Origin of the sequence: Duganella callida (assembly GCF_004614165.1) — a bacterium.
Taxonomy (GTDB): Bacteria; Pseudomonadota; Gammaproteobacteria; order Burkholderiales; family Burkholderiaceae_D; genus Rugamonas; species Rugamonas callida.
In genome coordinates, this window is record NZ_SPVG01000169.1 from 1 (window position 1) to 54,118 (window position 54,118).

The following is a 54,118-nucleotide window of genomic DNA, read 5'->3' on the forward strand; positions in this document are numbered from 1 at the left end:
CGCCAGGGCGGCTCGGCCGCGCCGACGCCACGCGCCGCCGACAACCCGGTCCCCGCCGGCTGCGTCGTCATTGGCGCCGGACCGACCGGCCTTTCGGCCGCCTACCATCTTGATGCCGGCACCCTGCTGCTGGAACGCCAGGCCAGCGTGGGCGGCGGCTGCCGCTCGATGCACGACCAGGGCTTCATCTTCGACCGCCCGGAGCGCATCGCATGTTCCGACGATGCCTATGTGCTGCACATGTACGAGCGACTGCTGGGCGACAACCAGCACTGGCAGACACCCCGGATCGGCACCTGCGGCCAGCACGCATACACGCCCAACCAGCCCCCGCACGCCGATTCCGGCAGCCGCTTCGGCTACCCGCTGCGCGGCGGCCTGCAGGCGTTGATGGCGGGCTTCCTGCCGCATATCCGCGGCAAGGTCGAGCTCAGGGCCGAAGTCGCCGTGGTGCTGCCCGCCGAACATGCCCTGCTGCTGACCAACGGCCGCCGCCAGCAATACGATCAGTTGATCAGCACCGTGCCGCTGCCCGAGCTGGTGCGGCTGACCGGCGGCGCGGCGCCCGCCGGCGTCAAGCGTGCGGCTGGCGCGCTGCGGCATGTCTCGCTGCGTTGCGTGAACCTGGGCATCGACCGGCCGGGCCTCACCGACAAGCACTGGATCGACTACCCCGAAGACACCATCTTCCAGCGCATCTTCGTACAAGGGAATGCCAGCAACGCCTGCAATGCGCCGGGCGGCTTCGGTTTCACCTGCGAGATTGCGTACTCTCCCGCCCGGCCGCTGCCGCTGGACGGCGACGGTCTGATCGCCCGCTGCCTGGAAGACTGCGTGCGTACCGGCTTTCTGCGTGCCGACGATCGCGTGCTGGCGGCCAGTCAGCTGGACCTGCCCTACGCCCGCGCGGTGTACGACGACACATACGACGCCAACGTGACGACCATTCGCGACTGGATGGCGCACCACGATATCCTGCTGGCGGGCCGCCACGGCGCGGCGGCGGCCGACGCCCCGGAACACGCCTTCCTGGCCGGCCGGCGCATCGCCGAAACAGTGCTGGCGCGGCGCACAGGAACGCGCCGCGCCGCCGCCACTTAGCGATCAGATGGTCTCGCGCTCGCGCACCGTCAGCTTGCTCGACAGGGCGTAGCGCGCGATATCATCCTTGCGCATGAACGCCACGCCGGCCTTGCTGCGCGCATAGCTGAGGAACTCGTCCCACACCCGTACCATCTGCGGCGTGCCGCTGATGCGGTCGTGCGCGCTGATCGACATCATGCGGCGGCGCGTGCCGGCTTCCTCGTACAGCTGGTCGAATTCACCCTTGATCTGATCCAGGAACTGCTGCGGCGAATAGTTGCGGCCTTCGATCAGCAGGATGTCGTTGTTGCGCAAGGTGTAGGGCACCACCACGAAATCCTTGCCGTCGACCTGTTCGATGAACGGCTCGTCGCGGCTGACGTCATCGATGTGGTACAGGAAGCCCAGCTCCTGCAGCAGCGACAGCGTGTTCGGGCCGCGCCGCAGCCAGTTGCAGTTGTAGCCCAGCGTCTCCTGGCCCGTGACCTGCTTCACCATGTCGCGGCCGGCGACCAGGAACGCGCGTTCCTCGGCGCGGCTCATGGCATACTGCGAGCTCCAGCGCGGACCGTGGCCGGAGGCTTCGTGCCCGCGCCTGACGATCTCGCGCGCCAGCTCGGGATGGCGCTGCGCCGCCTCGCCGATCATGTGCGACGTGACCTTGATGCCGTGTTTGTCCCACAGGTCCAGCATGCGCGGCACGCCTTCGCGGTAGCCGTAGGCGAACCAGGTATTGCTGACCGGGTCGGACTTGATACTGGCCGGGAAATCGACCTTGGGGAACGGCGAATCCGCGCCCTTGGGCGGCTGACCGCCGGCCTCGAACTGCATCGACACCGAAATCACCAGCCGCGCGCCGTTCGGCCAGAACTTGCCGTCGCCACCCGCCGCACCCTGCGCCGCGCCATTCACGTCGGCCGCGTCGGCCACCGCGCCGCCCGCGATCAGGGCCGCGCCACCGGCCGCCTGCGCCAGAAAACGGCGGCGCTCCTGCACATTCTGCTGGTTCATAACAGACCTCCGCCATCCACGTCCACCACCGTACCGGTCATGAAACCGTTCTGCATCAGCATCAGGTACACCTGCGCCAGGTCGTCGCCCTGTCCCACGCGACCCACCGGCAGGCCGGCGCCGGCGCGCTGCGCCATCGCCTTGCGGTCGGCATCGCTGAGCGGCCCCCACATGCCGGTTTCCACCATGCCCGGACTGACCACGTTCACGCGCAGCGGCGCCAGTTCCTTGGCCAGCGTCTTGCCCATCGTCTCCACCGCCGCGTTCATGGTGGCCTTCACCAAACCGCCGGCCATGGCCTTGCGGGCCAGCAGGCCGGAGGTCAGCGTCACCGAGCCGCCGGCGCGCAACCGCGGCGCCGCGTATTTCACCGCGCGCAGTTGGCCGAAGAACTTGACGTTGAAGGCCGCCATCGCCGCCGCCACCTCCTGCTCCGCCAGCCGCGCCGACGGAATCACCGGGCCGGAAGTCAGCACCAGGTGATCGAACGCGCCGATGTCCGCGAAGAAGCGCTGCACCGCCCCGTCGTCCGTGACATCCAGCTGCGCCGCCCCGATGTGGGCCGGCCAGTCCGCCGGCACCGCGCGGCGTCCCGCCGCAATCACGCGCGCGCCGGCCGCCGCGGCCTGCTCCGCGACCGCCCGGCCGATGCCGGACAAGCCGCCTATCACCACCACAATCTGATCTTTCATGCTGCCCTCCCTGGGTTGTCGATGAAAAGCATTGTGCGCGCCGCCGCCAGCGTTGATAATTGGGCCATGTCTTGAAGCACCTTCAACCGCAGCTTGAAGATCAGTGCCGTTCCGCACAGACCAGCAAGCGCATATTCGTCATCATCGCCTTATTTACCCATGGAGGCCCGTCATGAACACCCATGCTACCGCCCCACAGCACCGCCCCCTGCGCCTGCCCGCGCTGGGCGGCTGGCTGCTTGCCACCTTCTTCTTTGCCGCCATCGGCGCCGCCGCCTCGATCCAGGCGCAGAGCTTCTACCTGCAGCTGAACCGGCCGGACTGGGCGCCGGCGCCGAACGTGTTCGGCCCGGTCTGGAGCATCCTGTACGCCCTGATGGCGGTCGCCGCCTGGCGCGTCCAGCGCTGCGCCAGCCCGCTGGCGCGCCGTGCACTGGTGCTGTACACGGTCCAGCTGGCGCTCAACGCCCTGTGGACCTGGCTGTTCTTCGGCTGGCATCTGGGCGGGCTGGCGTTCGCCGAAATCATCGTGCTCTGGCTGTTCATCGCCGCCACCATCGCCGCCTTCCACCGGCGCGACCGCTGGGCGGGGCTCATGCTGCTTCCCTACATTTTATGGGTGAGTTTTGCCACCTGCCTCTGCTATTCGATATGGCAGCGAAATCCAGTGTTGCTCTAAAGTAGTTTTTTATTCAGATAGTTGCCGTAGTTTCCACGAAAGTGTAATTCAACCTGTTACACTCGGATGTTTTGCGTCTCCCGCGCAACTATCGTTTAAAAACAGCAATGATGAATGCCCCGGCGCCCGGCGCCCCCCGGTTATTGGTGATGACGTTGTCCTTGGTGCTCGCTGGCCTGGCACGTGCGCAGATCCAGGAAGTGACGGTGACAGCGCAACGCGAACCCGCGCTGGAGTCGCGCACGCCGGTGGCCATGAGCACGCTGTCGGGCGAGCAGCTGAGCGCCGCCGGCATCGACACGCCGGCCGGGCTGGGTACGCGCCTGCCGAACGTGGAATTCGATAACGCCGCCGACGGCCTGCGCATCACCATCCGCGGCGTTTCCAATGCCGACGCCACCGAAAAGGGCGATCCGTCCGCCGCCTTCCTGCTGGACGGCGTCTACATCGCCCGTCCGCAGATCCAGAACCTGAGCTTTTACGACCTGGAACGCGTCGAGGTGCTGCGCGGTCCGCAGGGCACGCTGTACGGCCGCAATACCACGGCCGGCGTGGTCAACGTCATCGCCAAGGCGCCGGTGGACCGCTTCGAGGCCGCCGCCGCGGTGGAAGCCGGCAATTACGCCAGCCGCAAGGCCGAGGTCATGCTCAACGTACCGGTCGACCACATGCTGGCGCTGCGCGCCGCGCTGTCGTACAACCGCCATGACAGCTATCTGACCAACGCCCAGCACACCAGCCATACGCTGGGCAAGGATCGCGACGACCTCTCGGTGCGCCTGTCGGCCAGACTGCTGCTCGGCGGCGACGCCAGCCTGCTGCTGCGCTACGATCACGCCAGCATCGATGACAACAACGACAGCTTCGTCCCCGACACCAATTTCTACAACGGCGTCGCCAGCGGCAAACCGGTCTGGAACGGCGCCGCCACCGGCGCCCAGCTGACCAATGCCTTCGTGCCGCCCAACGCCGTGCCGGAACAGGGATACAGCCACAAGACCGGCGATGGCGTCAGCGCCGACCTGCGCTGGAACCTGGGCGCGCTCACGCTGTACTACCTCGGCGCGCACCGCGGCTACCGCCACGACGCGCTGGCCAATTTCTACTACCGCGTGGCACCGCAGCTGGCGCTCGGCGTGCGCCAGACATTCAGCGGCGACTATACGCAGAACTCCCATGAGCTGCGCGTCGCCACCGGCGGCGGCGGTCCGCTCAGCGCGCAGGCGGGCCTGTACTGGTTCCGCGAATCGTCGTCGCAGCTGTACGCCTTCCGCGACCTGGAACCGGTCGGCCTGCCGCCCTACTACGTGTTCCCGCACGGCCCGACCGAAGCCGCCAGCAAGGCCGTCTTCGGCCAGGCCACCTGGCGGGTCAGCGAGCGGCTGCGCGCCACCGCCGGCGCGCGCTATACCGATGACGACAAGTCGCACGTGGGCTCGACCAACTTCCAGCAGAGCGCCGTGTTCAATCCGGCCACCGATGTCCGGCTGCTCAACGCCGCCAGCCTGCACAGCAGCCAGACCACCTGGCGCCTGGGCGCCGACTACGATCTGGCGCCGGCGACGCTGCTGTACGGCGCCGCCGCCACCGGCTACAAGGCGGGCGGCTTCAATGACGGCTGTCTGGCCGGCGTCACGCAACAGGGCATGAGCTGCCCGGCGGCGCTGGCGGTGCCCGCCCAAACCCTGTTCTATCGGCCGGAAACCGTGCGATCCTACGAGGCCGGCCTCAAGACCCGTTACTGGGACCGCAAGGGCAGCCTGAATCTGTCGGTCTTCCACTACGATTACAGCAATCTGCAGCTGTCCGGTGTCGCCATGGTTCAGGGTGCGCCGCGCTTCGTTACCGCCAATGCCGGCCAGGCCAGCGTGCGCGGGCTGGAAGCCGAGGGTCAGCTGGCGCCCACCGCGCGCGACCGCGTCAGCTACGCGCTGGCGCTGCTGGATGCCCATTACGTGCGCTACAGCCCCGACGGTGTGCATGACTGGGCCGGCAACAAGCTCGATCGCTCGCCGGCGCACAGTCTGACGCTGGGCTATGAACACAGCTTCCGCCTGGCGGGTGGCGAACTGGCGGCCGGGGTGCGTGCACGCCGCAGCGCTTCCGCGGTCATCGCGGTGCCAAGCCAGCTGCTGCAGTACCGCATTCCGGCCTATACCGAAAGCGACGCCACGCTGGGCTACCGCCCGGCCGGCGCCAACTGGACCCTGAGCGCGCGCGTCAGGAATATCGAGGACCAGGTGCGCCCGATCAGCATCGACAGCTTCGGCATGGCCGTGCCGGGCGATCCGCGTACCTTCTCGCTGCGGCTGGACTACCGCATCTGATTCCATGCTGAGATACCTCGCCCGCCTGCTCCTGCTGATCGTTGCGCTGACATCGCTGCCCGGCGCCTGGGCGACCGCCGTCAGCCCGCTGCTGCTGGACGTGCAGCGCGAGCGCGTCGACGCCTGGCGCGCGGTGCGGGTGCTGGCCGACGCCGGCGGCAAGCTGGCGCCGGAGGAAGCGCTGGATGCGGCCGAGCGTTACACGGTCCCCGACTCCGCCTACGCCACGCTGGGCGTGCACAAGGAAGTGATGTGGCTGCGCATTCCGGTTTCGCTGCCGGCCCAGAGCGACGGCGAATGGATACTCGGTATCGACTACGCGGTGCTGAACCGCATCGACGTCTACGTGGCCGCCGCCGGCCGCATCACCGACCATCAGGTCATCGGCAATCTGCAAAACGACGCCGACGGCGACCCGCGCGGCCGCGCGCCGGCGGCGGTGCTGCATCTGACGCCCGGCGCGGAACAGGTGGTGCTGCTGCGGGTCGAGAACACCGGCGCCATGATCCTGCCGATTTATTTTTCACGCCCGCCCGCCTTCCATGCCGCCGCGCTCAATGAGCAGATGCTGCAAGGGCTGCTGGCCGGCCTGAGCACCTGCCTGCTGCTGTACAGCGTGGCCCAGTGGATCACGCTGCGCGAACCGCTGTTCGGCAAATTCGCCCTGCTGCTGCTGGGGATGGCGCTGTTCCAGCTGGAGTTCTTCGGCCTCGGCAACCAGTACATCTGGAAAAGCAATGCCTGGATGAGCATGCACGCCGGCGGCGTGTTCGCGCTGATCGCCTCCTGCGGCGCCTACCTGTTCGTCGAACACGCGCTGGCCCGTCCCGGCAAGGACCGCGTCTTCAGCCGCCTGATGAAGGCCGGCGCGGCGCTGTGCGTGCTCGGCGCGCTGGCCTACATCGCCGATTTCATCGACGTCGAGACGCTGGTGATCATCGTCAGCACGCTGGGCATCATGCCCATGCTGCTCGGCCTGCCGGGCGCCTACCTGCGCGCGCGCCGCGGCGACGCGGTCGGCATCTATTTCCTGGTCGGCTGGGCGATCAGCTTCGTGTCGTCGGCCGTGCTGTCGCAGGTCATCGGCGGCAAGGTCGGCGCCAACTTCTGGACCATGCACTCGCTGCAGTTCGGGAACATGCTGGACGCGCTGCTGTTCACCCGCATCCTGGGCCTGCGCACCAAGTCGATGCAGGCGGCCATGCTGCGCGCCGAGGAAGCAACCCGCACCAAATCCGAATTCCTGGCCCACATGAGCCATGAAATCCGCACCCCGATGAACGCCATCATCGGCATGAGCCGCCTGGCGCTGATGACCGAGCCGAATCCCAAGCTGCAGAATTACCTGGGCAAGATCCTCGGCGCCGGCGAACACCTGCTGGCGGTGATCAACGACATCCTCGACTTCTCCAAGATCGAGGCCGGCAAGCTGGGACTGGAATCGGCGCCGTTCGACCTGCAGGAGATGCTCGACCATCTGGCCAGCATGACCATCATCAAGGCCGACACGGTGCGCGTGGAATTCAAGATGCGCATCGATCCCGACGTACCCGCGCGCCTGATCGGCGACCCGCTGCGTCTGAGCCAGGTGCTGATCAACCTGACCGGCAACGCCGTCAAGTTCACCGAGCGCGGCGAAATCATCGTCGCCGTCGAACTGATGGACAGGGCGGCGGACACCGTGGCGCTGCGCTTCTCGGTCAGCGACACCGGCATCGGCATGCGGCCTTCGCAGATCGCCAACCTGTTCCAGTCGTTCAACCAGGCCAGCGGCTCGACCACCCGCAAATACGGCGGCACCGGCCTGGGACTGGCGATTTCGCGCCAGCTGGTGGAACTGATGGGCGGCGACATCCAGGTCAGCAGCACGCCCGGCATCGGCAGCCGTTTCAGCTTCGTGGTGCGGCTGCGCATCGCCGCCGACAATGTCGCGCCGGTGGACTGGCCGGTGACGCCGCAGCAGCCGGCGCGGGCGCTGCGCCGCTCGGACAGCGGCGGGCTGGCCATGCGCGACCTGTCGGCGCTGGACGGCGCCCGCATCCTGCTGGTCGAGGACAACGCCAACAACCGCGAGGTGGCGCTGGACTTCCTGTCCGCCGCGCGCATGCAGATCGACGTCGCCGAACATGGCGGCGACGCCGTGCGCATGGTCGAACAGGCCGACTACGACCTGGTGCTGATGGACGTGCAGATGAACGAGGTGGACGGCCTGACCGCGGCGCGCCGCATCCGCGCCATCGAGCGCTGCAAGCATCTGCCGATCGTCGCCATGACCGCCTACGCCATGGCCGGCGACCGCGACGACAGCCTGGCGGCCGGCATGAACGACCATATCACCAAGCCGATCGTGCCGGAGCAGCTGTTCCGCAGCCTGATCAAATGGATACCGCCGTCGCGCCTGGCCGCGCGCCGCGCCCACAATCAGGCCGCCGTACAGGCAGCGCCGCCGCCGATCGACTACATCGGCGCCAGCGCGCCGCTGCCGCTGATTCCCGGCGTCGACTGGCAGCAGGCGCTGAACAGCGTGGACGGCCAGCGCGGACGCCTGGAAAAACGCGTGCGCGGCTTCCAGCGCGAGTATCGATCGGCCGCGCAGACCATCCGCACCGCGCTGCGGGTCGGCGACCGCGAAGCCCTGCATGGCCTGACACACAACCTCAAGGCCACCGCCGCCTACATCGGCGCCGCCAAGCTGGCGGCGCAGGCGGAGGCGCTGGAACAGGCGCTGGCCGGCAGCCAGAACGAGATCAACATGAGCCAGATCGCCGTGGCGGCCAACGAGCTGTCGGCCGGACTGGACGCCATCATCCACGGCCTGGCGCAGCTGGGAGAGCCGGCGGTGCAGGTACGCTACCGCGACGACGACGCCGAACTGCTGATCTCCCGCCTGGAAGCCTACCTGCGCGCCGACGACGCCCGCGCCGAGGACGTGCTGACCGAATTGCGCGTCTTGCCGGTCACTCTGCGCCACGCCGATAAAATTGAGCCTATCCAGCGCGCCGTAGACGACTTAGAATACCAAGTCGCGCTGGCGCCGCTGGCCGCTCTGGCGCGCGCCCTGCAAAACGAACTGGAAGAAAACCCATGAATTTCGCTGGAACCCAAAAGGTGCTCGTGGCGGACGACGACATCGTCAACCGCCAGGTTTTGGCCGAACTGCTGAAACCCGAGCACACCGTGCTGCTGGCCAAGAACGGCGAGCAGGCGCTGGAGCGCGCCGCGCGCCACCTGCCGGACCTGATCCTGCTGGACGTGATCATGCCGGACATGGACGGCTACGAGGTGCTGCGCCGCCTGCGCGCCGACGCCCAGACCGCGCACATCACCGTGATCTTCATTTCCGGCCTGGGGCGGCCCGAGGACGAAGCCAACGGCCTGAAAATGGGCGCGGCCGACTATATCTCCAAACCGTTCAACGAAACCGTGGTCATGGCGCGCGTCGCCATGCATCTGCAGATGGTGCGCCAGCGCCGCATGCTTGAGCATCTGGCGCACGTCGACGGTCTGACCGAGCTGGCCAACCGCCGCCGCTTCGACGAGGTATACGAGGCGGAATGGCAGCGCAGCCGCCGCAGCGGCCGGCCCCTGTCGCTGGCACTGCTGGATATCGACGCCTTCAAGCAGTACAACGACCACTACGGCCATCCGGCCGGCGACCGCGCCCTGCGGGCGGTGGCGCGTTCGGCGTCGGCCGGCCTGCGTCGTCCGGCCGACCTGGCGGCGCGCTACGGCGGCGAAGAGATGGTGCTGCTGCTGCCCGACACCGAAGCGGTGCAGGCGCGCCAGGTGGTCATCAGCATCTGCTGCGCGATCGCCGAACTGGAGATTCCGCACGAGGCGTCGTCGGTGGCGCCGGTGCTGACCGTCAGCGCCGGCGGCGCCACCTTGAGCGCCAACACCAGCGAAACCGGCGCCGAGCTGTTCGCCGCAGCCGACGCCCTCCTGTATCAGGCCAAAAAGGCTGGCCGCAACCGGGTCGAGTGGCGCAACGCCGCCTGAGCCGGATCAGGCGATACGCCGTACCACGAAGTTTTCCACCTTCTGGCGCGACTGCGTGGTGCGCAAGCCGAAGTAGCCACCGCCCGCCAGAGGACCGGGAGCGTTGAAGTACTCCTTGTCGTCCACATACAGCCGCGTGCCGCGCGCATCGACCGCGATGCGGATACGGTAAGCCTGCCCCGCCCTCAGCATATACTCGCTTGAAGTGTATTCCCGCAGCAGCTTGCGTTCGCCGCTGCCATCGTAATAGCGGAAGCGCGTGGTGCTGTTGCTATTGCCGCCTATGCCGGCGTAAAACAGCTTCAGGCGATCGTATTCCTCCAGCTTGCCGGACCGCGTAAACCCTTGCGGCAATTGCGCCTCCCAGAAGAAATTCAGGTCGGACAGGCGGCCGTCCGCCAGCACCGTGCGCGTAAAACTGATTTCATAGTGCCCGAGCAGCTGCCGCCGCAGCCAGACCGTCAGGCCGCGCCGGGCATCCAGCAGCAGCGCCCCTGCTTCTGCTCTCGCCGCCGACGGCGCATCGCCCGCTTCCGCCTCCACCGCCCAGCTGCGCGCATCGAAGCGGCGGAAATCGTCGCGTACCAGTTCCGCGCCATCCGCGCCCGCCGCGTCCAGGGCCAGCATGCCCAGCGCGCCCAAACCCCACTGCGCCACGGCATTGGTCGACAGCGTCGGCGCCTCTTCCACTTCGTTGAGCACCAGGGGTGGCTGTACGCGGCGCGCGACCAGATCCCTGTCGCGCAAACCGGCTTTGCCTTCTTCGAACTGCGCCCAGGCGCGCGCCAGCATGGCGGCGTCCTGCTGCTGCACCGCCGCGTAACCCAGCAGCCGGGCATGGCCCTGACCCAGATTCAGCTTGCCCAGATCCTGCCCCAATTCCGCTTTCTGCTGCGCGGGAGTGGCGTTGTACAGGCGGCAGTAACGCAGCCAGGCGTCGCGGAAGGCCGGCTGCGGCACCGTGCGTATCAATTCGCTGCAGATTTCCGGCAGACCGAATACCGCGCTCAGATGCGAGACGCTGATCTTTGCCTGCGGATCGATCAGATACGCGCCGCTGCGCAGATCCATCACGCCGCCGCCGGCCAGAAATCCCAATGGCTGCGCGGCGATGCTGGCCATGCTGTTCAGCAGCTTGTCGCGGTATTCCGGCTTGCCGCTGCGCTCCCACTCGGTGTACCAGGCCGCCGCCACCGCGCCCCAGTCGGTGCCGAAGGCCACGCTGGCATGGGTGTCCGGTTCGCTGTCGGGCGCCTTTTGCCCCACCTTGCGGCCGGGGACGATGTCGCGCAGCCGCGCCACGGCGTCGACCTGTTCACGCAGCAGATCGCCGACGCGCTCGTCGGCGCTGAGGTAATACAGGAAGCGGCGGTTGATCGCGGTCGACACGCGCAGCTGCTTGGCGCTGTCGCCCCAGTGCTGCACGCCATGGCGCGTGCCGAGCGGGCTGAATGGCCCGATGTGATGCACGTCCACCTCGCCGGTGTGGCGCGTCATTGCCTCGGCCATGCGGTAGGCGTCGGCACGGCCGCTGTGCAGGTAGTAGTGCCACAGCCAGACCTCGGTGCTGAGTTCCGAATTATCCCAGGCGAAGCCGCCGACATCGTAACGCCACATGTGGCGCTGCCGGTCGTAGGTGTGCATCACATCGCCGTAATCCCAGTAGCCGTACCAGCGGCGGTATTCGACCTGATTGCGATAGAAATCGAAGCACCAGTCCAGCTGGCGCTCCAGCTGCGCGGCTTTCCGCGCGGCCGGCGTTCCCGGCGCCCAAAACTCGCTGAACACGCCGGCGGCGTGCAGCCGCTGCGGCGATGCCGTCAGCAGTGGCGGGGTCTGCATGCGTCGCCCGATCGCCGCCATGGCTTCGTTGCACGGCGTTGCCGGCAGCAATTGCAGTTCCAGCTCGCTGGTGCGCGCCACGCCGTATGGTGTGCCGAAACCCGGTTCGTAGTCTTCGTAAGTGATATCGAGCGCGTCGCGCTGCTTCGCATGGTCGTTCTCGCCCATGCCGTCGTGGTAGAAGCGCAGATCCATGGCCGGCGCCCGCGGCGCCCACAGCCACAGCGTGACGCTGGCCAGGTCGGCGTCGGCGTCGCGGATGTCGATCTGGCCGGGATAGCTTTGCCAGAAGTTGCGGATGCCGAAGGCGACGCCACCGTCCGGCGTGCCCAGATAGCCGCTGCCGCCGGCCCGGGCGCCACTGGCCGCATGGACCCAGCCACGCCCGCCGCCGGTGCGCTTGCTGATGGTGTAGCCGTCCGGGTGTGCCTGCAGCAGCGTGTACTGACCGAAGGCCGGGATGTAGGACAGCCCCTTGGCGACGGCCGAGGGCAGTCCGCCGGCGACCTTGTCGGCAGCTTCGCCAGCCAGCTGCGCCTCGCCCGCCGCACCGGCGTCGCGCCGCAGGCCGGTCAGCCCGCGCACCGCTTCGGCAAATACACCGCCATTGGCGCCGGTGAAGCGCACGTGGCGGTCATGCGGCGCGCCGGCCAGCGGCACATGGAAGCGCAGTCCGACACCGCGTACGAAGGCCTTATTCGGGTCCGCGTCGTAGGTCAGCGTGTGCACGATGCGGATGGCGTCCGAGCCGCGATAGAAATACAGCCGCACCACGAACGGCAGCATGCTGGCGCCATCCTTGCTGCGGTGAGTTCCGTCGATACGTACCACCGCGCGCTGCGCCCCGTTCTGTTCCAGCACACTGCCGCGGATCTCGCTCTCGTAAGCAATCCGCCGCGTCGCTGTCGCCGCGGTTCCGCCAGCTGTCGTCGCCTCATCGCCGTCGTCATCGTCCACCAGCAGCACCAGACGGCCATCGCGCAGCAATGGTTTGCCAGCACGCCGCGCCTCGGCGAGCAGCGCATTGCCGGCCCGCGCCAGCGTACAGCGCAGCGTCCCGGTATCGATGACGATGCGGTCGGACTGGTGGCTGCCGATCATGGCGTCGTCGGATGGTGCCGTGCTGGCGGTCACCGGCCGCAAAATGTAGCCGCCGCCGAGCGCCGGCCCGGCCGACGGCGGCAAGGCGTGAGCCGACCATTTGAGCGAGCCGTCCGGCCAGTAAGCCAGCGGCCAGGACTGCACCACGCGCACCGCGCCTGACGGGCTGTCGCCTTCCCGATCACCATCGCTTCCACGCCCCGCAGCGCCGTTGCCACTGCCGTTCCTGTGCTGGACGCCGGCTCCGCTCAGTTCAAACCCGCTGTCCGACGCGACGCGCCCCTGCGGCCACGGCACGCCCCAGGTCACGCCCTGAAAGGCGGGCGGCGCCGCGCCGTCCAGCCAATGCAGAGGCGTGTCGTCAGGCGCCAGATCGGCGCTGTCCTGGCGGCGCGTGCGCGTGCTGGTGGTGGTGGCGTCGTCAATGCCACTCGGCCGGCCGGCGGCCGCCGCGCGCGCTCCGCCCACGCCGCCCGACAGCAAGGCCGCCAGTCTGAAAAACTGCCGCCGCTCCATTCCTGAACTCATCTTCATCCCTCATCACTTGCACATCGCGATCGCACCACAGGTACGCTGCCTGTCCGGAGAGCCCGACACCGCGGCCCTTCCGCGACAATATGCCACGTCAATGCAGGATGCGGCGTATGCCGCGCGCAGGACGACAGCATATGATCATGAAGTTGACCGAAACGGTCGATGCGCAGCGGTGAAGGCAATTGTCACCGCAGGTGGCGCGACAAAATGGCGAACATCTGCTCGACATCGATCGGCTTGGCGATGAAGTCGTCCATGCCCGCCGCCATGCACTGCTCGCGCTCCGATTCCATCACGCCGGCGGTCATGGCGATCACCGGCAGTTGCAAGCCAAGTTCCGCACGTATCAGGCGAGTGGCGGTGAAACCATCCATCACCGGCATCTGCACATCCATCAGGACCAGATCGTAACGATCGCCAGCGCGCAACCGGTCCAGCGCGGCCTGGCCGTGTTCCGCCACGGCGACCACGGCGCCCGCATGCTCCAGCAGTCCTTTGGCGACGTTCTGGTTGATCGGGTTATCTTCCACCAGCAGGATGCGCGCACCGTCCAGCATCGGCGCGGCAGAACGCCGGACGTCATCCCGGCCGGCCGGCGCCATGGCGGTTTGCACCGCGTCGAACAGGCTGGAGGCGGTCACCGGCTTGCTCAGAAAAGCGGTGGCATGGGCTCCCGCCATTTCCTTCATCATTTTGCCGCGCGCGTAAGCGTTGACCATGCAGACCACCGGCACCTGAGCCATGTCGCCGATTGCCTGCATGGCGTCCATGTCCGGCATCGGGCTATCCAGCAACACCGCGTCGTAACGCACGCCGGTGCGCAGTCGCGCCAGCGCTTCGGTGCCGGAGGCCGCACAGTCGCAGGTCCAGCCCCATGCCGCGACGGTCTTGGCGATAAACGTGCGGCTGGTGTGATTGTCGTCTGCCAGCAGCAGGTGCAGCTTGCCGGCGTGGGGCGGCGCGCCGTCTTCGGCAGCCTCGAACGTCAGCGTGAAGCGGAATTCGCTGCCCCGCCCCGGTTCGCTGTGAACTTCGATGCTCCCGCCCATCAATTCGATCAGGCCCCTGGAAATCGTCAGCCCAAGCCCGGTGCCGCCGAAGCGGCGCGTGAACGACAGGTCGCCCTGCGTAAATGGCGAGAACAGCCGCGCCATCTGATCCTCACTCATGCCGATGCCGCTGTCGCGCACGCAGAAGCGCAGCGCCAGCGGCGAACGGCTCACGCGCTGCACCGACACCGCAACCTCTCCGCGTTCGGTGAACTTGATCGCATTGCCGGCCAGGTTGACCAGCACCTGCTGCAGCCGCAGCGCATCGCCGACCAGCACCCGCGGCACGTCGGGCTCCACGCCGATCGCCAGCTCCAGTTCCTTTTCGCCGGCGCTGACGCTCATGATGGCGGCCAGTGCATGCATCACCTCATCCAGCCGGAAGCGCGTCGGGTACAGCTCCACTTTCCCGGCCTGCATTTTGGAGAAATCGAGGATGTCGTTCAGTATGCCCAGCAGCGACTGCCCGGCCGCGCGCAGCATGTCCAGATAGCGGTTTTGCTCCGGCGTCAGGCCGCTGGTGCCGAGCAGGTGCGCCATCCCCAGCACCGCGTTCATGGGCGTGCGCAGCTCGTGGCTCATGTTGGCCACGAAGATATCCTTGGCGGCGTTGGCCTGCTGCGCTTCCTGCATGGCGGATTGCAGTTGCGCCGTGCGCTCCTCGATCAGGCTCTCCAGCCGATGGCGGTGATGCTCCAGTTCCGCGCCCACCGATTGCAAAGTCTTGATCGCTTCATCCGCTTCGCGGAACGATGGCGCCACCGGCGCCTGCTGCCAGCCGCCCTCCCCCAGCGACAGCGCCGCCGACGACAGACCGTGTACCGACCTGCCGATCTGTCGCGCCAGATACCAGGCCACGCCGGACCCCGCCAGCAGCAGCAGGAACACGGCCAGGCCGATCCACCTGACCGATGCCAGCGTCTCCGACCATACCACGCTGGAAGGCACGCCGATGGCCACCATCCACCCGCTGGTCGGCGAGCGGCTGTACATCGTGTACACCGGCTCTCCTTCGAGCGTCACGGTCTCGGTGATGGCCTCCTGCCGCCCGCGGGTTTGCGCCAGCAGCGTTGGCGAGCCTTGTTTGCCGGCGTATTCCTGCGCGTGCAGGCTGCGCGAGACGATTACCCCCTGGCGGTCGAAGATGCCCACCACCCGATCAGGCGGCAGGCTTTGCTCGCGCAGCACCTGGCCCAGGCGCTCGGGCACGAACGCCACCGACAGGCAATAGATCACCTGACCGTCGCGCAGCACCGGCGCATGGATAGCCACCAGCGGCCGTTTCAGCGCGCCGCCGATGAACACATCGGAGATCACCGGCCGGCCGCTATCGAACACCTGGCGTATACGCGCGGCGCTGGCGGGATCCGGCATCACGCCGCCGTAGGGCCGCACGGTATTCAACAGCTGCACCGCGTCGCGGTCGCTGAGGACGAAATTAAATCCGGGGAATTCGGGCCGCAGCGCCTTGCTCGCCTCCGAGTGAAACGCGGCCAGGTCGCCCTTGTCCAGACTGGGCGAATTCGCCAGCGCCAGGGCCACCGTGATGCCGGTGTTGAGGTCGCGGTCCACGGCGCGTATCAGGGCGCGCGCGGTGATCAGCGAGTCCTGCTGGATCTGCGCGCGCTCGCGCTGGATGAAATGCGCGGTCAGCAGCGCGAACCCGACGATGGCGGGCAAGGCACAGGCCCAGACCAGGCTGTAGATCCGCACCTTGACCGAGGGGAGTCCGCCCCGCGCCATAAAAGTCCTTTCCCATCGTTGTGGAAAACTACTTTATCACAGCCCCGGTCCCGCCCCCAGCGCCGCGCCGAGCCGCAGCGCGGCGGCGATATTGCGGGCGGCGCTGCGTACGTTCACGGCGGCCGCCGCCAGCGCTTCCTCCACCGTGCACGGCCGGCTGACCGCGCCGAACACCGCGGCGATGCCGTGCGCATGCACCGCCGCCGCGCCGCACGCCAGCGAACCGCCGATGGCGATCACCGGCTTGCCGTGGCGCTGCGCTACGCGCGCCACGCCCACCGGTGTCTTGCCCTGAATGGTCTGACCGTCAATACGGCCTTCGCCGGTGATGACGAGATCCGCGTCGGCCACCGCCGCATCCAGCCCGACCGCCGCGGTGACGATTTCGCTGCCGGGCCGCAGGCGGCCGTTCAGAAATACCAGCATGGCCGCGCCGATGCCGCCGCCGGCGCCGGCGCCCGGCACTTCGGCCACGTCCTGCCCCAGATCGCGCGCGATGACGGCCGCGTAGTGGCGCAGATTGTCGTCCAGCCGGGCCACCATCTCCGTGGTCGCGCCCTTCTGCGGCCCGAAGATGGCGGAGGCGCCCTGCGGCCCCACCAGCGGGTTGCTGACGTCGCAGGCGACATCGAACACACAGTCGTTGATGCGCGCATCGAGGTTCGACAGATCGATACGGTCGAGCATATTCAACGCGCCGCCGCCCGCCGGCAGCTCGGCGCCGGTGGCGTCCAGCAGCCGGCCGCCCAGCGCCTGCAGCATGCCGGCGCCGCCGTCGTTGGTGGCGCTGCCGCCTATGCCCAGCACGAAGCGGCGCGCGCCGCGCTCCAGCGCATCGAGGATCAGCTGTCCGGTGCCGTAACTGGTGGTGCGCAGCGGATTGCGCCGCGCCGGCGGCACCAGTTCCAGCCCGCTGGCCGCAGCCATCTCGATCACGGCCGTCTGGCCGTCGCCCATCAGACCATAAAAGGCCGACACCGGCTCCCCCAGCGGCCCGGTGACGTCCAGCGCGACACGGCGCCCGCCGCTGGCGTCGATCATCGCCTGCACCGTACCTTCGCCGCCGTCGGCGACCGGCAGCTTGAGGTACTCGGCGTCCGGAAATATCTCGCGGAAGCCCGCCTCGATCTCATTCGCCACGGCCATCGCCGTCAGGCTTTCCTTGAACGAGTCGGGCGCTATCACTATCTTCATGTCGATTCCTCAGCGGTTCACCAGGCGCGCCGGAATGCGCAGCACCAGCAGCGCGCCGACCAGCAGCACACTGGAGAGTATATACAGCGCCGCATCGGTGCTGTTGGTCGCATCCTTGATCCAGCCGACCAGGAACGGGCTGACGAAGCCGGCGATCTGGCCCAGGGAATTGATCAGCGCCAGGCCGCCCGCCGCCGCCGCGCTGCCCAGGAAGGCGGCCGGCAAGGACCAGAACAGGGCCAGCGCGGTCAGCGCGCCCATGGTCGCCATACTCAGGCCGATCATGACGATCAGCGCATTGCTGGAGAAATTCGCCGCCAGCAGCAGGCCCACGAGCCCCATCGCCATCGGCAGGTTGACGTGGAAGCGGCGCTCGCGATGCTTGTCGGCCGAGCGTCCGGCCCACACCATGAACATGGCGGCGGCCAGGTACGGCACTGCGCTCAGCCAGCCCACCGTCTGCGGGTTGTCGAAGCCCAGCGATTTGATGATGGACGGCAGCCAGAAATTGATCGCATACACGCCCATCTGGATGCAGAAGTAGATCACGCCCAGCGTCCACACGCTGCCGTTTCTCAGCACCGCGCCGAACGACTGGCCGACCGTGCTGACGGCCGCGCGTTCCTTTTCGTCGGCGTCCAGCGCGGCCTGCATGGCGGATTTTTCACTGGCGCTCAGCCACGTGGCCTGGGCTATGCCGTCGTTGAGGTAAAAATACACGCCCACGCCCAGCAGCACGGTCGGCAGTCCCTGGAGCAGGAACAGCCACTGCCAGCCGGCCAGGCCGCCCTGGCCGGCGCCGAAATGCGACAGCATCCAGCCCGACAGCGGGCCGCCGATCAGGCCCGAAATCGGAATCGCCGACATGAACAGCGCCATCACCTGGCCGCGCTTGCGGGTCGGGAACCAGTGCGTAAAGTACAGCACCATGCCGGGGAAGAAGCCCGCTTCCGCCACGCCGGTGAAGAAGCGCAGCACGTAAAACGACATGGGCGACGAGACGAACAGCGTGCAGGCCGACAGTCCGCCCCAGGCGATCATCATCACCGAAATCCAGCGCCGCGCGCCTATCCTGTGCAGGATCAGATTACTCGGCACGCCACTCAGCACGTAGCCGATGAAGAAAATACCGGCGCCTAATCCGTAAACAGTATTGCTCAATTTGAGCGCATCCAGCATCTCCAGCTTGGCGAAGCCGACGTTGACGCGGTCCAGATAATTGAACAGATAGCAGACGAAGATGAAAGGAATCAGATGCCAGCCGGCCTTCCTGTAGGCGCCGTCCAGGGCGGAGGTGGTGCTCATGCGTAGTCTCCAGACTTATTATGAATATGCCGATTATCTGGAATCGCCTATAAAATTACATGGGACAAATGCTCAAATATTCACCGCCTTGAACGGTGATTTCCTGTGCGTTTGCACTAAAATACCGCGCATGAACATCCTGAGCACCAGCCTGGCGCAAGACATCGTCAGCCGCACCATGCGCATCATCCCCTACAACGTCAACGTCATGGACGTCAATGGCAGCATCATCGCCAGCGGCAATCCGGCGCGCATCGGCGAGCTGCACGCCGGCGCGCTGCTGGCCCTGGCCAAGCGCCTGACCGTGGAGATCGATGACGCCGGCGCCAGGCACATGCATGGCGCCCAGCCCGGCATCAATCTGCCGCTCGCCGTCAACGGCCAGCTGTGCGGCGCGGTGGGGCTGAGCGGCGCGCCGGACCAGGTGCGCCAGTTCGGCGAGCTGGTACGCCTGACTGCGGAAATGATACTGGAGCAGGCCCACCTGGCCGGCGAGCTGCAGCGCGACGCCCGCTACCGCGAAGCCTTCGTCCTCAACCTGATCAACGGCGACCACGCCGATCGCGCCGACCTGAGCGCGTGGGCTCGGCGGCTCGACGTGCGCTTCGAACGTATGCACGCACTTTATTTGCTGGAGCCGAACGAGCAGCACATCGACCTGCAGCGCCTGCAATCGCGGCTGCAGGCCCGCATTCCTTCGGCGCTGACGGCCGCCGCCGGGCCGCAGGAGCTGATCATCCTGGACTTCTACGACGCGCCCGGTCCCGGTCACGAACGCCAGCTTCAGGCGCTGGCCGCCGTGCTGCGCGAGGAATGCCCGCAGCCGCACACACTCACCATGGGCATCGCCGGCAGCGGCATGGACAGCGTGGCTGTCTCCTGGCAGAGCGCAAAGGCCGCCGCCCGCGTCGGCCACGCCCGGCACCCGCGCCGGCAGCTGTACAGTTACTACGATCATCCCTTGCCTGTACTGCTCTCCGGCCTGAACACCGGCTGGCAGGCGGCCCGGTTGCGGGCGCCGGTCGAGCAGCTGGGCCGCCACCGCGGCATGCTGCAACGCACACTGGAAACCTGGTTTGCGCACGACGGTCATCCGGCGGCCACCGCCGCCGCCCTGCATATCCACCGCAACACCCTGGACTACCGGCTTCGCCGCATTGCGGAAATCACCGGCCTCGATCCGGCCCGCCTGGAAGACCGTTTTCTACTCTATATTTCCGTGCTCTTGTCCAGAGGCTGAAACTACTTGATACACATAAAACAACACCTGCCGAAATGCCTAAAACATGCTGTATGATCTGCGCTTGCCCGACCTCTGGCTCACGAGGCCGCCCATCGGGACATATGAAAACACGAAAAGCAATGGAGCTACTTTGAGCATTTTTAGAACGAAGAATCTGGATGACATGATCGCCGTCGCTCGCAAGCCGGGCGGACTGGCGAAAGTACTCGGTCCGATGGACCTGATCTTGATGGGCATAGGCGCAATCGTCGGCACGGGCATCTTCGTGCTGACCGGGACGGGCGCCGTGACGGCCGGTCCGGCGCTGACGCTATCCTTCATCGTCGCCGCCATCGCCTGCGGTTTCGCCGCGCTGTGCTACGCCGAATTTGCCTCCACCGTGCCGGTGGCCGGCTCCATCTACACCTATTCCTACGCCACCCTGGGCGAACTGGCCGCCTGGATGATCGGCTGGGACCTGCTGCTCGAATACGGTCTAGCCACGTCGGCCGTGTCGGTCGGCTGGTCCGGCTACTTCCAGTCGCTGATCTCAGGCTTCGGCTGGCAGCTGCCGGTCGAGCTGACCGCGGCGCCCGGCGCCCTGCCCGGCGTCCACACCATCATCAACCTGCCGGCGCTGTGCATCATGCTGCTGCTGACCGCCATGCTGAGCATCGGCGTGCGCGAATCGGCGCGCATGAACAACATCATGGTGGTGATCAAGATCGGCGTGGTGCTGCTGTTTATCGTCGTCGGCGCGCGCCACGTCACGCCGGCCAACTGGCATCCGTTCATGCCGTTCGGCGTCAACGGCATGCTGAGCGCCTCGGCGCTGGTGTTCTTCGCCTTCATCGGCTTCGACGCCGTGACCTCGGCGGCGGAGGAAGTCAAGCGTCCGGAGCGCGATCTGCCGATCGGCATCATCGGCTCGCTGGCCGCCTGCACCGTGCTGTACGTGATCGTCTCGGCCATCATGACCGGTATCGTGCCGTTCAAGGAATTCCTCGGCATCGATCACCCGGTGACGCTGGCGCTGCAAAAGGCCGGTGAGAACTGGTTCGCAGGCTTCGTCGACCTGGGTGCGATCCTGGGCATGACGACCGTGATCCTGGTGATGGCTTTCGGCCAGACCCGCATCATCTTCGCCATGTCGCGCGATGGCCTGCTGCCGGCGCGCCTGTCGAAGGTGCACCCGCGTTTCCAGACCCCGTTCTTCTGCACCTGGCTGGTGGGCATCGTGTTCGGCGCCCTGGCCGCCGTGGTGCCGCTGAACGTGCTGAATGAACTGGTCAACATCGGTACCCTGGCCGCCTTCAGCCTGGTGTCGATCGCCATCGTCATCCTGCGCAAGAAACGCCCTGACCTCAAGCGCGCCTTCCGCTGCCCCGGCGTGCCGGTGGTGCCGGCGCTGGCGGTGATCTTCTGCGTCACCCTGATGGCTTACCTGAGCTGGTTCACCTGGGTCGCCTTCGGCATCTGGCTGGCGATCGGCCTGGTGATCTACTTCGGCTACGCCCGCAAGCACTCGGCGCTGAACTAAGCCCCTCCCCCGCGCTGCCCGCGGCTGGAACTTCTTCCGGCATGACGCGGGCAGCCGTCCCACCTACCACCGGAACGGGCATCTGCGCCAGGCAGAAACGTCTAACCGACGATCAGTCCCAGCTCCTGCAGGAAGCCGGCGGCCTGGGTCAGCGAGATGGTGGCGCCCTTGAACAGGCCGGGCTCCGTCAGCTTGATGCCCTCCATGTTCGCATCGCGCAGATCGGCGCCCTGAAACTTCGCCAGACAGGTCTTCGCCGTCGAAGACGCAGTTTTCGAAGTGGCCGACCGACTGCTCCAGATACGCTTCCAGCCGCGCACGCGTCAGCGTCGCGCCCGACACCACCGCGCTCATTTGGCCTCGCTGCTGGACCATACCTTCATGGTCTGCACCGACAACAGTTTGCATTCGCCGCCCACGTTCACGTAGGTGCGCATGAACTGATAGCGGTTGCTGCGCCAGGTCTTGCCGTCGGCATTCCACTGATCGACCGTACTCAGGCCACGCAGCACGACGGTGTCGCCCAGCGCATGCGCATGCACGTCGCTGGTGGTACGGGCCTTGTAGATGACCGGCTTTTCCAGCCGCGCCAGCAGCACCGGCCTGGTGTCGTACTGACTGCCCAGGGTGTGGACCCAGATGAAGTCATCGGCCAGCAAGCCGCGCAGGAAGGCGAGGTCGCCGACGCGCAGCGCTTCTTCATATTGATTGTCGCGCTGGATCAGCGCTTCCACGGGCAGGCAGGCAGACGCGGAAGCCAGCAAAGGCAGCGTTGCAAGCAAAGGGAGCAGAATTTTTTTCATGGTGCGCTCAAGTATAACCGCTGCAACGTGCCCTACCCCACAGACAATTTGAAGACAAATTCATAATCTGCGGACATGACTTTGAAAAAATACCGCAAACAGCCCTACGACGTGGCCGAGGTCCGCCGCCTGATCGAGCCCGGCCCCGTGGTGCTGGTCAGCTCCGCATCGGAAGGCAAGACCAACATCATGACCTTGGGCTGGCATATGATGATCGGCTTTTCGCCCGCGCTGCTGGGCTGCTATATCGACCAGAGCAACCACAGTTACCGGATGGTCGTCGACAGCCGCGAGTGCGTCATCAATATCCCGACCACGGACCTGCTGGAACAGGTGATCGGCATCGGCAACTGCAGCGGGGCGGACACCGACAAATTCGCGCTGTTCGGTTTGACCGCCATGCCGGCCACCGAAGTCGGCGCGCCGCTGATCGCCGAATGCTACGCCAGCTTCGAATGCCGGCTGGCCGACGCCCACCCCAATCCCAACCAGCCGCTGTTCGTCTGGGAGATCGTGCGTGCGCACGTCGCCGCTTCGCCCAGGCTGCCGAAAACGCTGCACTACCGTGGCGACGGAGAATTCATGCTGTCCGGCCGCGAGATCAGCACGCGCGAACGCTATCCCAACCAGCGCCGCTGACATGGCGCGGGCCACCGACGAGGAGCGCCCATGAATATCGACCTCTGGTTTCTGCTGGTCGGGCTGCTGATGCTGGCGCGCGGGCTGGCCGCCACCACCATCTCGCGTTCGCCCTTCACCTCCGCCATCGTCTACCTCGGCGTCGGCCTGGCGCTGGGTCCCAGCGGTTTCAATCTGCTGCGCTTCGACCCGTCCAAGGAATCCGGGCTGCTGCAGACCATGACCCAGATCGCGCTGCTGATCTCCCTGTTCTCCGCCGGGATCAAGATGCCGGTGCCGTTCAAGTGCGCCCGCTGGAATGCGCCATTGCGCCTGGCCTGGCTGTCGATGGCGCTGACGGTGGGCATGATCGCGCTGTTCGGCTACTACGTGCTGCATCTGCCGGCCGGCGCCGCGGTTCTGCTGGGCGGCATCCTCGCTCCCACCGACCCGGTGCTGGCCACCGACGTACAGGTGCGCCATGCCGGCGACAAGGATCAGTTGCGCTTCACGCTGACCTGCGAAGCCGGCATGAACGACGGCAGCGCCTTCCCCTTCGTCCTGCTCGGCCTGGGCATGCTGGGCGTCGGCGGTACGGGCGACCATCCCCTGCGCTGGCTGCTGGTCGATGTGCTCTGGGCCACCGCCGGCGCGGCGCTGGTCGGCGTGGCCATAGGCGCCGGCCTGGCAAAGCTGGGCTGGTCGTTGCGCGTGGTCGAGCCGCGTCACGAAATCCTCGACGACCTGGTGGGGCTGGGCATGATCGCGCTGACCTACGGCGTGGCGAGCCTGATCATGGCGTCCGGCTACCTGGCGGTGTTCTTTGCCGCCGTCGCGCTGCGTCAGACGGAACTGGTGCTGGCCGGCGCGCCCAAGGACCGCCAAGGCCTGATGGAACCGGACATCGCGAAATCCGAAGTCGCCCAGGCCAACGACGAAGTGCCGCGCGCCGTCAGCGCCGAGGCGCTGGTGTTCAAGGAGCACCTGGAGCGCCTGTCGGAACTCACGCTGGTGCTGCTGCTGGGCGGGATGATCTCGCTGCGCCATCTGCCGTGGGATACCATAGGCGTGGCCGCCTTCCTGTTCCTGGTGGCGCGGCCGCTTTCGGTCTATCTGGGCCTGATCGGCACCCCGACCAGCATGCGCATGCGCTCCATCACCGCATGGTTCGGCGTGCGCGGCATCGGCTCCATCTTCTATCTGGTGTACGCGATCCAGGCCGGCCTGCCGTCCGGGTTGGCGGACCAGCTGACCGGCATCGCGCTGGGCGTGGTCATGCTGTCCATCCTGGTGCATGGCTTCAGCGTCAAGCCGCTGATGGACAGCGTCTGGCGCCGCCGCTGATGCCGCATGACCGCCTTGCTCAGATCATGGCGGCGATGGCCTGGCCCACCGCCGTGGTGTCGGCCGTGCCGCCCAGGTCCGGCGTACGCGGGCCGTCGACCAGGCAGCGTTCCACCGCCGCCACGATGGCGTCATGCGCCTCCCTGTGGCCGAGGAAATCCAGCATCATGGCGCCGCACCAGATCATCGCGATGGGATTGGCGATATTCTTGCCGTAAATGTCGGGCGCCGAGCCGTGCACCGGCTCGAACAGCGAGGGGAATCCGCGCTCCGGATTCAGGTTGGCCGAAGGGGCAATGCCGATGGTGCCGGCGCAGGCAGGGCCGAGGTCGGACAGGATGTCGCCGAACAGGTTGGACGCCACCACCACGTCAAAGCGTTCCGGCGACAGTACGAAACGCGCCGCCAGGATGTCGATGTGGTACTTGTCGTGCCTGACCTCCGGGTAGTCCGCGCCGATGGCCTCCACGCGCTCGTCCCAATACGGCATGCTGATCGAAATGCCGTTGGACTTGGTCGCCGACGTCAGATGCTTCTTCGGCCGCTTTTGCGCCAGCTCGAACGCGAACTTCAGCGCACGATCGACGCCGGTGCGGGTGAAGACCGCCTCTTGCAGCACGAACTCGCGCTCCGTGCCTTCGAACATGCGCCCGCCGACGCTGGAGTATTCGCCCTCGGTGTTTTCGCGCACGATCACCATGTCGATGTCGCCTGGCTGCTTGTTCGCCAGCGGGCAAGGCACGCCGGGCAGCAGCCGCACCGGCCGCAGATTGATGTACTGGTCGAACTGGCGGCGGAATTTCAACAGCGATCCCCACAGCGAAATATGGTCGGGCACCGTCTCGGGCCAGCCCACGGCGCCGAAGAACAGCGCGTCGAAGCCGGCCAGTTGCTCTTTCCAGTCGTCCGGCATCATCTTGCCGTGCGCCTGATAATAATCGCAGCTCGGCCAGTCGAAGCTGGCCCATTCGATGCCGATGCCGAAGCGGCGCGCCGCCGCTTCCACCGCGCGTATCCCCTCGGGCATCACTTCCTTGCCGATGCCGTCGCCCGCCAGCACGGCGACTTTATGTATCCTCATGACTGCCTCCCGCATGTGAAACCCACAGCATAATACGATTCATATCAAATCGATGGAACGCGTGTGGGGATCGCACGCAGCGACAACCGGATGGCGCGGCTAGGGCCGCATCACCTTATCGGGCGTCATCGGCGTACTACGCACCCGGCGGCCGGTGGCGTGATAGATGGCGTTGCAGACCGCCGCCGAGACGCCCACCAGTCCGATCTCGCCCACCCCCTTGGCGCCGATGCGGCTGACGATGCGGTCGTCCTCCTCGACAAAGATGACGTCGATGTCATGGATGTCGGCATTGACCGAGACGTGATACTCGGCCAGGTTGTGGTTCATGAAGCGGCCCAGCCGATGGTCGCAGAACGTCTCTTCATGCAGCGCCTGGCCGATGCCCCACACCACGCCGCCGATGATCTGGCTGCGCGCCGTGCGCGCGTTGATGATGCGCCCCGCCGCCACCGCGCTCACCACGCGTGTCACCCGCACGGTGCCGAACTCGGGATCGACCCGGACTTCGCAGAAGACCGCGGAATGCGTGGCGCGCTGATACTTCATCTGCTTGAGCATATTCGGCAGCATCATGTATTTTTCTTCCAGCCGCTGTTCGCCGCTGGCGGCCATGACCTCGGTCAGCGCAACACCGACATCGGGCCGCGCCGAAAGGCGGATGCGGCTGTCGGCGAATTCGACGTCGGCGAACCTGGCCTTGGCCAGCGGTGAGCCATCCACCTTGCGCGCCAGCTTGAACAGGGTTTTCTGCAGCTTCTCGCAGACGCCCTGTACCGCCGAGCCGACCGTGGCCACGTGCGACGAGCCGCCTTCGATCGGCGCCACCGGCAGCGTCGAGTCGCCCAGTTGGAACCGCACCTGCTCCAGCGGCAGGCCCATGGCGGCGGCGGCGATGATGGCCATCGCCGTGTAGGTGCCGGTGCCGATGTCGCTGGCGGCGCTGCTGACCACAAGTTGGCCGTCCGCGTGCAGCACCGCGCTGGCGCGGGCAAACATCTGCATCGCATCCCAGATGCCGGTGGCCATGCCCCAGCCTATCAGTTCCCGTCCTTCGCGCATGGCGCCCGGTTCCGGCGGCCGCTGGTCCCAGCCGAAACGCCGCGCACCCTGCAGGTAGCACTCGCGCAGCTGCTTGGTGGAGTAAGGCAGTCCATGGGTCGGATCGATCTCCGCGTAATTCTTCAGCCGCAGCGCCAGCGGGTCCATCTTCAGGGCGTAAGACAGTTCATCCATCGCCACTTCCAGCGCATGCACACCGTGCGCGGCGCCGGGAGCGCGCATGTCCATCGGGCTGGCGTGGTCCAGATCGACCAGGTTGTAGCCCAGGCGGATATGTTCGCAGGCATACAACTCGCCGGACCAGTTCACCACCACCTCGACATAGTCCTCCATGCGCGAGGTTTCGGCGATGGCTTCGTGGATGATGGCGCTCAGCGTGCCGTCCGGGTCGGCCGCCAGCCGCAGGCGCTGCAGCGTTTCAGGACGGTGCCCGAAGGTGAACATCTGCTGGCGGGTCAGCACCACCCGCACCGAACGCTCCAGCTTGAGCGCCGCCATCACCGCCAGCGGCAGCTGGTATTGCGGGCGCAGGCCGGAGCCGAAAGCGCCGCCGACGTAAGGATTGCGCACCGTGACCTTGTCCTTGGATAGTCCGAACACGTGCGACACGTACCAGCGGCTGTTCTGCGAGCTCTGCGTCTTGTCGTAAATCGTCAGATGGCCGTCGGCCCCGCGTATCACGGTCGATGCGAACAGTTCCAGCGGATTGTGGTGTTCCACGCCGCTGTAGTATTCCGCCTCGATCCTGACCGCGGCCCGCTCCCACACCTGGTCCGCGTGCCCCTTGGGCTCGGGCGGCGGCGCGTAGCCGGCTTTCAGGCGGCTCGGCTTGTGCGCGTTGGCGCGCTGCTCCAGCAAGGAGGTGGCGTAGGGTTCCGGCGCATACACCACCTCCACCAGCCGCGCCGCCTCGCGTGCCGCTTCGAACGATTCCGCCACCACCAGCGCCACCGGCTGGCCGCTGTAGGCGACGCGGTCGTCGTACAGCGGGCGGAAAGGCGACCCGCCGGGCGCCGTCATGTCCTTGTAAAAGATGTCGAACGAGCGGATGCGCGGCCGGTTCAGGTGCGTGATCACCTCCACCACGCCGTCCATCGCCAGCGCCGCGCCGGCGTGTATCGCCTCGATGCGGCCGCGCGGAATGGTGGCGTTGACGACCACGCCGTACAGCAGATCCCGCGCCGGGTGTTCGGCCGCGTAGCGCGCCTGTCCCGTGACCTTGTCGCGGCCGTCCACGCGGGCCACTTCCATGCCTATGCTGACTGCCCCGGTACCGGCGTCGGCCGCCGGCGTGCGCAATGCCTCAATCAGATCCGTCACGTTCGCTCCTCGTGTTGTCGTGCGTGCCTTCCGCCGCCTGTTCCAGCGCGCGCACCACCGCGCGCCGCGCCATTTCGATCTTGAAGTTGTTTTCGCCCTGGCCTTGCGCGCCTGCGAGCAGCGCATCGGCCGCCTGGCCGAACGCGGAAGGCTCGGCGCGACGCCCGGCCAGCAGCGCCTCCGCCGCCGGCACCCGCCACGGTTTGTGGGCGACACCGCCCATGGCCAGCCGCGCCTCGCTTATCAGGCCGTCCTCGCCGATATCGAGCATGGCGGCCACCGACACCAGCGCGAAGGCGTAGGAAGCGCGGTCGCGGAATTTGAGGTAGGCGGAATGCGCGGCAAACTGCGATGACGGCGGCAGTTCGATATGCGTGATCAATTCATCCTGCCCGAGCGTCGTATCCAGATCGGGCCGGTCGTCCGGCAGGCGGTGGAAGTCGGCGAAGGCGATGCGCCGCATGCCCCGCGGCGAACGCACGTGCACCGCCGCCTGCAGCGCCGCCAGCGCCACGCACATGTCCGACGGGTGGACGGCGATGCATTGCGGGCTGGCGCCCAGGATGGCGTGCTGGCGCGTCAGACCGCCGATGGCGGAACAGCCGCTGCCCGGCGCACGCTTGTTGCAAGGGACGCCGACGTCGTAGAAATAGTGGCAGCGCGTGCGCTGCAGCAGGTTGCCGCCGTTGCTGGCCATGTTGCGTATCTGCGGCGAGGCACCGGCCAGTATCGCTGCCGTCAGCAGCGGATAGTGCCGGCGCACCAGCGGATGATAAGCCGTATCGGCGTTGCGCGCGGTGGCGCCCAGCAGCAGGCCACCGTCTTCGCCGGCGCGGATCTGGTCCAGCGGCAGGCCGTTGATGTCGACCAGGGCGCGCGGCCGCAGCACGTCTTCCTTCATCAGGTCGATCAGATTGGTGCCGCCGGCGATGAAAGCGCCTTCCAACGCCAGCGCCTCGGCCTCGCTGGCCGCGTGGGAATAGGCCAGCGGGATCATGCGGGCACCGTCCCTGGCTGATACGGACGGTCGATATCGTCGCGCCGCTGCGTCAGCCCCATGACTTGCGTGACCGCCCCGACGATGCCGGGGTAGGCGCCACAGCGGCAGATATTGCCGCTCATGAGCTCACGCACCTCGGCCGCCGTCCCGGCCTGGCCTTCGTTCATCAGGCCGATCGCCGAGCACAGCTGCCCCGGCGTGCAGTAACCGCACTGGAAGGCGTCGTGGTCGATGAAGGCCTGCTGCAGCGGATGCAGCCTGGCGCCGTCGGCCAGCCCCTCCACCGTGGTGATCTCGCGGCCGTTCTGCATCACCGCCAAAGTCAGGCAGGCGTTGATGCGGCGGCCATCCACCAGCACCGTGCAAGCGCCGCACTGGCCGTGATCGCAGCCCTTCTTGGTGCCGGTCAGGCCGGCGCGCTCGCGCAACAGGTCCAGCAGGGTGACCCAGGACTCGACTTCGAAGTCGGCAGCCTGGCCGTTAATGTGCAGACGCAAAGCGTATGTCCTGATCGCCGCTGGCGCATCCATATCGTCGCTCCGTGAGATAAGTTAAGTGACGACTGTAGCGGCATCCAGCCCGCCGCAGTGTGACCCACCTAACACAGCACGTCCATGCTAGCGGCCCGGGTTCTTGCGCACCCCGCGCACATTGGTGACGACCAGGCAGCACTGCAGCGCGATCAGTGCCCAGGCCTCGTCGTGCCAGCCCCAGATGATCCACAGCGCATTACTCAACAGGAAAGCATGAAAACCGTACCGGCGCCGCCGCTCCTGGTGCGACGCCACCAGCAGTCCGGCCAGCACCGTCACCACCATCGCCGGCCATTGCAGCAAATCGAGCCATTCGTCCATGGCATGTCCTTGTTGATCGCAATGGGCGCAGCATGGCGCAGCCGCGCTGCCCCGTATGTTCGGCAGCGCACTGGCGCGCGATCCCGACACGGTGCGCCGTTTAACAGACACACCCGGTGTCGCCGGCCATCATGGATCCAACACTCGACAACAACGCCCCGAACGCCATGCCCGACGATACCGCCCGCCTTGCGCCAACGCCCACCGCCACGCCGGCGCGCCTTGCTCGGGCGCTGGCGGAAATGGACACCGGCCTGAAGCCAGGCGAGCAGCTGCGCCAACTGATCGACGCGGGGCTGGATCTTCTGCCGCTGCCCGGCCATGGTACAACGCTGCTGCGCTGGCAGTGCCTGGCGCATGTGGCGCGCCACGATCTCAGTCTGGTCAAACTTTATGAAGGCCATACCGACGCCCTGGCGATCCTGGCCGAACTGCGGGGCGCCGCGCCGGCCGGCGCATCCTGGGGCGTATGGTGCGCCGAAGCGCCGGACGTCGGGCTGGCACTGCGCCAGTCAGGCGACGGCCGCCACACGCTGTCCGGCCGCAAACAGTGGTGTTCCGGCGCCGAGGCGCTCACCCACGCGCTGGTCAGCTGCCGCGACGGCGACGGCGCCGCGTGCTTGGCGGCGGTCAGCCTGCGCCAGCCGGGCGTCGGCGTCACCGGCGAAGGCTGGCACGCGGTCGGCATGGCCGCCACCGCCAGCGTGGATGTAACGTTCGACGACGCCGTCGCCACGCCGGTCGGCGCGGCCGGCGCGTATCTGCGGCGTCCCGGCTTCTGGCACGGCGGTGCCGGCATTGCCGCCTGCTGGTACGGCGCCGCCCAAGGCGTCGCCGACTACCTGCACGCCGCGCTGCGCCGCCAGCCCGTCCCCGATCCGCACCGGCTGGCGCACCTGGGCCAGGCCGACACCGAACTGGCACGCGCCGCCGCGCTGCTGCACGGCGCCGCGCACGCCATCGACGCCGATCCGAAAGCCGACGCCGCCGCCATTGCGCTGCGCGCCCGTCTTGGCGTCGAAGCGGCTTGCAGCGCCGTGCTGGAACACGCCACGCGCGCGCTCGGCGCCGGCCCGTTGTGCCGCGACCCGCACTTCGCCCGTCTGGCAGCCGACCTGCCCGTGTTTCTGCGCCAGAGCCACGCCGAACGCGATCTCGCCGCCCTCGGCGGCCTGCTCATCAAACAGGAGACCAGCCCATGGGCGCTATGAACGCCATCCACAGTTTTCCCGCCGGCGCGCCGGCACATCGCCCCTGGCGTGAGGAACGCCGCATCGACGGTCTGGGCACGCCGGACGCCGACTGGCAGGCCTGGGGCGGATTGGCCGCGCTGCCGCCGGTCAGTTCGGTCGAACTGGTACCGCCGCACCGCCGCGCCATCGTCATCGCGCCGCATCCGGACGACGAGGTGCTGGCCTGCGGCGGCCTGCTGCAGCTGCTGCATGCGCGCCACACGCAAACCGTGCTGCTGGCGGTAACCGACGGCGACGCCAGCCATCCCGGCTCCGCCCAGTACCGGCCGCAGGAACTGATGCGGTTGCGGCCGCAGGAGACCATGGCCGCGCTGCACGCCATGGGCGTCTGCGACGGCGGCGGCCCGCAGGTGCTGCGCGCGCGCATCGGCGACGGCCAGGTCGGCGCCTGCATCGACCAGTTGCATACCATGCTGCTGCAGCTGCTGCGCCCCGACGACGTGGTGTTCGTCACCTGGCGCCAGGATGGCCACCCCGATCATGAAGCCTGCGGCGTCGCCGCCGCCCTGGCCGCCCGCGCCTGCCACGCCACGCTGGTCGAAGTGCCGGTGTGGGGCTGGCACTGGGCCGAACCGGGCGACAGCCGTGTGCCCTGGAACCGCGCGCGCCGCCTCGACTTCGAGCCGCAGGTCCTGCACCGCAAGCGCCAGGCGCTGGGCTGCTACCACAGCCAGTTGCGCCACGACCCGTCCACCGGTCAGCCGCCCATCCTCGGGCCACACGTGCTGGCCCGTCTGTTGCACCCTTACGAAATCTACTTCATATGAATCCGCACGCCACCCACTTTCAGCAACTCTACCAGCGCGACGACGATCCCTGGCAGGTGCGCCGACGCTGGTACGAACAGCGCAAGCGGCAGCTGCTGCTGGCCAGCCTGCCGGCGCAGCGCTACCGCCACGTCTACGAACCGGCCTGCGGCAACGGCGAACTGACCGCCGCGCTGGCGGTGCGCGCCGAGCGCGTGACGGCCAGCGACGTCTCGCCCACCGCCGTCAAGCTGACGCGCGAACGGCTGGCCCGCAAGCCGGGCGGCCATGCCCAGGTCAGCGTGCACTGCCAGCGCGTGCCGCAGGACTGGCCGCTCGATGCCCGCTTCGACCTGATCGTGATCAGCGAGATGGCGTATTATCTGAGCCGCGTCGATCTGGCGCAGCTGCGCGACTGCTGCATCAACACGCTCACCGCCGACGGCGTGCTGGTGCTGTGCCACTGGCGTCACCCCTTCAACGACCGCATGCTCGACACCACGGCGGTGCACGCCACCTTCGACGCCAGCGGCAGCCTGTTCCGCTTGGCCCGCCACGACGAGAACGATTTCCTGCTCGACGTCTGGTCGCGCAGTTCGCGCTCGGTGGCGCAGCGGGAGGGTCTGGCGCCATGATCGGTATCGTCATCCCCGCCCACAACGAAGAACTGTACCTCGACGACTGCCTGCGCGCGGCCCGCCTGGCCGCCTCGCACGAAGCGCTGCACGGCGAGCACGTGCACATCACCGTGGCGCTGGACAGCTGCACCGACCAGTCGCGCGCCATCGTCAAATTCCACGCCGGCCGCTGCGAGGGCACCACCTGCAGCATCGATTATCTGTGCGTGGAGGCGCGCAACGTCGGCGTCACGCGCGCCGCCGGCGCCGAACACATGCTGCGCCTGGGCGCGCGCTGGCTGGCCTTCACCGACGCCGACACGCAGGTGTCGCCAGCCTGGCTGGCCGAGCAGTTGCGCCTGAACGTGGACGTGGTGTGCGGCACCGTGGCCGTGGCGGACTGGTCGCCGCACCACGGCGACGCCGAGCTGCTGCGCGATTATTTCAACGACCATTACACCGATGCGGACGGCCACCACCACATCCATGGCGCCAACCTGGGCGTCTCGGCGGCGGCCTACTGGCGTGCCGGCGGTTTCAAACCGCTCAGCTGCAGCGAGGATGTGGCGCTGGTGGAAGCGCTGGAACGCAGCGGCGCCAGTTTCGCCTGGAGCGCGGCGCCGCGCGTGACCACCAGCGCCCGCTCCGACGCCAGGGCGCGCGGCGGCTTCGGCGACACGCTGTTGCGCTACGCCGCCAGCGCCCGCGCCAATCTGACGGCGTGATGTCGCGGGCGCGGCGCCGGCTAAGCTGATCCGGCAAAATTTGATTTAGATCATAAAATTTATCGGTGAGCTTTGTTAGCCTGTGCGCAATCACAAGGAGCTCACCATGACGTACAAGACCATACTGGTTCACGCCGACCATTCCCAACACGCCCCCGCACGCTACGCGCTGGCCACGCAACTGGCGCTGCGGCACGAGGCGCACCTGGTGGGGGCGGCCTTCACCGGGTTGACCGCCGAATACTTCCAGAGCGCCGTCTACGCCTACGGCGGCGCGCTGTCGCTCACAGACGTCGAGGCGGTCACCGCCCACGCCGCTGCCGCGCTCGACAAGTTCGTGGCGCAGGTCGGCGGCTCCGGCGCCAGCTTCGAGCGGCGCCTGAGCGACGACGACACCGAAAGCGGCATGGTGATGCAGGCGCGCTACGCCGACCTGGTGGTGGCTGGCCAGAGCGATCCCGCCGCCGCCGGCCCGGAATTTTTGCGCACGCTGCCGGAATTCCTCGCGCTGCACGCCGGCCGGCCGCTGCTGCTGATGCCCTACGCCGGCGTCCACACCCACATCGACCGGCACGCGCTGGTGGCCTGGGACGGCAGCCGCGCCGCCACCCGCGCCGTCACCGACGCCCTGCCGCTGCTGCGGCGGAGCCGTCGCGTCACCGTCGCGGTGTTCAATGCCGACCGCGGCGCGGTGCCGCATGGAGAACAGCCGGGCGCCGACATCGCGCTGTACCTGGCACGCCACGGCGTGCAGGTGGAGGTTACGCAGCAGACCACGCCCGCCGACCTGGACGTCGGCAACGCGCTGCTGTCGCTGGCCGCCGACTGCGGCGCCGACCTGCTGGTGATGGGCGCTTACGGTCACCAGCGCTGGCGCGAGATCATGCTGGGCGGCGTGACCCGGCGCGTGCTGCAGAACATGACCATCCCGGTGCTGATGGCGCATTGAGCGGAGCGGCATGAGCATCGACACTTTCCGCAGCAATTGCGAGCGCTGCGTCAACATCCATCTGTGCCGCGGCGCCGCGCCCGACGACGAACTGGCCGGACACCGCCTGCGCGTGCGCCGGCACGACCGCCTGTTCCGGGCCGGCGACCCACCGGGCAACCGTATCTACAGCGTCCGCTCCGGCGGCTTCAAGCTGGTGCTGCCCGGCCGCGCCGGCGGCGCTGAAGAAAAACAGCAAGTCATCGCCTTCGCACTGGCGCCGGATTTCCTCGGTCTGAACACGCTGGGCACGGCGGCCCACCTGTGCAGCGCGGTGGCGCTGCAGGACAGCGAAGTGTGCTGCATCGACTGGGACCGCCAGGCGTTTCGCGGCCGGCGCGAGCCGATGCGGCGCGCCGCTCTGCACGCGCTGCTGGCGGCCGAAATCCGCCGGGCGCTGCAGGCGTCGGCGCTGCTGCACCACACGCACTCGCGCCAGCGCATGGCGGACCTGGTGCTCGGGCTGTCGCGGGCCAACCGCGTCAACGGCTATTCGCCGCTGCGCTTCCGCTTGCCGATGTCGCGCTGCGATATCGCCAGTTACATCGGCGTGACACCCGAATGCGTGAGCCGGCTGATCGACCAGTTCCGCCGCGTCGGCCTGCTCGAGCTGCAACGGCGCGACCTGACGTTGCTCGACCCTGACGGCATGCGGCGCGTGGCGTCGGGACAGGAGGGCTGATGGCGATGCCGCAAATTGCCGTCCGCCGCCACGACTGCCACGGTTGCCCCCTGCATGCGCTGTGCATCGACGAAGCGCCGGCCGGCGCGGCGTTGCCGGTACAGCGGCAGCCCTGCCTGGCGCAGCGCAGCCTGCGCCTGTCCGCCGGCGAACACCTGTTCCGCGTCGCCGACGATACCGCGCGGCAGCTGTACGTAATCCGCGCCGGCGACATCAAGCTGTACCAGCATGGCCGCGATGGCGGCCAGCACATCGTCGAATTTCTCGGCCCCGGCGCCTGGCTCGGCCTGGAATCGCTGTTCCAGCCGCAGCATACCGCCGCCGCCGTCGCGCTCAGCGCCTGCGAAGTCGTCGTCGTGCCTTACCCCTGGCTGACGGCACTGCTGGACCGCCAGCCGCGCAGCGCGGAAGCCTTCGCCCAGATGCTGAGCGCGACGGTGGCGCGTCACCAGCGGCATGCGGCCATGCTGCGCCATACCACGGCGCTGCAGCGCATCGCCCAGTTCCTGCTGCAGCGGCTGGAGCTGGCGGGCGCTGCCCAGGGCGATGCGACGCCGGCGGCGCCGCGCGCCAGTCTGCCGATGTCGCGCCAGGATATCGCCGATTACCTGGCACTGACCGCCTCCACCGTCAGCCGCTGGCTCAGCGTGTTGCGGCGGCGCGGCTGGCTGGTCTCCGGACAGCGCGGCGTCACGCTGCCGGCGCCGGCGATGCTGCGGCGGCTGGCGGCTGGTGAAGTCCCGGCGGAGCCGGATTAGCGGCGCGGCCGGCCACCTGCAGTGCGATCGCCAGCGCCGTGTCGGCCGTGGCCAGATGCAGCTGGAACCACGGCAGTATCAGCGACGCCACCCTGCGGCCGGCCTGCAGATCGCCGGGCGTCAGCGCATGCAGCGTGGCCAGCACACGCGCGTGCTGTTCGCGGTGACTGCGCAGCGCCGGGTAGTCTATCGCTTCCATCAATTCTTCCTCGACGCGGAAGTCGGTCTCCAGGCAATCGATCAGCGCTGCCAGATTGGCTTCGAATTCCGCGTCCGGGCCATCCATCAGCGCCTGTATCTGCTCCGCCAGCGCGGCATGGGCCTCGTCGAACAAAGGGATGCCGAATGTGCTTGTGTCCATCATGTCTCCTGCGGCTTGGGGTAGCTGCACTATGCGCGCCGGCAGGCGCCAAATCCATGATCCACATCAAAACGGCCGCTGATTCGCGTATAGTGTAGCCTGCGTGCCACCGCCGAGAAGAATGTCATGGACCTGCATTACCTGAGCCCCCTGTTTTCACCCAAATCGATCGTTGTCTTTGCCGGCCCGCCGGACCAGCCGGAACGCCAGAACGCCTATGGCCGCGCGGTGTGCGCGCAGCTGCGCGACAGCGGCTACCAGGGCACGCTGACCTTCCTGGACGTCAGCATGACCGGCACCCTGGCCGATCTGGTGCAGTCGCGCGCCGACCTGGCGCTGATCGCGCTGCCCAACGATGAACTGGCGTTCGCGCTGGAGGTGGCCGGCCGCATCCAGTGCAAATCGGCGCTGATCCTGTCGTCCGGCGTGGAGCCGGCGCAGGCCGCCGAGCTGCACGCCATCGCCCGCAAGCACGCGCTGTATCTGCTTGGCCCGAACAGCCTGGGTTTCCAGCGTCCGCGACTGCATCTGAACGCCGGCGTGGCGGGACGGCTGGCGCAAAGCGGCAGCCTGGCGCTGATCTGCCAGTCCGGCGCGCTGACCTCGGCCATCCTCGACTGGGCCGGCAACAATGCGGTGGGCCTGTCGGCGGTGGTGTCGCTGGGGCCCAACACGGCGGTCGACCTGGCGCAGACGCTGGACTTTCTGGCCACCGATCCCGCCACCGAAAGCATCGTGATCTACATGGAAGGCATCACCGATGCGCGCCGCTTCCTGTCGGCGCTGCGCGGCACCGCCAACACCAAGCCGGTGGTGATCATCAAATCCGGCAGCAGCGGCGCGGCGGCGTCGCGCGCGGCGGCCACCCATTCCGGCACCATGATCGGCAGCGACGAGGTGTTCGACGCGGCGCTGCGGCGCACCGGCGCGGTGCGCGTCAACACCTTCGTGCAGCTGTTCTCGGCCGCCAAATGCCTGGCCTCGCGCTACCGGCCGGTGGGACCGCGCCTGGCGGTGATCAGCAACGGTGGCGGTCCCGGCGTGCTGGCCGCCGACTGGCTGGGAAAACTGGGGCTGCAATTGGGGCGTCCCGGCGCCGAGTCGGCGCTGGCGCTGGCGCCCGACCTGCCGCCCTACGCCACGCTGACCGACCTGCTCGACCTGTCGGAGGAAGCCGGCCCGCGGCACTACGCCGCCGCCATCCGCGCCTGCGCCCAGGATCCGCAGATCGACGGTCTGCTGATCCTCTACTCGCCCAAGCTGGATGGCGATCCGGTCGCCGTGGCACAGGGCGTGGCCGACGCCGCCCGCGGCCTGAGCAAGCCGGTGCTGACCTGCTGGATGGGCGACGAACGCGTGGCGCCGGCGCGCAGGCTGATCGCGCAGGCCGGTCTGGCCAGCTTCCGCACGCCGGAAGCGGCGGTGGATGGTTTCAGCAGCATCGCCGTGTTCTATCAGAACCAGCAGCTGCTGCAGCAAACCCCGCCGCCGCTGTCGCAGCTGGCCAAGCCGGACCTGGACGGCGCACGCCGCCTGGTCGAAAGCGTGCTGGCCGAGCGCCGCAGCGTGCTGACCGAGATGGAGTCGAAGGCGCTGCTGGCGGCCTTCCACATCCCCATCACGCCCACCATGCCGGCCCGCAGCGCGGCCGAGGCGCAGCTGATCGCCGCGCAGCTGGGCTATCCGGTGGCATTGAAGATCGACTCGCCCGACATCGCCCACAAGTCCGACGTCCAGGGCGTGGTGCTGAACCTGGCCGACGCCGGCGCGCTGGCCGCGGCCTACGGCGACATGCTGGCCACGGTGCGGCGGCTGCAGCCGAATGCCCGCATCAACGGCGTCACCGTGCAACGCATGGCCGGCAAGCGCAATGGCCGCGAGCTGTATATCGGCGTCGCCAGCGATCCGTTGTTCGGTCCCGTGATCGGCTTCGGCGCCGGCGGCACCATGGTCGATCTGCTCAACGACCGCGCGGTCGAGCTGCCGCCCATGAACCAGTTCCTGGCGCAGCGCCTGATTTCGCGCGCGCGCGTGGCTTCCACGCTGGGCGAATGGCGCGGCGCGCCGGCCGCCGACCAGCAGGCGATCGAACATATCCTGCTGCGCGTGTCCGAAATGGTGTGCGAACTGCCGCAGCTGCGCGAGCTCGATATCAACCCGCTGATCGTCGACCAGCACGGCGTGCTGGCGGTGGATGCGCGCGTGGTGGTGGGCCCGGCGCCGCCGTCGGCGCAGCGCTACGACCAGCTGGCGATCATGCCGTATCCATCGACCAGCGCCAGCGTGTGGCCGATGCGCGGCGGCGGCGAATACACGCTGCGGCCGGTGCAGCCGACCGACGCCGAGATGCTGCAGGCGCTGGTGCGCGGCCTGTCCGACCAGTCGCGCTACAACCGTTTCGCCTCCTCGCTGCGCGAGCTGTCGGTATCGATGCTGGCGCGCTACACGCTGATCGACTACGACCGCGAAATGGCGCTGGTGGCGGTGCTGACCAACCGCACGGTGGAAGACGACGGCAGCTTCCACGAGTCCGAGCAGATCATCGGCGTCTCGCGCTACATCGCCAATCCGGACCGCAGCAGCTGCGAATTCTCGTTGCTGGTGGACGACAAGTTCAGCGGCCAGGGCCTGGGCACGCGCCTGATGCTGGAGATCATGGACGTGGCGCGCGAAAAGGGGCTGAGCGAAATCGTCGGCCTGGTGCTGCGCAAGAACCGCGGCATGCTCAAGCTGATGGCCAGCCTGGACTTCCAGATGCGCCCCTACGAGGATGATCCCGACTTCCAGTTGTGCAGCAAGGCCCTGTAGATGACAACACTGTCATTGCCACCAGCTTGCGCGCCATGCTAGGATAAAGGGGGTCGCGTCCTAATCCACGCCGCAGACACGCATCGCAAACCGCCCTCCCGCCACCCCGGAGTACCTGCCGGTTTGCCGTCTCTATTGTTGGCAATGGCTCCTATGCTGAGGAAAATCACCGTCGATCAGGTGCGAGCGGGAATGTATGTCCATGAGCTGTGCGGCTCATGGCTGGACAATCCGTTCTGGACCACTTCTTTCCCCTTGCGAAACAGCGCCGAAGTGCACAAGCTGCAGGCCAGCGGCGTACGCGAGCTGTGGATAGACACCGATAAGGGCTGCGACGTCGAAGGCGCCGATTGCGCGCTGGCGCCGCCGGCGGCACCCGGGCTTGCGGCGGCGCCGAGCGAAGCCGCTTTCGCATTTCAGCCGCAGGCGCCAAGCGGCATGCGCGACGAACTGACGCGCGCCGCCAAGATCATCCAGAAATCGCGCGACGCCGTCGGCGCCATGTTCGAGGAGGCGCGCCTGGGCACCATTTCCAGCAGCGCCGTGGCGATGCCCATCGTCGAGGAGATCGCCGCCTCGGTGCTGCGCAATTCCGGCGCCCTGCTCAGCCTCGTGCGCATCAAGCAGGCCGACGACTACACCTATATGCATTCGGTGGCGGTATCGGCCATGATGGTGGCGCTGGCCAAACAGCTGCACATGTCCGACGCCGAGATCCGCGACTACGGCCTGGCCGGCCTGCTGCACGATATCGGCAAGATCGCGATTCCGGCGGCCATTCTCAACAAACCGGGACGCCTGACGGACGAGGAATTCCTGACCGTCAAACGCCACCCCAGCGCCGGCTACGACATGCTGAAGTCCGTGCCCGACATGCCGGCGGTGGTGCTGGACGTCTGCCTGCACCACCATGAGCGGGTCGACGGCGCCGGCTATCCCGAGCGCCTTGGCGTCGAGACGCTCAGCAAGGCCGCGCGCATGGGAGCGATCTGCGACGTGTATGACGCCGTCACCTCCAACCGGCCGTACAAGGAAGGCTGGAGCCCCGCCGTCTCGTTGCGCAAGATGGCGCTGTGGGCCAGGGAAGGCCACTTCGACGAAGCGCTGTTTGCCGCCTTCGTCAAGTGCATCGGCATCTATCCGGTGGGCACGCTGGTGCGGCTCAAATCCAACCGCCTGGCGGTGGTCACCGACAACAGCAAATCGCTGCTCAAGCCGACCGTCAAGGCGTTCTTCTCGCTGACCTCCCAGGTTTACCTGGCGCCGGTGGCGATCGACCTGGCGCCGCCCGGCGCCAGCGAAGCCATCGTCTCGATCGAAGACCCCGACAAGTGGAACATCAGGAACCTCGATCGATACTGGCTGCACGAGTGACCGCGGCCGCGATTGGCCGCGCGTAGCCGCAGGGAGCGGCCATCAGCCGAAGGCCTGCTCCCAGCGCCAGTCTTCGGGCCGGGCCGCGTTCATCTGCCAGAACAACTCGGCTATCTCGCGCGCGGCGGCCGAGCCGGGGCTGACCAGCCGGCCGACCGTCACCGTGCCGATATGGATGCCCTGTTCTTTCAGCGGCGCGAACAAGCCCTGGGCGATGGCCCGGATACCGGCCTTGCCGACGCTGAGCGGCAGGAAGTCCGGCGACGGATTGACGCCGAAGCCGCCGCCGGTGAGCAGGATCGTGCCCTCGCCGCGCGCCGTCATGGCCGGCAGCGCGGCGCGGATGGCGACCATGGCGCTGGTCAGATTGATCGCCATATCCGACTGAATCTCGCCGGCCGTATGCCCGCTCAGCGGCAGCGGACGCAGATTGCCTTCGGCGTCGTAGCGCAGCACGCCGGCGTTGTACAGAATGGTTAGCGGACCGGCGGCGGCCAGACGGCTCACCAGCTCATCGATCTGCCCCGGTCGGGCCGCATCCGCCTCCACCAGCGTAACGCCGGCCCCCAGCTGCGCGGCCTGCGCCTGCAGATTGCTGATGCTGCGAGACGACAGCACGATGTTGTAGCCTTCCTTCAGAAAGCGCTGTGCGGTGGCCAGGCCGATGCCGGGACCGGAACCAATTACCAACAGAGACTTGGACATGGTCGCTCCTTACGCCACGACTTCGGCCAGTTCGAACAAATTGCCCCAAGGGTCGGCGAAGAACGCCAGCTTGCGGCCCACTGCCGGCAGCACGAACGGCTCGGTGACGATGTCCACGCCGCGGCGGCGCAGTTCCGCCACGGTGGCCTCGACGCTGTCGACGTTGAAGCAGGCGTGGTGATACCCGGCCAGGCGCAGGCTGTCGCCGAGATCGGTCCACAGCGGTTTCGGCAGCGGCAGCGGATTGCCGTCGCCGAGGATCTCGATGAAGAAGTGGTCGTCGTTGGCGGGTGCGACGTATGCCAGCTTCTGATCGGCATACGGCCATTCGTGCACCACGCGGAAGTCCAGCTTTTCGATGAACCATTGTTTGCTGGCCGCGAAATCCGGCACGCGGATGCCGACGTGATGGCCGCTCAGCGCCGCCAGCGGCGAGGATGGATTTTTTGCGGGAAGAGTGACTACGTTCATGTTCAGCTCCATAAAAGTGATGAATCGGTGTGCATACTGTATGCTGCGAGGAGCATGAAGAGAATAGACATAAACCGAGATAGGCCATGAACCAGCACTTCACAATCGACGCGCCGCCGCTGGCTGGCCTGTTCACCTTCGAATGCGTCGCCCGGCACCTGAACTTTGCCCGCGCGGCGCAGGAACTGGCGGTGACGCCGACCGCGATCTCGCGCACCATCAAGGTACTGGAGGCGCAACTGCAGGTGCGTCTGTTCAACCGTACCACCCGCAGCGTGGCCCTGACCGAAGCCGGCACGCGCCTGCTGCGCACCCTGGCGCCGGCGCTGGAGCAGATCCGCATGTCGGTGCAGCAGGCCGGCCTGGCGTCGGGCCAGCCCACCGGCACGCTGCGCATCAACACCTCGTACGTCGCCTACATGGTGTTGATACGGCCGCACCTGGCGGGCTTCCTGGCCGCCTGCCCTGGCGTCAATCTGGAACTGGCGATGGACAATCAGCTCAGCGACGTGGTGGCCGCCGGTTTCGATGCCGGCATCCGCCTCGGCCACGCGCTGCAGCGCGACATGATCGCGGTGCTGCTCAGCCCCCCGCAAGTGCGGACCGTGGTGGCCGCGCCGTCCTACCTGGCGGCGCACGGCACGCCGAAAAAACCGGAAGATCTGCTGGGCCACGCCTGCATCCGCCAGCGCTTCGGCGCCGCCGGCCGGTATTACGACTGGCGGTTCATCAAGGGCGGCAAACCGGTGCAGATCGACGTGCAGGGCAGACTGGTATACGACGAGATGCGCGCGGTGACCGGCGCCGCCGCCGACGGCCTTGGCCTAGCCTACGTGTTCGAACAGTTCGCGGCGGCCGAACTGGCGGCCGGGCAGTTGCAGCCGGTGCTCGAGCGCTACCGCCTGCCGGGCGAGGCGTTTTACCTGTACTATCCGAACCGCGCCCACATGCCGGCCAAGCTGCGCGCCTTCATCGATTATTTTCAGCGCTGCAGCACGGCGCAGCCCTTTTCGCACTGAAGACTGCGCTGCCGCAGCTGCGGGAATTCATCGCGCCAGCGCGCCAGGATCGCGGTTTCGTCGCGCCGCGCGGCATCGTCCAGGAATACGGCGGCGCCGGGCGTCAACTGCGCGAACAGCGCCGGGCCGGCCGGGTAGCGCGCCAGCGCGCCGGTCGCCTGCGGCGGGCCATCGATCACCAGCAGATCGATGGGCAGTCCGGCCGGCAGCACTTCGTAGCGATACCACTGCCAGCTCCGATCGCCGGACTGGAACGGCATCAGCGGCGCATCCAGCACTTCGGCATAGTCGCTCAGGCCCAGGCGCGCCAGCCCGGCGCGGGTCTGCGCCGCATACTGCGGATCGTGCTCCAGGCTGCGCACCTTGCCGCCGCCCTGCTGCTGCAGGCAGCGCGCCAGCACCAGGGTCGAGGCGCCGCTGCTGCACTCGACCACGCTGCGCGGACGCTGCTGGCGCACGTGCCGCACCAGTTCCAGCAAAAAGTCCGGCGAGGCGGCCCAGCCGCGCAACGGCGGCAGGCTGCCGGGCAGGTCCAGCTCGCGCTGCAGCGACCATAGCGCCTCGCATTGGCGGTACAGCGCCGCGTCGCCCTGCGTCATCGCGTCGCGCAGGGCGAACTGCATCAGATGCACTTTGCGTACTTTATGCAACACCAGCGCACACAGCGCCAGCAGGCTCAGGTATCCGGTAATCAGCATGGCGCCCTCCGTGAAAACCGTAGCTTGGCCGCAAATCGCGCCGCGCGCCCTCGCCTGCGTCAACCAGCCGTGACATTTCGCCGCTTGACGTTGCCAGTTATCTACTTCACAATGGAAAGTAATTTATTTGCAATACTTTTGATCGCATGAACCAGATTAACCAAAGCATGGCACGCGGCGTAGTCTGGATGATGGGCGCCCGCTTGCTGGACCGCTCCATCGGCATCGTCAGCACGCTGGTCTTGACGCGGCTGCTCGTGCCCGGCGACTTCGGCCTGGTGGCGATGGCAACCGCGGTGGGCGGCCTGCTCGATCTGCTCGGCTCGTTCAGCTTCGATGCGGCGCTGATCCAGAAGGCCAACGCCGAGCGGCGCCACTTCGATACGGTCTGGACTTTCAATCTGCTGTTCGGCCTGGTCAGTGCGCTGGGGCTGGTGCTGCTGGCCGCGCCGGCCGCCGTGTTCTACCACGAGCCGCGCCTGACCGACGTCATGCTGGTGATGGGACTGATCTACGGCATCGGCGCGTTCACCAACGTCGGCGTGGTGACGTTCCGCAAGGAGCTGCAGTTCCGCCAGGAGTTCATCTTCATTGCGGTGCGGCGCGCCACCACCTTCTTCCTGACCCTGGGCGCGGCCTACCTGCTGCGCTCCTACTGGGCACTGCTGCTGGGGATGACGGTCGGCCGCCTGGTCAATGTGATCATGAGCTACACCATGAACAGTTACCGTCCGCGCCTGTCGCTGGCGGCCGCGCGCGAACTGTTCCATTTTTCCAAGTGGATGCTGATCGCCAACTGCCTGCAGTTCCTGCGCCATGATGGTTGCACCTTCATGATCGGCAAGGTGTTCGGCGCCAATGCGCTGGGCATCTATTCGGTGTCGTACGAAATTTCCAACCTGCCGACCTCGGAGCTGGTGGCGCCGATCAACCGTGTCAGTTTTCCCGGCTATGCCAAGATGGGGCAGACCGAGGTGATCGCGCAATCGTATCTCGGGCTGCTGGGCCTGATCGCGCTGCTGATCGTGCCGGTGGGCGTGGGCATCGCCGCCGTGGCCGATCCGCTGGTGCGCACCCTGCTCGGCGACAAATGGCTGGAGGCGATACCGCTGATCGCCATCCTCGCCGTCAGCGGCGCGCTGACGGCGACCCAGACCAACAATACCGCAGTGTGGGTGGCGCTGGGCCGGCCGCAGAAGGTCAGCCTGGTGCAGGGCTGCTATGTGGCGGTGCTGTTCCCTGCCCTGTATTTCTTCATTTCGCGTTACGGCATCGTCGGCGCCGGCTATGCGTATCTGTTCACCCAACTGGTCGATGTGCTGATCGAGATGCGGGTGACGCGCACCATGCTGGCGTTTTCGTGGGCCTCGGCGCTGCGCGTTGTGTGGCGGCCGCTGCTGGGCGTGACCACCATGTATCTGCTGGTCAGGGAGCTCGATGCGGTGCTGGTGAGCCAGCCGCTGATCCTGCGGCTGCTGACGGACTCGCTGACCGGCGCCGTTGTTTATTGCCTCGTCATCCTCGCGTTGTGGCGCGCCAGCGGCTGTCCGCCCGGCGCGGAACAGCTGAGCCTGGGTCGCGTGAAAAGCGTGTACGCCGCCAGACGGCCCGCACGCCGCGTGGTCAGCCCACATTAAACTCATGGCTTGATAAAGGCTCGATGCGGGCGCTGCGCGATGGCGGCCTGCAATGGGTGCTGGTCCACGTCGAAGTCCAGGCGCGCGGCAGGCCCGGCACTACCCGGATCAACCCTTGGCCGCCAGGCGGCGGTTGACCAAACTACTGTACCAACATCGCCGGTCCTGGAAGCCTGGTTCGATGCACTGGCGGACGCGGAAACGCTGAAACAGGTGTTTGGATAGGCTATCGTGGCGCCGCCAGCTTCTCGTATACCGCCATGTAGTTGTTCACCATCGCGCTCAGGCTGAAGCGTTCCACCGCGGCCTGGCGCGCCTGTTCACCGTGCTGGCGGCACAGCGCGGGCGTGCGCGCATAGTCGGTCAGCAGGCCACCCAGCGCCCGCGTATCACCAGGCTGGAACAAGCGGCCCGAATAATCCTCCTGCACCAGCTCGACATTGCCGCCGGCTGCCGTGGCCAGCACCGGCAAGCCGCAGGCCATGGCTTCCAGTATCGTGTTGGAAATGCCCTCCGACAGCGACGGCAGCACGAACACGTCGAAACCGGCCATGATGCGCGGCACGTCGTTGCTGGCGCCGGCGAACCACACCTGGCTACCGATGCCCAGTTCCTCCACCAGCGCGCGCAGCGGCTGCGCCAGCGCGCCGTCGCCGACGATCACCAGCCGCATCCCGGCCGCCACATCGGGCGCCGTCTTCAGCACGGCGGCAAACGCGCGCACCAGCGTGGCCTGGTCCTTGACCGCCTGCAGCCGTCCCACCGTGCCGGCAATGAAGCAGCCCTCGTCGGCAAACCCGTCCGGCAGCGCCGACAGGTCGCGTCCCGGACGCGGCACGAAACGGTCGGTATCGACGCCGTTATACACCTGCGATATGCGCCCGCGGCCGATGCCGACACGCTCGGCCAGATACGTCTCCAGATCCCGGGACACGGTGACATAGCCCGACACCAGCGGCGCGTGCAGGCGCCTCAGCAGAGTCGGCTTCCAGCGTTCGCCTTTCAGATCGCCGACGTCCCAGCCATGTTCGCCATGCACGCGGCACGGCACGCCGGCCAGCCGCGCCGGCAGCAGTGCATCGAGCCCGGACATGTTGCGGCTATGGACGATGGCCGGCCGCAGCCGGCGGAACAGCTGATACAATTCCTTGCGCATCTGCCAGACGCCGATGCGCGAGCGATGCAAGGCATACACTTCCACCTCCGGCCGCCGGATGCGCTGGCGGAAATCCGAATAATCCTCGACGCAGACGATCGCATGCCGGTAGCGCGACGGCGGCATGTGGTTGATCAGGTTGACCAGGCCGTTCTCCAGACCGCCCATCTGCAGATGGTGGATCACGTGCAGCACCAGCGGCGGCACAGCACTCATGCGCGCACCGCCGGCAGGGTCAGGTTGCGCGCCAGCCGCAGCGTGTAGCGCAGGCGGCTGCGGTCCCAGGGCGTGAAGCGCGGCAGCTGGTACAAATCCGGCTGGTCCCCGGCCGCACCGGTCGACGTCGACACGGCCGCCTCGAAGCCCAGTTCGCGCACCATGGCCACATGCTCCGGGCCATAATCGGTGCCCGGACCACCGTTCGGATAGGCGAACAGCGACACCGGCGCGCCCGTCAGCCGCTCCAGCGCCGCCTTGCCTTCGGCGATCTCGGCGCGCGCCTGCGGTGGTTCCAGCCGCGCCAGAATCGGATGATGCACCGTATGGCCACCGATCGCCATGCCGGCGCGGTGCAGTTGACGCACCTGCTCGTCGCGCATCATCAGATCGGTGGGCAGCGGCACCGCCAGCAGGCCGCTGAGCCGCTCGACCTGTTCCAGCCGCTGCGCCATCGGCAGATACTTGAGCTGGCCCAGCAGCGACATGATGGCGTCCACCCGCTGCGCCGGCGTATCGAAGCGGTGCACGCCCAGCCCCAGCGAACTGGCGTCCAGCGTGCCGGCCGGCGCGCGCCGTATCAGCTCGATGACGCTGTCGTTCCACATCCGCCCGCCGTTCAGGAAACCGGAAGCGACAAAGAAGGTGGCCGGCACCCGGTAATGCTGCAGCAGCGGCAGTGCGATGTCGGCGTTGTCGGCATAGCCGTCGTCGAAGGTGATGCAGGCGGCGCGCGGCGGCAGTGTGCCGGCGCGCATGTGGCGCACCGCGTCCAGCAGCGGCATCACCTCGCAGTAAGAGGTCAGCCAGGCCAGTTGGCGCGCGAAGTGCGCGGCGTCGACTTCATCGGGAAACAGCGTATCGCGCTGCGGCCGTACCCGATGGTAAATCATGATGGCCGGACTGTGACGGCCGCCGCGCAGCAGCGGGCGCAGCAGGCTGCGCCCCAGCATGGCCGGCAGGCCGCCCGCGACCACCGGCGGCGACAGCGGCGAAAACGGTAAAGTGCCCATGTTCACGACAGCGCGCTTTCGGCAAATGGCTGCGGCGCCGACGCCGCCGCCCTGGCTTCCTCGGCACGCGTGCGCAAAGTGCGCGACACCAGCCGGCGCGTCGCGGCCGCAATCACCACCAGATAATACGGCACGTCGAAGTACGCCAGGCTGAGGAAGGCGCCGCCGACAAAGAAGCCCAGCAGGCTGACCTGGATCATACTGGCAAGACTGGCGGCCCAGCGCAGTTCCTCCACCCGTTTGGCCTGGCGCACCACCCAGCCGCAGTTACGCCAGGTCAGGAAGCCGATCAGGGCGAACAGCAGCAGGCCGACAAAGCCATGCTCGCCCAGCACCTGGAAATAGATGCTGTGCGCCGCATGCACGTCCAGCGGATTGGGCGCGTACAGCAGGAACACGCCGGGATCGTAGATGTCGAAGCCGCCGCCGAACAGCGGCCGCTCTTTGGCCAGGTTGAAGGTCATGTTCCAGGCGTTGATGCGGCCCATGGCGGAGCCGTCTTCCTTGTAGTCGTTGATGGAATTGATGCGGTCGAACCATTCGCCCGGCATGATCATCAGCATCAGCGGCACGGCAAACCCCAGCAGCAGGCCAAAGGTCAGGCGGTTATGACTCTTGAACCACAAAAAGGCGCCCATGACGCCGATCGCCAGCGCGGCGCCGCGCGAGTACGACGCCAGCGCCGACAGCGCGCACAGGCACATCGCCGCCTGGCCGGCATAACGCCACCATTTATTCTCGGTCTGCGTGTAGAGGAAGTAAATCAGGGGAATCACCATCACGATCGCCAACGCGATTTCGTTATTACCCTCGATGAACGTGCCTTCCGGCCCCCAGATACGGAAGCTGCCGCCGCTGCGGATGGTGAAGATGCCGCCCTTGACGCCATAGAAGCCCAGCGAGAACACCACGGCCCACAGCACCAGCATGATCTGGCGCCGCGACTTGGTCACCATCAGCAGCACGAACGACATGCCGAGGATCTTGGTCACTTTGATCAGCTGTTCGGTGGCGCCGTCCGGGTGAATCGCAAACAGCGTACTGAGCCCCATCCAGCCGAGGAAGGCCAGCATGGCGATACTGACCGGCATGGTCGGAAAGCGCTGCCGCTCCTTGCTCATGAGGATGGCGGCCAGGGTGACGCAGGCGATCAGCGCCGCAAACGGGAAGGTGCGCGCAAAACCCCAGCCCTGCGCGTGCGGATTCATGACGCTGATCCAGATCCACATCACGCCGCCCCAGATCGGCTGCTTGAAGATGTAGGGTATCGACGCCAGCACGATCAGCGTCACCAATATGTCCCTCATGTCCGCTCCCTCGCCCTTATTTCGAATAGGTGTTCCATGGCGATTCCAGTTTGGTGACGCAATAACGGTATTTGCCCGACTTTTCCGGCAGGATGCGCGGCACATGCTCCACGTCGATGCGCACCTCCTCGCCCAGCCGCGCCTTGAAGCCGCGGATGACGCGCGCGCGCAGGTCGTCGTCGACGTCGCCATCGAGCACCAGTTGTACCCGCGTCAAGTCCAGCGTCTCCTGGATGATCTTGAAGCCCTTCAGCTCCGGCATGTCGCGCATCACATAGGCCAGCGCCGCGCTGTGCAGCAGCGTGCCGTCCGGCTTGATCAGAAAGTCGGTGGTGCGGCCGTGGATTTCCCTCAGCAGCGGCAAGGTGCGGCCGCAGCCGCAGGGCTGGGTGTCGAGCGCGCCGACATCGCCGGTGCGGTAGCGGATGAACGGAAAATCGCCCGATTGCAGGTGCGTGACCACGATTTCGCCGGTTTCGCCGGGCGGCAGCGGCTGGCCATCCTGTCCCAGCACCTCGATGATCACGTCCTCGGCGGTGATGTGCATGCCGCCCTGCGGACACTGATGCGCCAGGAAACCGGCGTCACGCCCGCCATAGCCGTTGGCCACGCCACAGCCGAACACGCGCTCGATCTGTGCGCGCTGCGCGTCGTACAGGCATTCCGAAGTGACGAAGGCCACGCGGATGCCAAGATCGTCCATGCGCTGGCCGCGCTCTTCGGCGTGCGCGGCGATGTGCGCCAGCACGGTAGGGTAGCCGAACAACATGCGCGGCCGCACGGCGCGGATGCGTTCGACATAATGATCCAGGCCCGCGTGGCTGGTGGCGAAGGCGGAAATCAGCTCGGTGCGCATCAGCCGGTCGCGCCAGATGCGCACCTTGTCCTGCGTGCCCAGTTCGATCGGCGAGCCCCAGATGACGATTTCCGGATCGCCGATATCGACACCCCACCAGCGCGTCGCGCGCCACTTGGCGGCGACGTCATGGCTGACGCGCTGTTTGCCGATGTAGAAGGTCAACGGATCGCCGGTCGAACCGCCGGTGCTGTAGCGGCCCAGCTTGACGGCATCCTCGGCCTTCAGCCGTTCGGCATGCTGGCGTATCACCGTCTTGTCCAGCAGCGGCAGACGCGCCAGATCGGCCACCGAATGCAGGTCGCGCGCCGGATCGAAGCCGATTTCGGCGAAACGGTCGCGGTAATACGGCACCCTGGTGGCGGCGCGCCGCAGCAGATTGCGCAGGCTGTCCAGACGCAGCGCGGCCAGGCGTTCCGGCGGCCAATGCTGGCTTTCCTCCATCTGCCGGCGCAGCGCCACGCTGCTGTGGCCTTTCAACTGCTCATGCAGGGGAAACAGTGCGCCGGAGACCAGCGCGGTGTACCAGTCCGAAGTAAATGTGGGCGGGCGGCTCATGATGCGCTGGCCTCCTTGAAATGCCTGGGTTGCAGTACGGCGTGATAGACCCCCAGCAGGCGCGGGCGCACGCTGGTCCAGTTGAACTGCTGCACCAGCTGGCGGCCAGCCTGGCGCAGCCCGGCGGCCAGCGCCGGTTCAGATGCCAGACGCAGCACCGCCGCGGCCATGGCGTCCGGCGCGGCCGGCGGCACCAGCAGCGCGGTGCGGCCATCTTCGACCAGATACGGCACGCCGCCGACGTTGGTGCTGACCACCGCCACGCCGCTGGCCAGCGCCTCCAGTACCGAATTCGGCGTGTTGTCGATCAGGCTGGGGTTCAGCATGATGTCGGCGCCCTGGTACAGCGCGGCCATGTCGGCGTTGTCGACCCGGCCGGTGAAGGTGACGGCGTCGGCCAGGCCCAGTTCAGCCGTCAGCCGCTCCAGATCGGCGCGCAGCGGACCTGAGCCAGCGATGGTCAGGCGCGCCTGCGGGTGCTGCTTGCGCACGATGGCGAACGCGCGCAGCGCGGTGGCGTTGTCATACAGGTCTTCCAGATTGCGCGCCACCAGCAGGCGCAGCGGCGCGTCCCCCAGCGGCGCCGCCGGCGCGGCGCTGAACCGTTCCAGATTGACGATGTTGGGCACCACCTGCGTGTCGACGCCATAACGGCTGAACACCGCGTGCAGGAAGCCGGAAGGCACGATCACCGCGTCCGCCCGGAGCAGGCTGGGCCGCACCCACTGCTGCTGGCGGCGCATGAAGCTGTCGGCTTCGCCGCCGCGATAGTTGATCACCACCGGGCAGCCGCGCAGGCGCGCGATCCAGATCACCGGCGCCGCGAACAAATGCCAGGACCAGCCGGAATTGGCCATCACGTGAAACAGTTGCACCTGGCCGGCGGTGCGCCACAGCAGCACCAGATACGGCAGCAGCCGCGCCAGCGCGCGCAGCATCGGCACGCCCGCCACCCAGGCCGGCCGGTACGGCGCGTTGATCTGGATGGTGGTCACGCTGTGGCCGTCGGCCTTCAGCAGCCCGGCCAGTTGCAGGGTCTGATTGGCCATGCCGCCCGATGGCGGCGGCAGCGGCCCCACCAATCCTATGCGCAGGGGGGCCGGCATCACAACTCCCTTCCGGCGATGCCGCCATACACGGCGCGGTAACGCGCCACGCTGGCCGGCCAGTTGCGCTCGGATTCGACGAAGCGGCGGCCTTCGGCCTTCAGCGCCGGCCAGCTGTGCGGCGCCGCCAGCAAAGCCAGCAGCTGACGCGCCAGCGCCTGCGGGTCGCCGGCGGCAAACAGCACGCCGGTGTGGCCGTCCTCGATCAGCTCGCGGTGGCCGCCGACGTCGGACGCGGCCAGCAGGCGGCCCTGCGCCATCGCCTCCAGCGGCTTGAGCGGCGTCACCAGATCGGTCAGACGCATCTTCAGGCGCGGGTAGCACAGCACATCGACCAGGTTGTAGTAGCGCTGCACTTCGCTGTGCGGCACGCGGCCGGTGAACAGCACCTGCTGTTCGATGCCCAGCGCCCTCGCCTGATCACGCAGCGCCTGATCCTGCGGCCCGCCGCCGACCAGCAGCAGGCGGATTTCGGGATTGTGCGCCAGCATGGCCGGCAGCGCAGCCAGCAACACGTCCAGCCCTTCGTAGGCATAGAACGAGCCGATGAAGCCCAATACCGTCTTGCCCTGCACGCCCAGTTGCGCCGCCAGCACCTCGTCGCGCGCGCCGCCGATGCTGAAGTCCTGGATATCGACCGCGTTCGGGATTACCGTCACCTTGGCGGCCGGGATGCCGCGTCCGAGGATTTCGCCGCGCAGCCCTTCGCAGATGGTGGTGGCGGCCTGCACCCGTTTCAGCGCATAGGTTTCCATCGCCCGCGTCAGGCGGTAACGCAAACCCCACTCCTTGCTGGTGCCGTGATCGACCGCCGCGTCTTCCCAGAAGGCGCGGATTTCGTACACCACCGGGATGCCCAGCTTGCGGCCGACGCGCAGCGCGGCGATCGCGTTCAGCGCCGGCGAGTGGGCATGCAGGATGTCCGGGCGGACTTCGCGCGCCACTTCCAGCAGCCGCGCTTCCAGGCCGTTGATCACGGCCAGCTGATTCAGGATCGGCATGCGCGACCAGGCGCCCTGTGCCGCCGGCGTGCGGTGGAAAGTCAACCCGTCCACGGTTTCCTGCGGCGCCGCGCTCACGCCCTGCTTGGCGCTGGTGATGTGATGCGTCTCCCATCCCAGCGCGCGCTGCTGCTGCAGGATCGCGCGGGTGCGGAAGGTGTAGCCGCTGTGCAGCGGAATCGAGTGATCCAGCACGTGCAGGATGCGCACCGGCTTGTTGGCTTGCTGTTGCATGCGCTCAGTCTCCCCGCAGTTCTTTGCGCAGGAAGGCGTCGAACATCAGCAGGCTCCAGATCGGCGTGCTGTAATCGCGCCGTCCCGATTCATGCTGCTCGACCAGCTCGGCCAGATAGCGCTGATTGAAGATGCCGGTATCGGCCAGATTCGCCCCCAGCAGCGCCTCGCGCACGCGGCTGCGCAGCGGGCCGCGAAACCACTGCGCCAGCGGCACCGCGAAGCCCTGCTTGCGGCGGTAGAGTATATCGTGCGGCAAATATTTCTCCATGCTCTTCTTGAACAGATATTTGCCTTCGCTGCCGTGCAGCTTCAGGCTCGGCGACAGGCCGGAAATCCACTCCACCAGCTTGTGGTCGAGCAGCGGCACGCGCACCTCCAGCGCGTGCGCCATGCTGGCGCGGTCCACCTTGGTCAGGATGTCGCCCGGAAGATAGGTCTTCATGTCCAGGTACTGGATGGTGGACAGCGGATCGTCGGTCGGCGCACGGTCGGCGTGGCCGCGCATCACCTCGATCGCGTGGTAGCCCTGCAGCTGGCGGCGGAACTGCTCGGAAAACAACCGCTTGCGCATGGCGTCACTCATGAACGAAACGCCGTGGAAATAGCCTTCCACCAGATCGCGCGACAGCGCTTCGAAGGTGGTCTTGGCGCGGAACATGCGCGGCGCCCAGTCGGCCTTGGGATACCAGCGGCCCAGTGTGCCGAACAGCGGCTTGCGCAAGCCGGCCGGAATGCGTCCGCGCACGCTCTGCTCGGCCATGGCGTAACGGTAGCGCCGGTAGCCGGCCAGGTTTTCGTCGCCGCCGTCGCCGGACAGCGCCACAGTCACCCGCCTGCGCGCCAGCTGGCACACGCGGTAGGTCGGAATCGCCGAGCTGTCGGCATACGGCTCGTCGTACAGGTCGGCCAGGGTGTCGAGCAGGCCGTAGTCGTCGGTGTCGACCTGCTCGGTGTGGTGGTCGGTGCGGTACTGCGCCGCCACCTGCGCGGCGTACTCCGATTCGTCGAAGGCGGCGTCCTTGAAGCCGATCGAACAGGTATTCACCGGGCCATCGGCCAGGCCGGCCATCATCGCCACCACCGCGCTCGAATCGACGCCGCCGGACAGGAAGGCGCCCAGCGGCACCTCGGCCACCAGGCGGATCTTGACCGCTTCGCGCAGGCGCGTTACCAGCTCGCCGGCCGCATCGCTTTCTGTCATGCCGTGATGCATTTTGAACGGCACATCCCAGTAGCGGCACGGCTGCGCCAGCGGCTGGCCGACACGCTGCGTCAGCGTATGGCCGGGCGCCAGTTTCAACGCGCCCTCGTAAATGGTGCGCGGTTCGGGAATGTAGCCGTAGGCGAAATAATCTTCCACCGCGCGTGGATCGATGCGGCGGTCCAGTCCCTGCAGCGAACGGATCGATTTCAGCTCGGAGCCGAAGGCGAACAGGCCATCCGGCAGCAAGGTGTAGAACAGCGGCTTGACGCCCAGGCGGTCGCGCGCCAGGAACATCAGCTGCTGCTTGCGGTCCCACAGGCCGAACGCGAACATGCCGCGAAAATGGCTGACACAGTCCGCGCCCCACTGTTCCCAGGCATGCACGATCACTTCGGTGTCGCTGCGGGTGCGGAAACTGTGGCCCAGCGCCTTCAGCTCGGCGGTCAGTTCGCGGAAATTGTAGATCTCGCCGTTGTAGCAGACCAGCACGCTGCCATCCTCGTTGGCCATGGGCTGCTGGCCGCTGGCGACGTCGATCACCGACAGGCGGCGATGACCGAAGCCGACACCTGGTTCGATATAAATATCGCCCTCGTCCGGACCGCGATGATGCTGGGTCTCGTTCATGCGCCTGAGCAGCGCCTCATCGATGGCGCGCGCACCGCGCGTATCGAGCACTCCGACTATTCCACACATGATGTTACTGCCCTTCTGCCAGTTGATGATTGAGCATGGTTTCCAGCGGCGCCAGGTTGGCGGCCAGGAACGCCCGCAGCGTCTGGCGCGCATTGCCGGCCGTGTCCTCGTCGCAGGGCGTGTACAGGAGCAGCGCGGCGCCGTCGTCGCGGCCGCTGGCGATTTTCTGGCTGGACTGGTACAGCTTGCCCAGGTAGTCGTTGGCGACCACGTGGCCGCCGATCCAGTACGCCTGCCACAGCAACAGACGCTGACCGTTGCCGTCGCTCACCAGCCGGCTCTCGCGCAGCGTCACGGTGCGGCCGGCGATGGTCTCGGTATGCTCGGCGCCGCCCAGCAGGCGCCAGTAGCTGTCGTGTCCGCCCGACACCAGGCGGTTGCTGGAACTGATCAGCTTGCTGGTCAGGTCGTGGCCACGGTAGTAGCGCAGCGTCAGGCCCACCGGCGTGCCGGCCGCCGGCGCGGCGTAGAACTGCCGCAGCTCGGCGCGCGGCGGCGTGAACGCCGGCTGCCAGTCGCTGAA

General features: G+C 67.3%; 44 protein-coding genes. 20 read left to right on the top strand and 24 right to left on the bottom strand.

The annotated features are described in order from the left end of the window. The coding region (locus tag E4L98_RS16280; RefSeq protein WP_135202603.1) for a protoporphyrinogen/coproporphyrinogen oxidase at window positions 1-1,101 on the top strand (1,101 nt) is incomplete at its 5' end. Between the two features lie 3 nt (window positions 1,102-1,104). Here E4L98_RS16280 and E4L98_RS16285 read toward each other — a convergent pair. Continuing rightward, window positions 1,105-2,094 carry a polysaccharide deacetylase family protein gene (locus E4L98_RS16285; RefSeq protein ID WP_135202604.1) on the bottom strand — a complete coding sequence of 330 codons (990 nt, stop codon included), beginning with the start codon at window positions 2,092-2,094 and terminating at the stop codon, window positions 1,105-1,107. Further along, on the bottom strand, window positions 2,091-2,786 hold the full coding sequence (locus tag E4L98_RS16290) for an SDR family oxidoreductase (RefSeq protein ID WP_135202605.1): 696 nt from the start codon (window positions 2,784-2,786) through the stop codon (window positions 2,091-2,093). The genes E4L98_RS16285 and E4L98_RS16290 overlap by 4 nt, the downstream gene beginning before the upstream one ends. A gap of 172 nt (window positions 2,787-2,958) precedes the next feature. Here E4L98_RS16290 and E4L98_RS16295 point away from each other — a divergent pair, with 172 nt between their 5' ends. The 4 genes from E4L98_RS16295 (at window position 2,959) to E4L98_RS16310 (ending at window position 9,791) form a co-directional block, all read left to right on the top strand. Continuing rightward, a complete protein-coding gene (locus E4L98_RS16295) occupies window positions 2,959-3,465 on the top strand; it encodes a TspO/MBR family protein (protein WP_135202606.1) in 507 nt (168 codons plus the stop codon). 149 nt (window positions 3,466-3,614) lie between these two features. Continuing rightward, entirely contained in the window at window positions 3,615-5,792 is a 2,178-nt protein-coding gene (locus E4L98_RS16300) for a TonB-dependent receptor (RefSeq protein ID WP_135202607.1), read from the top strand. A 4-nt stretch (window positions 5,793-5,796) separates the two neighbouring features. Continuing rightward, on the top strand, window positions 5,797-8,880 hold the full coding sequence (locus tag E4L98_RS16305) for a hybrid sensor histidine kinase/response regulator (protein WP_135202608.1): 3,084 nt from the start codon (window positions 5,797-5,799) through the stop codon (window positions 8,878-8,880). Then, window positions 8,877-9,791, top strand: coding sequence for a diguanylate cyclase (locus E4L98_RS16310; RefSeq protein WP_135202609.1), 915 nt, complete (start codon window positions 8,877-8,879; stop codon window positions 9,789-9,791). The genes E4L98_RS16305 and E4L98_RS16310 overlap by 4 nt, the downstream gene beginning before the upstream one ends. A gap of 6 nt (window positions 9,792-9,797) precedes the next feature. Here the strand turns inward: E4L98_RS16310 and E4L98_RS16315 are convergent, their stop codons facing one another. The 4 genes from E4L98_RS16315 to E4L98_RS16330 all read right to left on the bottom strand — a co-directional run bounded on the left by E4L98_RS16315 (window position 9,798) and on the right by E4L98_RS16330 (window position 18,559). Continuing rightward, complete coding sequence (locus E4L98_RS16315) at window positions 9,798-13,262, bottom strand: exo-rhamnogalacturonan lyase family protein (RefSeq protein WP_205746749.1); 3,465 nt, start codon at window positions 13,260-13,262, stop codon at window positions 9,798-9,800. 191 nt (window positions 13,263-13,453) lie between these two features. Next, window positions 13,454-16,060 (bottom strand): hybrid sensor histidine kinase/response regulator, encoded by a 2,607-nt coding sequence (locus E4L98_RS16320; RefSeq protein ID WP_135202610.1) that lies wholly within the window; start codon window positions 16,058-16,060, stop codon window positions 13,454-13,456. 36 nt (window positions 16,061-16,096) lie between these two features. Further along, entirely contained in the window at window positions 16,097-17,254 is a 1,158-nt protein-coding gene (locus E4L98_RS16325; protein ID WP_135202611.1) for a glycerate kinase, read from the bottom strand. Window positions 17,255-17,263: 9 nt separating this feature from the next. Then, window positions 17,264-18,559, bottom strand: a complete 1,296-nt coding sequence (locus E4L98_RS16330; protein ID WP_135202612.1) for an MFS transporter — start codon at window positions 18,557-18,559, stop codon at window positions 17,264-17,266. Window positions 18,560-18,689: 130 nt separating this feature from the next. On the opposite strand from E4L98_RS16330, the gene E4L98_RS16335 reads away from it, so the two are divergent. Both E4L98_RS16335 and bcaP read left to right on the top strand, forming a co-directional pair. After that, complete coding sequence (locus E4L98_RS16335; protein WP_135202613.1) at window positions 18,690-19,799, top strand: sugar diacid recognition domain-containing protein; 1,110 nt, start codon at window positions 18,690-18,692, stop codon at window positions 19,797-19,799. 133 nt (window positions 19,800-19,932) lie between these two features. Then, a complete protein-coding gene (bcaP, locus tag E4L98_RS16340; RefSeq protein ID WP_135202614.1) occupies window positions 19,933-21,321 on the top strand; it encodes a branched-chain amino acid transporter BcaP in 1,389 nt (462 codons plus the stop codon). A gap of 350 nt (window positions 21,322-21,671) precedes the next feature. On the opposite strand, the gene E4L98_RS16345 is transcribed toward bcaP, so the two are convergent. Continuing rightward, on the bottom strand, window positions 21,672-22,124 hold the full coding sequence (locus tag E4L98_RS16345) for a nuclear transport factor 2 family protein (protein WP_135202615.1): 453 nt from the start codon (window positions 22,122-22,124) through the stop codon (window positions 21,672-21,674). 75 nt (window positions 22,125-22,199) lie between these two features. Between E4L98_RS16345 and E4L98_RS16350 the strand changes: the two genes are divergently transcribed. Together E4L98_RS16350 and E4L98_RS16355 are read left to right on the top strand one after the other, a co-directional pair. Next, window positions 22,200-22,763 carry a flavin reductase family protein gene (locus E4L98_RS16350; RefSeq protein ID WP_205746750.1) on the top strand — a complete coding sequence of 188 codons (564 nt, stop codon included), beginning with the start codon at window positions 22,200-22,202 and terminating at the stop codon, window positions 22,761-22,763. Between the two features lie 30 nt (window positions 22,764-22,793). Further along, complete coding sequence (locus E4L98_RS16355) at window positions 22,794-24,086, top strand: cation:proton antiporter (protein ID WP_135202616.1); 1,293 nt, start codon at window positions 22,794-22,796, stop codon at window positions 24,084-24,086. Between the two features lie 19 nt (window positions 24,087-24,105). Here E4L98_RS16355 and E4L98_RS16360 read toward each other — a convergent pair whose 3' ends face one another. From E4L98_RS16360 to E4L98_RS16380, 5 genes are all read right to left on the bottom strand, one after another. Beyond that, entirely contained in the window at window positions 24,106-25,167 is a 1,062-nt protein-coding gene (locus tag E4L98_RS16360) for a tartrate dehydrogenase (RefSeq protein WP_135202617.1), read from the bottom strand. A 99-nt stretch (window positions 25,168-25,266) separates the two neighbouring features. Continuing rightward, window positions 25,267-27,480, bottom strand: a complete 2,214-nt coding sequence (locus E4L98_RS16365) for a xanthine dehydrogenase family protein molybdopterin-binding subunit (protein WP_205746752.1) — start codon at window positions 27,478-27,480, stop codon at window positions 25,267-25,269. A 52-nt stretch (window positions 27,481-27,532) separates the two neighbouring features. Beyond that, the gene (locus tag E4L98_RS16370) at window positions 27,533-28,546 is read right to left on the bottom strand and encodes an FAD binding domain-containing protein (protein WP_135202619.1); all 1,014 of its coding nucleotides are present in this window, start codon (window positions 28,544-28,546) and stop codon (window positions 27,533-27,535) included. After that, window positions 28,543-29,079 carry a (2Fe-2S)-binding protein gene (locus tag E4L98_RS16375; RefSeq protein WP_135202620.1) on the bottom strand — a complete coding sequence of 179 codons (537 nt, stop codon included), beginning with the start codon at window positions 29,077-29,079 and terminating at the stop codon, window positions 28,543-28,545. Before E4L98_RS16375 ends, E4L98_RS16370 begins: the two co-directional genes overlap by 4 nt. 87 nt (window positions 29,080-29,166) lie before the next feature. Beyond that, entirely contained in the window at window positions 29,167-29,403 is a 237-nt protein-coding gene (locus E4L98_RS16380) for a hypothetical protein (protein WP_135202621.1), read from the bottom strand. Between the two features lie 131 nt (window positions 29,404-29,534). On the opposite strand from E4L98_RS16380, the gene E4L98_RS16385 reads away from it, so the two are divergent. From E4L98_RS16385 to E4L98_RS16415, 7 genes are all read left to right on the top strand, one after another. After that, on the top strand, window positions 29,535-30,614 hold the full coding sequence (locus tag E4L98_RS16385; RefSeq protein ID WP_371857238.1) for an acyl-CoA dehydrogenase family protein: 1,080 nt from the start codon (window positions 29,535-29,537) through the stop codon (window positions 30,612-30,614). Beyond that, window positions 30,602-31,423 (top strand): PIG-L deacetylase family protein, encoded by an 822-nt coding sequence (locus E4L98_RS16390; protein ID WP_229257414.1) that lies wholly within the window; start codon window positions 30,602-30,604, stop codon window positions 31,421-31,423. The genes E4L98_RS16385 and E4L98_RS16390 overlap by 13 nt, the downstream gene beginning before the upstream one ends. After that, a complete protein-coding gene (locus E4L98_RS16395; protein ID WP_135202622.1) occupies window positions 31,420-32,037 on the top strand; it encodes an SAM-dependent methyltransferase in 618 nt (205 codons plus the stop codon). The genes E4L98_RS16390 and E4L98_RS16395 overlap by 4 nt, the downstream gene beginning before the upstream one ends. Next, window positions 32,034-32,744, top strand: coding sequence for a glycosyltransferase family 2 protein (locus E4L98_RS16400; protein WP_135202623.1), 711 nt, complete (start codon window positions 32,034-32,036; stop codon window positions 32,742-32,744). Before E4L98_RS16395 ends, E4L98_RS16400 begins: the two co-directional genes overlap by 4 nt. A 106-nt stretch (window positions 32,745-32,850) precedes the next feature. Beyond that, a complete protein-coding gene (locus tag E4L98_RS16405; protein WP_135202624.1) occupies window positions 32,851-33,693 on the top strand; it encodes a universal stress protein in 843 nt (280 codons plus the stop codon). Between the two features lie 10 nt (window positions 33,694-33,703). After that, the gene (locus E4L98_RS16410; protein WP_135202625.1) at window positions 33,704-34,414 is read left to right on the top strand and encodes a Crp/Fnr family transcriptional regulator; all 711 of its coding nucleotides are present in this window, start codon (window positions 33,704-33,706) and stop codon (window positions 34,412-34,414) included. Next, entirely contained in the window at window positions 34,414-35,172 is a 759-nt protein-coding gene (locus E4L98_RS16415; protein ID WP_135202626.1) for a Crp/Fnr family transcriptional regulator, read from the top strand. The genes E4L98_RS16410 and E4L98_RS16415 overlap by 1 nt, the downstream gene beginning before the upstream one ends. Here the strand turns inward: E4L98_RS16415 and E4L98_RS16420 are convergent. Further along, a complete protein-coding gene (locus E4L98_RS16420) occupies window positions 35,105-35,536 on the bottom strand; it encodes a bacteriohemerythrin (protein WP_205746751.1) in 432 nt (143 codons plus the stop codon). The genes E4L98_RS16415 and E4L98_RS16420 overlap by 68 nt on opposite strands. 123 nt (window positions 35,537-35,659) lie before the next feature. Between E4L98_RS16420 and E4L98_RS16425 the strand changes: the two genes are divergently transcribed. Together E4L98_RS16425 and E4L98_RS16430 are read left to right on the top strand one after the other, a co-directional pair. Further along, window positions 35,660-38,341 carry a bifunctional acetate--CoA ligase family protein/GNAT family N-acetyltransferase gene (locus tag E4L98_RS16425; protein WP_135202627.1) on the top strand — a complete coding sequence of 894 codons (2,682 nt, stop codon included), beginning with the start codon at window positions 35,660-35,662 and terminating at the stop codon, window positions 38,339-38,341. A gap of 153 nt (window positions 38,342-38,494) precedes the next feature. Further along, window positions 38,495-39,715 (top strand): cyclic di-GMP phosphodiesterase, encoded by a 1,221-nt coding sequence (locus E4L98_RS16430; RefSeq protein WP_135202628.1) that lies wholly within the window; start codon window positions 38,495-38,497, stop codon window positions 39,713-39,715. Window positions 39,716-39,757: 42 nt separating this feature from the next. Here E4L98_RS16430 and E4L98_RS16435 read toward each other — a convergent pair whose 3' ends face one another. Further along, a complete protein-coding gene (locus E4L98_RS16435) occupies window positions 39,758-40,420 on the bottom strand; it encodes an SDR family oxidoreductase (RefSeq protein ID WP_135202629.1) in 663 nt (220 codons plus the stop codon). A 9-nt stretch (window positions 40,421-40,429) separates the two neighbouring features. Then, window positions 40,430-40,891, bottom strand: coding sequence for a VOC family protein (locus E4L98_RS16440; protein WP_135202630.1), 462 nt, complete (start codon window positions 40,889-40,891; stop codon window positions 40,430-40,432). Window positions 40,892-40,977: 86 nt separating this feature from the next. Here E4L98_RS16440 and E4L98_RS16445 point away from each other — a divergent pair, with 86 nt between their 5' ends. Continuing rightward, entirely contained in the window at window positions 40,978-41,910 is a 933-nt protein-coding gene (locus E4L98_RS16445) for a LysR family transcriptional regulator (RefSeq protein WP_135202631.1), read from the top strand. On the opposite strand, the gene E4L98_RS16450 is transcribed toward E4L98_RS16445, so the two are convergent. After that, the gene (locus tag E4L98_RS16450) at window positions 41,874-42,608 is read right to left on the bottom strand and encodes a class I SAM-dependent methyltransferase (protein ID WP_135202632.1); all 735 of its coding nucleotides are present in this window, start codon (window positions 42,606-42,608) and stop codon (window positions 41,874-41,876) included. The genes E4L98_RS16445 and E4L98_RS16450 overlap by 37 nt on opposite strands. Window positions 42,609-42,754: 146 nt before the next feature. On the opposite strand from E4L98_RS16450, the gene E4L98_RS16455 reads away from it, so the two are divergent. Next, the gene (locus E4L98_RS16455; protein ID WP_135202633.1) at window positions 42,755-44,245 is read left to right on the top strand and encodes a lipopolysaccharide biosynthesis protein; all 1,491 of its coding nucleotides are present in this window, start codon (window positions 42,755-42,757) and stop codon (window positions 44,243-44,245) included. A gap of 226 nt (window positions 44,246-44,471) precedes the next feature. Here the strand turns inward: E4L98_RS16455 and E4L98_RS16460 are convergent, their stop codons facing one another. From E4L98_RS16460 to E4L98_RS16495, 8 genes are all read right to left on the bottom strand, one after another. Beyond that, window positions 44,472-45,617, bottom strand: a complete 1,146-nt coding sequence (locus E4L98_RS16460) for a TIGR03088 family PEP-CTERM/XrtA system glycosyltransferase (RefSeq protein WP_135202634.1) — start codon at window positions 45,615-45,617, stop codon at window positions 44,472-44,474. Beyond that, window positions 45,614-46,630 carry a polysaccharide deacetylase family protein gene (locus tag E4L98_RS16465; RefSeq protein WP_229257415.1) on the bottom strand — a complete coding sequence of 339 codons (1,017 nt, stop codon included), beginning with the start codon at window positions 46,628-46,630 and terminating at the stop codon, window positions 45,614-45,616. Before E4L98_RS16465 ends, E4L98_RS16460 begins: the two co-directional genes overlap by 4 nt. Before the next feature lie 2 nt (window positions 46,631-46,632). Then, complete coding sequence (locus tag E4L98_RS16470) at window positions 46,633-47,937, bottom strand: putative O-glycosylation ligase, exosortase A system-associated (RefSeq protein ID WP_167761352.1); 1,305 nt, start codon at window positions 47,935-47,937, stop codon at window positions 46,633-46,635. A gap of 16 nt (window positions 47,938-47,953) precedes the next feature. Next, on the bottom strand, window positions 47,954-49,351 hold the full coding sequence (locus E4L98_RS16475; RefSeq protein WP_135202636.1) for a phenylacetate--CoA ligase family protein: 1,398 nt from the start codon (window positions 49,349-49,351) through the stop codon (window positions 47,954-47,956). Continuing rightward, a complete protein-coding gene (locus tag E4L98_RS16480; protein ID WP_135202637.1) occupies window positions 49,348-50,457 on the bottom strand; it encodes a glycosyltransferase family 4 protein in 1,110 nt (369 codons plus the stop codon). The genes E4L98_RS16475 and E4L98_RS16480 overlap by 4 nt, the downstream gene beginning before the upstream one ends. Continuing rightward, window positions 50,457-51,668 (bottom strand): TIGR04063 family PEP-CTERM/XrtA system glycosyltransferase, encoded by a 1,212-nt coding sequence (locus tag E4L98_RS16485; RefSeq protein WP_135202644.1) that lies wholly within the window; start codon window positions 51,666-51,668, stop codon window positions 50,457-50,459. The genes E4L98_RS16480 and E4L98_RS16485 overlap by 1 nt, the downstream gene beginning before the upstream one ends. Window positions 51,669-51,696: 28 nt before the next feature. After that, complete coding sequence (locus E4L98_RS16490; RefSeq protein ID WP_135202638.1) at window positions 51,697-53,595, bottom strand: XrtA/PEP-CTERM system amidotransferase; 1,899 nt, start codon at window positions 53,593-53,595, stop codon at window positions 51,697-51,699. A gap of 4 nt (window positions 53,596-53,599) precedes the next feature. Next, the coding region (locus E4L98_RS16495; protein ID WP_135202639.1) for an exosortase C-terminal domain/associated protein EpsI at window positions 53,600-54,118 on the bottom strand (519 nt) is incomplete at its 5' end.

Excerpts from the sequence above, each read along its gene's own strand:
- E4L98_RS16415 (WP_135202626.1), top strand. The coding sequence starts at position 34,414 with ATGGCGATGCCGCAAATTGCCGTCCGCCGCCACGACTGCCACGGTTGC.
- E4L98_RS16345 (WP_135202615.1), bottom strand. The coding sequence starts at position 22,124 with ATGAAAAAAATTCTGCTCCCTTTGCTTGCAACGCTGCCTTTGCTGGCT.
- E4L98_RS16395 (WP_135202622.1), top strand. The coding sequence starts at position 31,420 with ATGAATCCGCACGCCACCCACTTTCAGCAACTCTACCAGCGCGACGAC.
- E4L98_RS16410 (WP_135202625.1), top strand. The coding sequence starts at position 33,704 with ATGAGCATCGACACTTTCCGCAGCAATTGCGAGCGCTGCGTCAACATC.
- E4L98_RS16370 (WP_135202619.1), bottom strand. The coding sequence starts at position 28,546 with ATGATCCCGCTGGCCTATTCCCACGCGGCCAGCGAGGCCGAGGCGCTG.
- E4L98_RS16475 (WP_135202636.1), bottom strand. The coding sequence starts at position 49,351 with ATGAGCCGCCCGCCCACATTTACTTCGGACTGGTACACCGCGCTGGTC.
- E4L98_RS16360 (WP_135202617.1), bottom strand. The coding sequence starts at position 25,167 with ATGAGGATACATAAAGTCGCCGTGCTGGCGGGCGACGGCATCGGCAAG.
- E4L98_RS16315 (WP_205746749.1), bottom strand. The coding sequence starts at position 13,262 with ATGAGTTCAGGAATGGAGCGGCGGCAGTTTTTCAGACTGGCGGCCTTG.
- E4L98_RS16405 (WP_135202624.1), top strand. The coding sequence starts at position 32,851 with ATGACGTACAAGACCATACTGGTTCACGCCGACCATTCCCAACACGCC.
- E4L98_RS16330 (WP_135202612.1), bottom strand. The coding sequence starts at position 18,559 with ATGAGCACCACCTCCGCCCTGGACGGCGCCTACAGGAAGGCCGGCTGG.
- E4L98_RS16375 (WP_135202620.1), bottom strand. The coding sequence starts at position 29,079 with ATGGATGCGCCAGCGGCGATCAGGACATACGCTTTGCGTCTGCACATT.
- E4L98_RS16295 (WP_135202606.1), top strand. The coding sequence starts at position 2,959 with ATGAACACCCATGCTACCGCCCCACAGCACCGCCCCCTGCGCCTGCCC.
- E4L98_RS16435 (WP_135202629.1), bottom strand. The coding sequence starts at position 40,420 with ATGTCCAAGTCTCTGTTGGTAATTGGTTCCGGTCCCGGCATCGGCCTG.
- E4L98_RS16385 (WP_371857238.1), top strand. The coding sequence starts at position 29,535 with ATGGATCCAACACTCGACAACAACGCCCCGAACGCCATGCCCGACGAT.
- E4L98_RS16325 (WP_135202611.1), bottom strand. The coding sequence starts at position 17,254 with ATGAAGATAGTGATAGCGCCCGACTCGTTCAAGGAAAGCCTGACGGCG.
- E4L98_RS16380 (WP_135202621.1), bottom strand. The coding sequence starts at position 29,403 with ATGGACGAATGGCTCGATTTGCTGCAATGGCCGGCGATGGTGGTGACG.
- E4L98_RS16465 (WP_229257415.1), bottom strand. The coding sequence starts at position 46,630 with ATGGGCACTTTACCGTTTTCGCCGCTGTCGCCGCCGGTGGTCGCGGGC.
- E4L98_RS16470 (WP_167761352.1), bottom strand. The coding sequence starts at position 47,937 with ATGAGGGACATATTGGTGACGCTGATCGTGCTGGCGTCGATACCCTAC.
- E4L98_RS16460 (WP_135202634.1), bottom strand. The coding sequence starts at position 45,617 with ATGAGTGCTGTGCCGCCGCTGGTGCTGCACGTGATCCACCATCTGCAG.
- E4L98_RS16430 (WP_135202628.1), top strand. The coding sequence starts at position 38,495 with ATGCTGAGGAAAATCACCGTCGATCAGGTGCGAGCGGGAATGTATGTC.
- E4L98_RS16300 (WP_135202607.1), top strand. The coding sequence starts at position 3,615 with ATGACGTTGTCCTTGGTGCTCGCTGGCCTGGCACGTGCGCAGATCCAG.
- E4L98_RS16390 (WP_229257414.1), top strand. The coding sequence starts at position 30,602 with ATGGGCGCTATGAACGCCATCCACAGTTTTCCCGCCGGCGCGCCGGCA.
- E4L98_RS16320 (WP_135202610.1), bottom strand. The coding sequence starts at position 16,060 with ATGGCGCGGGGCGGACTCCCCTCGGTCAAGGTGCGGATCTACAGCCTG.
- E4L98_RS16420 (WP_205746751.1), bottom strand. The coding sequence starts at position 35,536 with ATGATGGACACAAGCACATTCGGCATCCCTTTGTTCGACGAGGCCCAT.
- E4L98_RS16400 (WP_135202623.1), top strand. The coding sequence starts at position 32,034 with ATGATCGGTATCGTCATCCCCGCCCACAACGAAGAACTGTACCTCGAC.
- E4L98_RS16355 (WP_135202616.1), top strand. The coding sequence starts at position 22,794 with ATGAATATCGACCTCTGGTTTCTGCTGGTCGGGCTGCTGATGCTGGCG.
- E4L98_RS16455 (WP_135202633.1), top strand. The coding sequence starts at position 42,755 with ATGAACCAGATTAACCAAAGCATGGCACGCGGCGTAGTCTGGATGATG.
- E4L98_RS16350 (WP_205746750.1), top strand. The coding sequence starts at position 22,200 with ATGACTTTGAAAAAATACCGCAAACAGCCCTACGACGTGGCCGAGGTC.
- E4L98_RS16440 (WP_135202630.1), bottom strand. The coding sequence starts at position 40,891 with ATGAACGTAGTCACTCTTCCCGCAAAAAATCCATCCTCGCCGCTGGCG.
- E4L98_RS16285 (WP_135202604.1), bottom strand. The coding sequence starts at position 2,094 with ATGAACCAGCAGAATGTGCAGGAGCGCCGCCGTTTTCTGGCGCAGGCG.
- E4L98_RS16425 (WP_135202627.1), top strand. The coding sequence starts at position 35,660 with ATGGACCTGCATTACCTGAGCCCCCTGTTTTCACCCAAATCGATCGTT.
- E4L98_RS16290 (WP_135202605.1), bottom strand. The coding sequence starts at position 2,786 with ATGAAAGATCAGATTGTGGTGGTGATAGGCGGCTTGTCCGGCATCGGC.
- E4L98_RS16490 (WP_135202638.1), bottom strand. The coding sequence starts at position 53,595 with ATGTGTGGAATAGTCGGAGTGCTCGATACGCGCGGTGCGCGCGCCATC.
- E4L98_RS16445 (WP_135202631.1), top strand. The coding sequence starts at position 40,978 with ATGAACCAGCACTTCACAATCGACGCGCCGCCGCTGGCTGGCCTGTTC.
- E4L98_RS16365 (WP_205746752.1), bottom strand. The coding sequence starts at position 27,480 with ATGGAAGTGGCCCGCGTGGACGGCCGCGACAAGGTCACGGGACAGGCG.
- E4L98_RS16450 (WP_135202632.1), bottom strand. The coding sequence starts at position 42,608 with ATGCTGATTACCGGATACCTGAGCCTGCTGGCGCTGTGTGCGCTGGTG.
- E4L98_RS16310 (WP_135202609.1), top strand. The coding sequence starts at position 8,877 with ATGAATTTCGCTGGAACCCAAAAGGTGCTCGTGGCGGACGACGACATC.
- E4L98_RS16305 (WP_135202608.1), top strand. The coding sequence starts at position 5,797 with ATGCTGAGATACCTCGCCCGCCTGCTCCTGCTGATCGTTGCGCTGACA.
- E4L98_RS16480 (WP_135202637.1), bottom strand. The coding sequence starts at position 50,457 with ATGCCGGCCCCCCTGCGCATAGGATTGGTGGGGCCGCTGCCGCCGCCA.
- E4L98_RS16335 (WP_135202613.1), top strand. The coding sequence starts at position 18,690 with ATGAACATCCTGAGCACCAGCCTGGCGCAAGACATCGTCAGCCGCACC.